Origin of the sequence: Rhizobium laguerreae (assembly GCF_002008165.1) — a bacterium.
Classification (GTDB): Bacteria; Pseudomonadota; Alphaproteobacteria; order Rhizobiales; family Rhizobiaceae; genus Rhizobium; species Rhizobium laguerreae.
On record NZ_MRDM01000013.1, the window covers coordinates 1 to 55,873 of the forward strand.

Below are 55,873 nucleotides of genomic sequence, written 5' to 3' on the forward strand. Positions count from 1 at the left end.
GTGGTCTCCGTTCGTCCTAAGCAAACAAACAGAATCACAACTGGCTGATTTCACTCAACTCTTTTTCGGTCAGGCTCTAAGCGGTCTGCCTATTGATACCGGTAGCTGCAGAAGCACTTTACGGCAGCAAGAGCTGATCGATGGGCTTACGGCGTAAACTCTTTTCGGCACGGCCACGCGGAAAAATTATCTTCAAGGCGAACACACGAAAGTATCGTTCAGTAAATAAGCTTGTCATAGCATTAGCCACACCTGCCATTGAAAGTCTGCTCTCAAACGCGCTGCCAAGTTATCACAGCGCCGAAGCGTAAGGAAAAATGAGTTGTCCCGACGCTAGCCCGCCGGGGCTGACGACAACCTGCTTCGAGCCATCTCTGAACTGATCGGCGTTATGGCTATCAATCCCCTGGAATTGCACTTGCACCACCCTGGGGTTCTCCCACTCGCCGTTCTTGCCGAACCGTATCTCGCCCATGACCGTATGGAATACCGCATTACGGGTGAAATTCGACAAAGCCCGGTCGTCGAGCCCGCCGGTCGAGGTAATCGCCTTCGCGACGACTTGCATCTGAGCGTAGGCCAGCGGAGCCATGTAGTGCCCGAGAAGGTCGACGCCTTCGACCCTGGCGCGCTCTCGATAGGTGTCTAGGAAGGCTGCCACGCCGGGGAAAATCATCGTCGAAACCGGAACCCAATACTCGTAGTTCACCAAGCCGTTGAGCAGGGGACCGAGTGCCGTCTTTACGGACGTATTCTGAGGGCCGATCATACCCGCGCCCACCATCTTCGGACGGAAGGAGTGTTTGCGAATGGCGCGGATGAGATCGATCGAATCCTGAATGTAGGAGCATAGGAAAAGCAGGTCGCAATTGCTCGCAGCGACCGCATCCAGTATCGGTGCGAAGTCAGTGGTCGCAAGCGAATACTCAGCCTCGTGGATGACCTTGAAACCGTGTTTTTCCGCGTTGGCCCTTGCGCCAAGAATGGGATTTTTCGAGAATACGGCATCCGCAGAAAGGAGTGCGACCGTCATAGGCCTTGGCTTCTGTTGTGCGGCAATCTCGAAGAAACCCTCCGTCAGAGCCGCGTTCGGGTCCGGACCTGTTGGTATCATTGCAAAATAGTTCGTGTAAGAGAGCGCATTGTTGACGCCAAGACCCATCAATCCGACGAAATATCGCTCGCGTTCAATGATCAACGGCATGGCCGGCAATATGGTATTGGTGCCGTAGCCGCCGATGACCAGATCAACTCTATCCTTGTCGAGTAACCGTTCATATAGGCCAGATACGCGGGACGCATCGCCTTCGTCGTCGTAGCAGACGAACTCGACGGGTCGGCCGAGCAGGCCGCCCGCGTCGTTGATTTCGCTTCGCCAAATTTCGTGCGCAAGCCGTGCCGACTGACTATTGCCCGCAAGCGGACCTGTCAATGAAAGGCAGTAGCCTATGCGGATCGGAGCTGTTGTAAACGACATGACCATGCGCCTTTGCTGACGGAAGAACCAGGACAGCCTCGGCACTACCATCTAAGAAGAATTGAGCCTTGGCAGGTGGTTCGGCTTCGTTCGATCTTTGGGTCCGTTCCAGTTTATGCTGTGCGAGGGCAGTTTAGCGAGCGTCGGCTATCGTCACTAGGCTCACAATGGTGAAGCTGTGTCGCAGAACACGGAACGCGTCCTTCCGTCGCGAGGGTCGATAGATCAGCAACCCGCTGATTATCGTGCTTGCGGAGCGGGTTTTCTTTCTTGCGACAGGAGGCCTGCCGAAATGGAAGTTATGCAAAGCATTGTTGCGGCAACGCGATCGAAGCTGCGGGGCATCAGGTCGTTCCAGTTTTTGCGACACAGCTTTCCAATATCGGTAACTAGCCCACTCGTGCGCCTTACCCATACTTGTCGCTTTCAATGGTGGGCGTTTGTTGCGCCCAATCTGGGCAGCCGCTCGCGTATCACAAGATCAACCCGATGGAGTTAAGCCATGCAAGCCTTAGACTATGACGGACTCATGCAAGCAAACCTGACCGGCGTATTCAGCGAGCGCGATCCAGAACGGCGCCTGATCGCGATCGGCGAACTCTACGCTGCGAACGCTACACTTAATGAGCCGGAAACTTCGGTCATCGGCCATGCGTCGATTTCCGATGCTGTCACCGCCGTTCTTGCTAGTTTACCCGCCGACTTCGTCTTCTCGGCAATGGGGCCAGCCCTCGGTCACCACGGTATTGGCCGTTTGCGATGGCAAGCAGGCCCTCCTGATGGTCCTTCAGCGGTTACTGGCATGGATATCGCTCATTTCCAGGATGGTCGGATACATTCGCTGTATGTTTTTATCGAACCCGGCACCTAAGGGAGTTTGCTCACGGGCATTGACTTAAAGATGCGAGAAGCCATGCGTGCTCGAACGGAACTGACATCAAAGATGTCGTCAAAATCATTCAGCCCGCGGCTGTTCGGTATTGGTGTCGCTCGTGAAGCTGGCCGTTACGAGCATGATCACAAGCCGGGCTATTGGACCAAGCGGTCGACTGGCTGGCGAGCTTCGGCATGCCACTTTTGATGATCTGGTAACGAAGAGTACAAACGCCAGTTCGCCGCGATACCGACGAAATGAGGCTATGCATCCGGGGCCTTACCGTCATCGAAGCATTCGATCAGCATTTCCGTCAGGACACGAACTTTCTTGGCTGGATATTGTGCGGGGGGCCGCACAACGTAAATACCAGCCGTGGGCAATGGATAATTTGGCATCACAGGAACAAGCGTACCCGATGCAACATGATCTTTGATGAGCCCCTCGGGGAGATAGGCTATCCCGATACCCGCTACCGCGGCGGCCGTGAGAGCGACGGCGTTGTCAGCCTTGAAGCGGCCTCGCGGATTGACCGTGATGATCATCTCGCCATCCAGAAACTGCCAAGTTTCCGTTCCCTGCATGAGAGCCTGATGGTTGGCAAGATCTTCCGGCGTCTCGGGAGACCCATGTTTCTCGATATAGTCGGGGCTCGCAACGAGCTTCCCGTAAATCGGGCCGACGCGTCTCGCGATCAGATTGGAGTCCTGAAGATAGCCGAGCCGTATTGCGCAGTCGTAGCCTTCCATGATGAGATCGACGACCTGGTCACTGTAACAAGTCTGTATTTGCAAGAGCGGATGACGGCGCGCCATTTCCGCGAAGACGCTGGCCAAGTGTGTTGGCCCGAACGACAAAGGTGCAGCGATCCGTAAGCGCCCGCGAAGCTCACCGGCGGGCAAGATCGTTTCCTTGGCCACGTCGATTTCCGCACAGACTCTTGCTGCATAATCCCGGAACGTGCTGCCCGCTTCGGTGAGTGCTGCGCCACGAGTGTTTCTCGCCAGAAGCTGGACACCGAGTTCCTCCTCAAGCCGGACCAGCCGTCGGCTGACCATCGACTTCGAGACACCAAGTCGCATTGCAGCGGCCGTCACACCTCTAGCATCCGCAAGCTCCACAAACGTCCTAAGGTCTTCGATGTCCAATTGGTGTTCCCCGTTTGGCGACACAGCTTTGCAAGATTGAACACTACCGCATCATTTTGTGGAATGACAGTGTCCGCGTCAACGGCAGCGCCTCTGTCAGCGCATGCTGATCAAATCGTTCAACGCACCCTTTAAATGACAGCAGAGGATTTATCATGACCTTTCGTAACGGCCTTTCGTCACTCCTTCGCCCCGAAGATTCGGTACTGGTTTTGATCGACCACCAGCCTTATCAGCTTGCGAACCTAAACAGCCATGAGCCGCAAATGGTGGTCAACAACACTGTGGGCCTGGCGAAGGTCGCAAAGGCGTTTGGTGTGCCGACAATCCTGACCACCGTCGTTGCCGGACGTGGCGGCAACCTTTTTCCGCAGGTCTCTGACGTATTTCCGGGCCAGGAAATCATCGACCGAACCTTTATCAACACTTGGCAGGACCCGAAGGTGGTGGATGTGGTTAAGGCCACGGGTCGCAAGCAGTTGATCCTCGCCGGTCTGTGGACCGAGGTATGCGTCGCGATGCCGGCGATCCAGGCACTTGGCGAAGGTTGGGACGTCACGGTCATCACCGATGCTTCCGGCGGTGTCTCGGTCGAAGCGCACCAGGTCGCCATCCAGCGCATGATTGCGGCTGGTGCCAACATGATGACCTGGCTCGCTCTGGCGGCCGAATGGCAGCGTGACTGGGCTCGTGCGGAAACTGCAGGGAAGGTCACAGATGTGATCATCCAGCATGCTGGTGGCAGCGGCATCGCATATCTCTGGGAACAGCAACTGCTCAATACGCCTGTTCCCAAAACGGCCTGATGATTTTACCCGGGTTGGCGGGCTCCGATGATGGATTGCCAAGAGTGTCTTATCGGACCTCGCCACCCAAATCCGGTGCACCGAATAAGGACCATGAATTTGTCGATCGATCACTTCCCCGTCGGGTTAGAGTTGGATGTTTCCTATCCAAACTTCACAGCCAGCCTTTCACTTTTATCAACGACGCAACTGAAATTCGAGATCAAAGAGGGGCCGCTTGCTCACATCGAGATCGTCGATATTCACGTCGTGCCGCTTGGTAACAGCCTGTTTACAGTTAGCTGGCAGGAGAAGGACGGTGCCACTGTCACCAACGTCCAAGACTTCGACCGCGGCCTGATCCATTCGCATGCGACGTTGCGAACGGCCAGTTCCTGCGGATGACCGGTTCGATTGCAGTCACGCGTGCCACCGATCGTGTTATCGACGATCGTCCCCAGCGCAACAAGGCTCTGGCGCGCGAAGCAATGACATCGTTGTTCCAGCGTCACGAGGTGGCGGCGGTCGAGCGGCTTTATGCGCCAGATTACGTGCAGCACAATCCCAGTATCCCTCAAGGCCGGGACGCCTTGAAAGCCCTGGTCAATAACCTGCCGCAGGACGTCTACTACGAACCCGGCCTCACGCTGGCCGAGGGGAATTTTGTCGCCATCCATGGCCGCATCCGCGGTTGGGCCGAAAGCACGCAAATCGTGGTCGATCTGTTCCGTGTCGAGAATGGCAAACTGGTTGAGCACTGGGATGTACTCCAAGATGAAGTACCAGTCGCGGCAACCCTCGGCGGCACCGCTATGTTCGACCCGAAAGAAGCAGAGTTCCGCACCGAAACGGCTAACACGTATACAGATACCCCGCGCAAGCAATTGCGCGGGAGGCCCTCGTTCAGGGACTTATGCTGGCGACGCGTCATGTCGACGGTCTTCATCGAAGGCCATGTCAACTGATCCACCGTATTGCGAGGGCTTTTCATGAAATTGGTAGTGACAGCTTTGCGGCCATCCTCCTGGATCCGGCGACAGGGAAGCTCCCGTCTTATGCCGAGCGCACGGAACGACGTCAAAAATGACAAGAGGCTGGCGTGGTCAGCCACAGTTCAAGCGGTTGGCGGCCATCCATCGGCAGACGGATCGGCGTGTAAGCGACGGTGAGTGAGGCCTCGGGCGTGGGATATGTCGCGAAAGATCGATCAGGTTGTTCATGACTGGCTGTCCTTCTGCGTCACGGATGGACCCGCTTCGCGAAACCATCGCTGCGCATCCGCGCCGGCCGGAGTTTTCATCGGCGCGTCCGGTTCGGTCACTGCACGCCAGACGGCATCGGCTACGTCTTGCGGCGTCGTGAATTCAGTGCCGGATCGCAGCGTCGTTAGATAATCCTGAACGAATGCGGCATAGGGTTCGGGAATTTCATGCCCATCCGGGCGACGCATTCTTCCCGAAGCCGGTTGTTGACGCAGAGCCTGGCAGGACCAGTTTGGCCCGTACATCAAACAGGCCCGCCTTGAGCGCGAGGCTCTCTGTAAAGGCATTCAATGCCGCCTTACTGGCGCTATAGACTGACAGCGCCGGAAGCGGTTTGATGGTGACACCGGAACTGACATTTACGATCACACCGGAGATCTCCTCGTCGAAAAAAGGAGCCGCCGGTCGAGCCATCCTTATCGATGGGTGAGAGAAAGACGACACTCTTCGCGGCCTGTTCGACGGTGCGATAACGCGAATGGCCGCGCAAGTCGGTGGCGGTTAAGCCTGGATCGGGAGGCGACGACATTCGCCTCATAGACGGTGTGAATGTCATCGATTAATCGATTGTTGGCTGGGAGTGGTCGTTTCCCGGCCAGCAATACCGGCATTGTTGATCAGGACGTTAAGCTTTCCGTCCTCGCCCTCCACCCGACCAGCGGCCGCGCTAAACCAACGCCATCCTTGACATCCATTTCGATTGCCCTGACACCGAGACCTTCGGCAGTGAGCACCGCTACGGTTTCATCCTGCATGCTATTCTCCAATGGGATATTCTGCTCACTTTCGAAGAACATCCTGCCATTCAGGATGTCGCTCAATCTGGGCTTTCGCAAACGGGCAAAGGGGAATGATAAAAACACCCTCGCGTCGGGCATCTTCGACCGCCTGGCGCACAAGCCGCTCACCAACTTTTCTCCCCCGTAAGGCCGCGGGGACGTCGGTGTGATCGATGATGATGAGCTGTGTGCCAGCTCGGCTGTAGGTCATCTCCGCCTCGACGCCCTCTACCACGATCCGATACCGCCCTTTCGACGCCCCGTCCTCCCGTTCCACTTCCTCGCTAACCGAAGAAGCGGCCTTCTCCGGAACCTTCGCATTCAGTTCCCGAACTTTGCCCCGCTGCCCGTGCGTGCACTCAAGCTGGTCGCGATCCCAATTTCCAAGTTCGGCGGCTGCTTCGTAAGTCGACACAAGAAACGCCAGTAGCGCTTCGTCAGGATCGGCTGCAGCTTGGACCGCCTCATAAGGAAGGATGAACTCCGACAGGCCCTCATGCCAGAATGCCGCATCAGGCCGAACAGACGCAGCCCTGAAACCGCTCGGTGCGGGATAGGCATAGGCATAGAATGCGGGATAATCGATGCCGCCACCTCCCGGCCAAAAGCCCGCCGAAGATACCTCGCGGTCATAGGCCTCCTGCGCCACATTGTCCGGCAGTGCTGGTATGCCGCCTGGATGGATTGGCGCCTGCCGCCCCGAAAACCGTGTGACGGCTAAATCAAAGCTGCCCCAGAAAAGGTGTACAGGACTGGATTTCCCGATGAAGGATGTCCGGAACGCTTTGAATACACGGTCTATTGCCATCAATGCCTGATGAAAATTCTGGACGGCCTCGCGGTCATACGAACGTTCCCGATGGTCCTCATCGAACGGCACGGGGTCCGCCACTTCATTTGGCTGGCCATGGAAGTCGGGATTGCCGCCGAGTTCGGAGATCAGATGGGTGAAATTGGCATGAAACTCAGCGACGGTAGACGCCCCCAGCGCAAACGAAGCCCGGCGTCCGTCGCCGCTCGTGCCCACTACGGCATGGTCGTGAAAGTCGATCACAATCTCGATGCCGGGGCCATCAGGAATTGGAGAGGACGTCAGACCGGAAGGGGTCACGTAGAAAGTCGCGTTCCAGGAATGGTTGAGCCACGGTGTATGAGCCAGCCGGTATTTGCCGACGACCTGCAGATAAAGGTGCAGGGCGGAACACGTCTCGCGCCAGCTGAGGTAGTCGAGGCGGGGCCATTTATTGCTCATTTTACTTACTCCATTTCTGCCGAAACACGACGACGTCGTGAATGCGGTTCGGTTTGATCGACCGCGCCAGGGCGATCGCGCTCCTGTCGTCATTCCGGAAGCGGTATATGCTCGTCCCGATCGTCGATCGGCAGGTCGAACATGCCTTCGCCCCATTTCTGCGACTGCCATTCAGCCTTGGCTTCCTCAATTCGCTCTTTCGACGAAGCGACGAAGTTCCACCAGATGTAGCGCGGTCCAGACAGTGTAGCCCCGCCTAAGATCATCAGGCGAGCGCCTTTCTGTCCTGCTGCAACCGTGATCCTGTCACCGGGGCGGAAGACCATCATCTGCTGTGCCTCAAACTCCTGACCAGCGATCGAGATCGAGCCTTCGACGATATAGATGCCTCTGTCTTCGTGATTGTCTGGCATCGGCAGGCGAGCTCCCGCCTCCAGCGTGACATCGGCATAGAATGTCTCAGAAAACATGGTTGCGGGAGCGGTCTTGCCGTAGGCGTTGCCGAGAATGAGCCGAACCGACACCCCGTGATCCTCGATCACCGGTAGTAAATCCTCACCGTAGTGGTTGAACGTTGGCGCCATGTCCTCGTTCTCTTCCGGCAAGGCGAGCCAGGTCTGGATCCCGAAGAGGCTGTTCGGCCCGGTTCGGGCGGTGGCGGATGTTCGCTCCGAATGGGAAACACCGCGGCCCGCGACCATCCAGTTCAACGCACCAGGGCGGATGATCTGGTCGGCTCCGGTGCTGTCGCGGTGGTGAAAGTCGCCGCGATAAAGGTAGGTGACGGTCCCGAGACCGATATGCGGGTGAGGACGGACGTCGATGCCCTGGCCGGTCAACAATTCCGCCGGGCCCGCCTGATCGAAGAAGATGAATGGTCCCACCATCTGTCGCTTCGGGGCCGGCAGGGCGCGCCGGACCTCAAAGCCGCCGAGGTCGCGAGCGCGGGGAATGATGAGGGTCTCGATCGCGTCGATGCCAACCTCGTCCGGGCAGCCTGGTTCGATTGCGGGGTTCCAGCTCATGTGCGGACACCTTTCTTATCTGGTGGGCGATTTACATCGCGGAGTGAATTGGTTGCTGCAGTTCTCTGACGGCATCATCATCTGAAACGGAGTTATTTATCGCCAGGCGGAGTTCCGCACCCGACGAACTGTTGAAAGATGTGGGCGAGTGATCAAGGTTGCGTGATCGGTTTTCCGCACCCGACGCCCCGCGAAGTTTTTCGAAAGATGCGATGAGAAATTCGGAAAGGATACGCACCTTGCGCGGTGGATGGGGGCTGGATGGCCTCACAACATGAACATCCCCGACGGGCAGCGGAAAGCGCGTCATGATCGGGACGAGCGCGCCTGAGGCAAGATATGTACGGGTGACACAGTCCGGAAGCCAAGCAATGCCAAGCCCCTCCGCTGCGGCTTTGGCGATCGCCGCACCATTGTTGGAGCTGAAGCGTCCTTGTGGCTGCACAGTGATGATCTTGTCGCCTTCCAGGAACCGCCAGGCCTCGATACCCAATAGGGCTTGGTGGGTCGCGATTTCGCCTGGCGATTTAGGTGAGCCATGAACCCTGATATAGTCGGGGCTGGCGACGAGCTTAAAATAAATCTCGCCCACGCGCTTGGCGATCACGTTTGAATCACGCAACGCGCCGACGCGGATTGCGCAGTCGAACCCTTCTGCAACCAGATCGACGCAGTGGTCGCTATATTCTGAATGGATTTGAAGCTGCGGGTGGCGGCGCGCCATTTCTGTAAGCACGGAGGCGAAGTGCATTGGGCCCGATGTCAGCGGAACGGAAACCCTCAAGCGCCCACGAAGGTCGCCTTCGGGCAAAATCGTTTCGCGAGCAATGTCTATTTCGGTGCAGGTCTTCGCCGCGAAATCGCGAAACGTAACGCCCGCCTCGGTCAGGCCCGCACCGCGCGTTGTGCGCGCAAGAAGTTGAACGCCGAGTTCTATCTCAAGCCGCGCAAGCCGCCGACTGACCATCGACTTGGATACCCCCAACCGGCGCGCCGCGGGCGATACACCACCGGAATCGGCGACTTCGACAAAGGCCCGCAGATCTTCGATGTCCATTTCGGATCCCCGTATTACGATCAAGCCAGGGTATTAAGCCGTTGTGCCGTTCTGACCGCCGGCGCCACTTCAGTGCCCAGCAGTTCTATCGATCGTTTCATCGCTGCAGTTTCGAGAGCGGCTGTGCTCATCTGGAAGGTGATGCGAGATGTGCCACCCAGTGTTTCGCTCGCCTGCAGTATTTTGGCTGTCACCGTCGTCGGATCACCAACTAGGAATGCACCTTCAGGTCCCGCCATGACCTCAAACTGCTGACGCGTCGGCGGCGACCAGCCGCGCTCGCGTCCGATATTCGCTGTCAGATGTGCCCAGCCAGGGAAAAAAGCGTCCTTGGCTGCCGCATCGCTTTCGCCGACGAAGCCCATCGCGTGAATGCCGACCTTGAGCACTTCGGGGCTGTGCCCTGCTCGTTTACCAGCTTCTCGATAGAGATCGACGAGCGGGCGAAAGCGCTCAAAGCTTCCGCCTATGATGGCGATCATCAGCGGAAGCCCAAGCGCACCAGCGCGGGCGAAGGACTGCGGCGTGCCGCCCACACCGATCCATATCGGTAGTTGCTGTTGATGGGGACGCGGATAGACTCCTTGTCCACTGAGCGGTGCTCGGAAACGCCCTTCCCAGGTGACATTCGTCGACTCCTGCAGCGCGACTAGCAGATCGAGCTTTTCCGCGAAAAGGTCGTCGTAGTCGCGCGTGTCCAGGCCGAAGAGCGGGTAAGCCTCGACGAAGGACCCGCGACCGACAACGATTTCCGCACGGCCCTTGGAAATTAGATCGAGGGTCGCAAATTCCTGAAAAACACGCACAGGGTCGGCGGCACTTATTATTGTCACCGCGCTCGTCAATTTGATTTGGCTGGTCCTTGCCGCTGCGGCAGCCAGTATGATCGTCGGCGCGGAGTCGAGGAACTCTGCGCGGTGATGTTCACCGATACCGAACACGTCCAATCCAACGCGGTCCGCCACTTCGACTTCCTCGATCAGTTCCGCCATACGGATGGTGGCCGAGGGAACCTGTCCTGTCGCCGGATCTGGTAGGATAGCTGCAAAACTGTCGATACCGATTTCCATTGTGGGTCCTTTGATAGATGTTGGCGCAGAGCTTCATTCACCACGGGTAACCGCCACCGACAGGCTGAGAGTGTCATCACTGCCGGCCATGCGATAGTGCTCGATCCTGGGAAGCTCTGTCGCAAAATGAGGAACGCCGTTTGCAAGAGGATCTGCATGCCAACCAGGCTTTATTCCGGGCGCGGAGGTAAGGCATCTTCCGGGTGGACAAAAGAGTTTCAGTTCAAATCGCGAGATCGCCTCACAGCCGGCACGCAATGGCGATCGCGACCGACGAGGTGGCGGGGAGTTGAAGAAGCCGATCTCCCTGTCATTTACCTCCTCACAGATTGCATCGGACGCGCTTTTGGCACTTATGATCTTACAGCCACGAACCTATTTCCTGGCAGTCCCGGACAACTTCTTGCAAGACGTTTTATCGTCGGGCGGCAAGACAGAGCCGCGCACCACGCCTGGCGAAGGCGAGTGCGGTCGCTCGTCCAATGCCGCTTGATGCGCCGGCGATGACGACTGATGCTCCTCGAAGGTCCTGCATGTGCTGGTGGCTCCCTCTGGATGATGGCGTTGTGATTTCGGCGCAGTACAGTTCGATGGCTTGTTCGGTCCTAAGCGCTTCGCCGCGGCTGGAAACCAATACGACCTGCGGAGTGATCACGAAGCCAGCATTCGTGCTTCCTGGGCTGCCAAGATAAATGCGTCGCGAGCGGCCTCGCAAGGAAATCGTTTCTGCAATGCACGCAGACACTTTAGCCGGGCTTCGTCGTAACAGGTGCCGGAGGTCACCGGCCACCTGTAGGAAAGATATTGAAGGCCCTCTTCAGGGCCTCGGACGGATTCGACGAAGCCTCTGCCGACTCTGACTTGAACAGGTACTTTCCAGGCAACAGTGAAGTCGCTTTCGATGACTAAGGTGCTCATTAGACCCTCCTTTCGTGGCGACAACAAACATTTGACCGGCCGGTTCCTTCCTGTACTTTTCCGCACAGATCAGCCTGGTACACAACCGGACCCTCAGTGAAAGGTAGGTCGGGACGGATTGACATCAGCTGGCGTGAAGGACGACCTTTTTGAACTAGCCACGTCCAGTGCACCAACTGCGCGAGCCAGAAGCGCTTCCGTCTTGGTGGCCTCCGTTGTCGCCGGTGCACGAGCATGCTCCGATCAATCGTAGGTCTGTGCGAGGTTGCAGCTCATGGTGTCCGAGCATTCAACCCGCCGCTCTGCAGGATCTTATGGCGCCGCGTTTCAATGCTGCGGCTTCGGCGTCGGACACCGCGGTTCCTCAGTGCAGCCAAAGACACTCAGATTCGCACACCATGATTTCCGCCATCTTCGCGCAGTGAGATAACGGTCGAGATTCTCATCGGCAGGCATCACTCACTGCTTTGCCGTGAGAATCGCGACAGATGGCTGAACGGCGGCGCCATGACCCTCTCTTTTTCGTCAGCTGAGCGTGCTTTTGATGCTCTTCAACATTACCAGATGACTTTGGATGCCGGTGACCGCGACCATCGACGCACCTCGGGCCATCGGGTCGTCGCCGCTTCTGGCGTAGCTTTTATGAATGCCTAGAAGCTCCTCATGTCCATTGATTTGGCCGTCGATGTACATGCGGTCGAACTCGGCTCCGGATGCCGCCTGCAACTTTTGAAGCGCGGCCTGATGTTTTTCGCTCAGCCCTGCCGCGCCGGGTTTTGAGCCGAACGCTCTAGCAACCGCCGCTTGTTCTTCAATTTCTAGTTCGGAGAAGGTCTTGACTTGTCGGCTCGTTGCCCTTGTAGCGGCGACCTCGCTCGTCGCAGTCGCGAAGTCGCCTCCCATCAAAGCCTTGAGCTTCGTTTTCTCGATCGGTCGATCTTGCGCGGCCACCCCGGTCACCATCGGAAGCATGCCTTCCATTGGGCGATCTCCATTGTTTGCCACCTGCACGAACCAAATCCTGCGGCTTGAGTTCCCGCACTCACACCGAAAGATGCATCAATCTCGGTAAGGAAGCGGACACAGATGTCCAGGTTCCCAGGCCAGGAAGATGACCGCCGTGAACGTCCCACTCACTCGCGGTTCTGTTTCGATCCTGAGCGGAAGGCTCATCAAAAAACGTGTGCCATCTCTGATCAACCGAACGATAGCAGGAGCGATGGCAGCCTCCGCGAGCAATCCCAAGAGGACGACATACCGGCAGGGGAGACCTAAACCAGCACGCTTTCTTATCGGCTTTGTGCCTGAAATGACCGCGGGTCTGCGCAACTCGGCTTCGGGTTGAAGGCATCAGGGGCCCAAAAGGAGCTTCGCCGCGTCAATGACCGGTGCCGTAAGTCGTTGGCTTCGACCCCTAGGAGGTCGGGTGGGATAGCCGCAGACAATCATCTGGGAACCGGCGAGCGATCTGGAGGTTGGAGAACTGCAACTCGAACCCGGAAGGAAAATCAAATCATGAAAATGAAACTCATCTGCGTCTCATTACTTGCAGCCGGAATGGCCACGAGTGCCTTTGCTCAGGCCTCGAATTCCCCAAGCGGAACCGCGACCGGTACCGGTGTGACGGGTACCGTGAACGGTGGGGGAACCCAAACCATGCAACCGACGGCGATGGACCCGAATTCCACGGGCAGCACGACAAACGGCTCGACTGTGCCTGGCGGTTGCAGTGGCGGCAGTGATCCTGCGAACTCCACCGCTTCGGGTTCTGTGCAGACCCAGGGTGGTCTGAGTGATGCGACCCCGCAGGGCCAAGCTTGTTCTCAGTGAAAAGACGTGACGTCTTAGTCATAAGGAATGGCGGCCTCGGCGATGCCACTTTATCGTCGCGCCGCCATTTCGCATCACCGGCCATGATCTGGCCGCTGCGGGCTAGGGAAGCGGATGCGAACACCAGAGATCTGGCTTTGTCTTTCGGGCGGTAACGCCCTCGGTGCATTTCACGCCGGCGCCTACCAGGTTCTTCACGAAAACCAGCTCGAGCCCGACCGCATCGCTGGCGCCTCGATAGGGGCGGTGACCGGAGGCCTCATCGCAGGCAATAGGCCGGAACAGCGGCTGGCTCGCTTGCGAAGTTTTTGGGAGCTGGCAGCGGAAGAGGACATGGTCTTCCTCCCGTTTACTCAAACCGCGGGACGAGCCGCAAAAAAGCTATCTGCGCTCACAGCCTTTTTCGCAGGAAGACCGGGCTTGTTCCGGCCATCGGTACCCGGAATCTGGTCCGTGCTTCCTTTCAGTTTCTCGGACGAAAGCGTGCTCAAGAGCGATCCGCAACGTGAGACGCTGACGCGGCTGATCGACTTCGATTTGCTTGGTGGAGGCATGATTCCTCTCATTGTCACGGCCGTGGATATCGAGACCGGTGAAGAAGTGGCCTTTGACAGCCGAAGAGGCTCGACTACCCTGGATCACATCATGGCCAGCACGGCCTTTCCGGTGGCGTTTCGCCCGGTCACTATTGGCGACCGGACATTCTTCGATCCGGGGATCGTTGCGAACCTCCCTTTGCTGCCCCTGTTCTCGAAAGAACCGCAAGAGGAAGTTCTGTGCATCTGCCTCGATCTTTTTCCACAGCGGGGGCAGGTTCCGACTTCACTGGACGAGACGGTACGCCGGGCGACCGACGTGCTGTTCGGAAGCCAGAGCAGGCGTGCGTTGAGGGAGCTGAAAACATTGCTTGGCGGCGCGCGCGACGGGCCTTCAATCACGGTCATACACGTCGCGTATGGTATTCAATCGGAAGAAGTCGGACTGAAAACCTTCGACTTTTCCCGCCGGTCTCACGACATGAGGTGGGAAGCGGGACGCCAGGCTGCGCTCCGCCTCCTCGACGCTATTGAAAACCCTCCGGTACGGCGCCAACGTCTTGATATATGGCGGCAAACCCCAGAAGGTTTGTTGCAGTATTGGGATTTGTGACTCAAAGGTCGGTAGGTGAGGGCTGGCTCAACGTCAGCTGGCGGCGCTCCAAATCATTTGCTTTCCCTAATGGCCGTCGCACTGCTTCATCATCCTGAACAACGGGGAGGGCAAAAGCTCGGGTGCAACGGGCGTATCCAGCGCTACCTTTGTGTCGGAGGTGTTGATGACCTGGACGCTCGCGCGGCGTTTCTTGGAAGTTGAGCATGGCTCGTCACCAAACAAGCTGCGGTTTTCTGCCCGGCCGACGAGTGGGATTGAGGGAACCAATCCACCGATCTATAACAAGCCGCAAAGCAGCAGCTACAGCAACATGTATCTGTCATGACACCAGTAGGGATGAAGGAGATCATCCACGCACAAAGGATATGACTTGTCCCGTGGTGACGATCCAGCCGTGCCCTGCTCGAATCCGACCAAGGCAAGACGAGTTAAGGACGCATGTGAGGGCCTGTCATGGGCCTGAATGGTTTCGAGCTCGACGAGGAGGACCTCCGGCATGGTCGCAAACATTGCCAAGAGCTCGGTTGTGATTGCGCCGGTCTGGAACTTTCCACCCACATAAAAAGCTATAACGGCGTTGTCTTCGAAGGCGTCGATTGCCGCTACTACTGCATTCCCTGGAAGGGCGCTGATCATGCCGCCGCCAATCATGTTGATACGGTAACCGGCGAGATCGGCGAGCCCGCTGCAGCTCCGGCCCCGAAACTGATAGCAGATCCGACCTCTTTTCAGATACTCGACGGAGAACCGGAACGAGAACCCATTGTCACACGGGTAGGTTAAGGCCGTGATCTGCGCGAGCGTATCTTGAAAGGCTGTCCGGGCATCAGTCATGGGCTTTCAAACTAGGCCTGCCCCCGGATGTTCCAGGAAGGCAGATGCAAGCTAGCGAGTTCCAACTGTGGTTGGCCAGACATAACTGCCTGTTATCTCGCATATTCGAGGGAGCGATACCGCCGCGTCGAAATCGCCTGAAGTCGAAAGTCTTTCTACATCACGTGCAAGCTAGCTTCTCACTTGCAGCGTCCGCAATCGTACTGGAACTAGCTGCCCCCTGCACGGTTTCACAGGGCAGCCGCGGCTAACAGGCGAAGGCAGCTGTAGTAGGTGAGAGTACAAAAGCCGAGGAAACCCCATGAACAATCCGGAAATCGAGCCCGGTCTGCAACCGGCGCAGACACTTCGCGTGCAAGAGGTTGGCGTCTACCGTGGCCCGCATCTTTACAGTCGAACCAAAATGGTCCGCATCCAGTTGGACCTTGGAAGGGTGGAACAATATCCGACAAATCTCCTGCCTGGCTTCGTTGATGCCCTTCTGAAACATGTCCCCGGATTGCGCGAGCATGGTTGCAGCTATGGTGAACCTGGAGGGCTGGTTCTGCGAATGGAAGAGGGCACGTGGCTCGGACATGTCGCCGAGCACGTCGCCATCGAACTGCAGAACATGGCGGGCGCCGATGTTGCCCGCGGCAAGACCCGTTCGGTGACCAACATGCCCGGCGTCTACAACGTCATGTTCGAATATGAAAATGAGGATGTCGGCCTGTTGGCCGGACGCTTCGCGTTAGAGCTCGTCAACTTGCTATTGCCCATCGAATTGCAGGGGCTTGCTGGCGCCGACATGATCGCACCGTCCCCTCTTGCGCTGTTTGCCATGCCTGAAGCCCTGCGCGTTCTGCGCGCGATGCATTCTGAAATGGCCTTCGGCCCCACGACCGCATCGATCGTTCGTGAAGCTGAAGCGCGCTCCATCCCCTGGCGAAGACTGGACAACAGCAGCCTTGTCCAGCTCGGCTATGGCAAACACATCAAGCGCATCAGAGCAAGCTGCAGCTCCCTTACCTCCGAGATCGCAGCGGAAATAGCCAGCGACAAGGAACTCACCAATCGCCTGCTGATCGAGGCTGGCCTACCGGCGCCGCTGGGCACCGTTGTCAGTAGCGCGGAAGAAGCTGTCGAGGCAGCACGGACGGTAGGCCTTCCGGTCGTCATCAAGCCCGTGGACGGCAACCATGGTAGAGGCGTCAATATCGGTCTTTCGACCCAGAGCGAGGTGGAGTGGGGTTTCGAGCAGGCGCGAGCGCATAGCAGCCTGGTCCTTGTGGAACAGCAGTTTGTCGGCGGGGATCACCGCATCCTTGTTATCGGCGGCAAGTTGGTCGCCGCTGCAAAGCGTGTCCCAGCGCAGGTCGTCGGGGACGGCAGGGCGACGATCGCGCAGTTGATCGACCGCAAGAACGAAGATCCCCGACGTGGCAATGGGCATGAGTCGGCACTTACCCGGATCTCGATAGACGAATGCCTTATCCACTACATCGCCCGTTCCGGATATACGCTGGCTAGCGTTCCCGAATGGGGAAAACCGGTCATGCTCCTGCCAACAGCGAACCTGTCAACCGGTGGCACTGCCATAGACTGCACCGAAGACATTCATCCAGACAATGCGCTGATTGCCTGTCGCGCAGCACGTATTCTTGGCCTTGACATAGCCGGCATAGACTTCGTCGCGCCGGATATCAGGAAGTCTGTTCTTGAGACAGGCGGGGGCATCATCGAGGTCAACGCGGGACCGGGTTTTCGCATGCATCTTTACCCCTCCCAAGGTAAGCGGCGTAACGTTGCAGCTCCGGTTTTGGATCTCCTTTATCCGCCGGGCGCGCCGTGCCGAGTGCCCGTATTGGCCGTGACAGGCACGAACGGCAAGACGACGACGACCCGGATGCTGGCTCATATCCTCGCCGCCAATGGTCAGATAGTCGGAATGACGTCTAGCAACGGCGTCTACATCGACGGCCGACGTATCATGGAGGGCGACTGCACCGGTCCAAGGAGCGCGCGTGTCGTGCTGGGCGAACCGACCATAGACGTCGCTGTTCTCGAAACGGCGCGCGGTGGACTGCTTCGCGAGGGACTGGCATTCGACGCCTGTGACATTGGCTGCGTGACGAATGTGACGGCTGATCACCTCGGCCTTCGTGGTGTCCATACGGTGGAAGACCTCGCCGCTGTAAAGTCGGTGGTGGTCGAAGCCGTTCATGAAAATGGCTGGAGCATCCTCAACGCCGATGACTCACTGGTCGCCGCCATGCGCGAGGAAGCCGGTTGCCATATCTGCTACTTTTCCACGAAAGCACCCACGCAGTGGCCGGACTTTTTGAAGGACCACGTACTCCACGGCGGCCGAGCCCTGGGATGCGATCTGGCTTCCGGCCCGTTTGACATGATTCTCTACGACCAGGCGAAGAAAATGCTGATCTGCCGCGCCGACGAGATCCCTGCCACCATGAACGGAATGGCTGCCTTTAATGTCGAGAATGCGCTGGCAGCATCAGCGATGGCCGTATGCAAAAATGTTCCTTTGCCCGTCATCCGTGAGGCGTTGCGTTCATTTGGAACATCCTACGAGCAGTCGGCTGGACGCCTTAACATGGTAGAGCGTGAGGGAGTCCGGATAATCGTGGACTATGCCCATAATCCGGGAGGCCTTCGCGCCCTCGGGGGTCTGGTTAGAAAGCTTAGGACCGGGAATAGCAGCTGCATTGGCGTCGTCGGCATCGGCGGTGACAGACGCGACCAGGATATTTTTGAAATGGGCGAGATCGCGGCTAGCCTTTTTGACCGTTTGATCCTGAAGGAAGACTACGATTTGCGGAGAAGATCGGCTGGCGAGGTTGCTGCCATTCTTCGTCAAGGCGCGCTCAAAGCCGGCTTCGACGCGTCCAAAATCGAGGTCGTGCTCCGCGAACACGAGGCAGTCGAGCGAGCGCTAGGCTCAGCCCTAAATGACGATCTAATAGTCGTCACCGCTGACGACATCGCCCGTGTTTGGGCACGAGTCTCTGCCCCGCCGGCCAACGAACTCGATCCTCTCCCATACAAGGGCGCTATTCCACTGCAATCAGAAATACGAGTTTTCTGATGTGGTCAATCATTCTCCATGGTGGTGCCAAAACAATCGAAGATAAGGACGCGGCGGCCAACCGCTCCGGCTGCAGGAGAGCTTTGGAGGCGGGTGCTGCGATCCTTAGAAATGGGGGCACGAGCATTGACGCCGCCGAGGCGGCAGTGCTCGTTCTTGAAGACAATCCGACCTTCAATGCGGGTTACGGCAGTGTTCAAAACGAAGATGGCGAAGTCGAATGCTGCGCGGCGATGATGGAGGGGGAACGCTTCAACGTTGGTGCGATCGCGGCGGCGAAAGGCGTCCATAATCCGGTTGCGGCAGCAAAAGCCATGTTGTTCGACAAGCCCGTGCTGATCGCAGGCGACGGAGCAAGAGCGTTCGCCGCACAAGCCGGTCTCAGGCTCTGTGACCCGGATGCACTCATCGCTATGGACCAAGCCAGGCAATCGGATGCCGAAAAACGTCACGACACCGTCGGCTGCGTTGCACTCGATGAAAGGGGACTTTTGGCGACTGCCGTGTCGACGGGTGGATTGGAGGGAACTCCGGCCGGTCGCGTCGGCGATTCCCCGCAGCCAGGTTGCGGTTTCTACTGCGACAACAATATCGGCGGGGCAGTATTTTCGGGTGATGGTGAGGATATCGCCAGGATGATGCTCGCCGCCCGGGTCATGTACGCCCTTGACGACCTCTCGCCGCGAGAGGCGGTAGAGGCGTCGCTCGCTCATATCGAGCGTATCGGAGGAGAGGCCGGTGGAATTGCTGTGACGCCTGACGGCAAGTTCGGCTGGGCTCACAACAGCGAACATTTTGTCGTCGCCTATGCGAGTAGCGATGATCCGTCTCCAAGGGTTTATTTGAGCAAATCGGAAGAGCAAAATGCTTAAGAAGACAAAGACCGGGAGCGGTCAAGATGGCACGCTCATCATCATCGGCGGCCACGAGGATCATGACGGCGAACGCGTCATTCTCAAGGAGGTTGCAAAGCATGTCAGAGACGGAAAGCTGGTGTTAGCGACCGTCGCGTCGCACGAGCCGGAAGGATACCTGGAAAAATACCAGCGGTCGTTCGGCGATTTGGGCATACCCCATGTGACCGAGCTCTATATCGAGGAGCGGGACCAGGCGACGAGCGAAGACAAGCTTGCAGGACTTCGCGACGTTGGCGCCGTCTTCTTTTCTGGTGGTGATCAGCTCCGCATCACCAGCCTCATCGGCGACATGCCGATTTACGAGCACGTCCACGAGATCTTTGCAAATGGCGGCGTCATCGCCGGCACGTCCGCCGGCGCTTCGGCGATGAGCGATATGATGCTTGTGCGCGGCTCAAACGCTAGCTCGTTTCGGATTGGTGATCTCAGCATGGCTCCCGGGCTGGGTCTGCTCCCGAACGTCATCATTGACCAGCATTTTGCCGAGAGGGGGAGGATCGGCAGGTTGATCGGCGCCGTATCGCAGAATCCAAGGGTCTTGGGTATCGGCATCGATGAGGACACGGCGATCGTCGTGCGCGGTCACCGTTTCGAGGTCATTGGCACTGGTGCGGTTTACCTCGTCGATGCTGGAGACATCACTCATACCAACATCGCAGAAGCTTCCCCGGACGAGGCACTGTCGATCTATGATCTGAAACTCCATGTGCTAAGCTCCGGTGACGGCTTCAACCTCGAGACCCGTCGGCCGGACCGCGAGAACGTCGCGGTCTCTCTGGAAAAAACGTCTTAATGCTGTGGGGCGGCGTGCCCAATCTCTCCGACGGCGAATTAAAACGTTGGATCCGGCCCGACCGTCGTTCGCAACTCCCTTTGCCGACCCAGCGCCCCTCCCGAGCGACGTTTTGATGCTTCTTTGATCAAGGTATCCAAGGCTCGAGGGAGGGAGGGGCCATCTATGGCGGTTATCCTCGCAACCAGCACGACGAACAACGGCTCGGCCTCCGCACGTCGGAAGCGGTTCGAATCCCCGAAGGCAGGCAAACTGCCAGTGCTAGCGCGCTCCGTTCAACCTGATCGATTACCTAATCGGCTGTCGAATTCGATCTCGATGTTCCAAGCAGCGGTAGAGGGCACGAAAGGGCCTCTTCTGTTCTATATGCTCGAGAGGTTGGATGACGTTGTCATTTGCTGGCGGTTTCGAACATCATCAGCACGATGGCAAATACGCAGAGTAGGCAGACTGACCAAGTGAACGCCGAATTCAAAAACAGCAGGGCCAGCTTTCTCATGTGACCGTGAACGTAGTCCTCGATGATGGTCCTCATCCCGATGTCCATGTGAATGGCGCTCAGGATAACGAAGGCAAGCAGGGGCGGGCCTACCCAAAAACTTCCAACGGAAAGGACGAGAAAATCGCGGTCGCGACCGAACAAGTATATCCCAAGGCCCACGATGTAAGGCGTCAGCACACCGATTGCGATGCCGGAAGCCTGCTTCAAAACATAGGCCTTCGTTCCACCGTTCGCCGATCCCAGGCCACGAACTCGTCCCAGTGGTGTTGTCATGACTACTCCAAACGTAGGCTCCGCCGCATAATGAAGCCATTCTTCCGTGCAGCCGGTCAACGTTACTGACGGCTTCGTACGAAAAGCGACAAAGCCGCATGTCCGATTTGACATTGTAGATATTCGGGGGAGGCCCATGGACGAAGTACGCGGTATGGCGGAGGGGCACATTCATGCCGTTTCCGTTTTCGATCGCGGGTTACGGGCAATGCTTAGTAGCAGTTTCTGCTTTCAGGCTGCTCGAGTGGTGCTCATCACCCGTAGGGACAGAGGCCGGCGAACCCGCGGGCGCCTGTCATCTATCAGAGCTGCTCCGTCTGCGCACCGTTATTGGCTTTGCCGGACCCAGCATTGGTTTCTGTCCAAGCGCTGCCTTCATTGGGATGGGATTGAATTCGCCTTCTCCATCCAAGGAGGAACCCTGCGACCCTGGCCGCCGACGGGATCGCTGCCATCAGCCTGAATAGCTGAATCCCTGCTTTACCATCGTGGCTGCCTCCCTATTGCCTCGTCGCGTCGTCATTATCGGGTGAGGCTTTTGGAGCAGCACTCCCAATCCTATCGCAAGCCTACGGTTCGAGTCGGCGTCACATCGGCCGCTGGTGAATATATGTATCCGCCACGGGCAAGAGATGGGGAAGCGTGGAGTACCGCAAAGAATGGTCTGAATAATTCCGGGCAAACCCACCTAGACACTCAAACCGGCGGCTGATCGTTTGTGGAAATCCTCAGGAGCGTCTGATCGGGAATCCGGTGAGCTGTTTATACTCGCGCTCTGGCATGCCGTAGGAGCCGCCGGCCATGTGCTCCAGCTTGGGTCTGTCCAGGATCCGGATATTCCCCCGCGTCGCCTTGATGGCGTGCACGCCCTCGAGGATGTGGATTTCGTTGGTGACCCCCGCACGTCGGACGCCGAGCATGAGCGAGAGGAACTCGTGGGTAAGAGGCAGATCATCGTCCCGCAACCGGTCGTGGCACATTAACAGCCATCGGGCCAGCCGCTCGGTCAAATTGTAGCGGGCATTGGCAAGTGCGGAATGGGCAAGTTGCAACTCGCAACAATGCACATATCTGAGAAGCAGGTCGTTGGCCGAAGGAACCTGTTGCGCCATCGAAAGAAGTGCGGATACCCGCACCGAAATTCCGTGCCCCTCGACCTGCATGAAGGTCCTGTTCGGGGTTTGATCGACCTTGAGGAACACATGGGCTCCGGCCATGCCTTCATATCCGATGTGCCCGACCTCCACCGCCTCGTCGTCGGCGTTGGCGGCAACCACGGACCCCAGTCCGCTCTCCAGGAAGTAGGCAGTCTCACTTGGCACATCCGGCGCGATCAGCTCGAACTTTACCGGAAGCTCGACCGATTGCATCGTCCCCCGCAGCAGATCGAATGCTTCGGGCGCAAGCGCTCTCAGAAGGAGGTTTTGAACGTTTGACTGCGAAAAGTCGGACATGGCCCAGCCTCCGGCGGATTGAGCCCGATCTCATGACGAGCAGGGCGAAGCGTCAGCAATGTTTTAGCTTATGTGCCAGACCATCTTCACAGGCCAAGAGGCGCCCGTCTTCTGTGCGGTTTTGACATTCCTAGGATGCGCCGGCGCTTGCGACGGTGAGACCAAGCTGATCCACGATTTTAACGGTGGCCGTGAATGACAGAACAATGACTGTGAAGCCGCGCTCGTCGGTGACGTTCATCAGCCATGCCGAGATGTCAGCGTCCTTCAAAAGAGCGCCCTTCAGGCGCTCGGCGATGGTCTCCACGGCTTCATGGCGGGCGCTTTGGACATCCGGGTGCTCTGAACCTACCGTGTCAATAAGCGAGATACCGTCATGAACGTTGAAGAAGTACCGCGCCATAGCTGTTGCTCCTATACAGGCAAGAGCGAAATAGCGGTCTCTCAGCCACCCGCGCCTGGATCAATGAGGGATGATGACACCCATATATCAGGTAATCACATTCTAATGTAGGCATGATCCCACCGTTGGCGGTGCGCTCGCGAATTACACGGCTGTTGGGAAGAGGGTCGCTTTGGGAGGAACAACTTGTGTCTCGGGCTCGGCGATCTGTCTTTGATGGAGCAACTCATGCCCAATATTTTTTCCACGTCCGAAGGAACAATGTCTTCGAGGAAGATCCGGAAGGTATCGACCTTGCCTAACCTGAGCAGGCAGTCCAGGAAGCAACTGCCGCCGCCCGCGAAATCTTGGCGGAAAGGATCCCTAGGCCGTCCCGCAGAGCGAAGACGTGTTCGAATTCATGACGGAAGACGGCACCTTGGTTGCCAAGGTTTCCATTCCGGTCGGTGGTGCAGTTGAACTAGCGTCCTGCGCAGGCGCCTGGTCGTTGGGATTGTCAGCAACGGACAAAGAATTGCAGGGATCAAGCATGCCGATCTTTCCAGACTGCGGCCCGCATTAGCGAAGAGCTTGGTTCGCAGGTGGGTACTCAGACGCGTGCCGAGGCTGCCGGCCCTGCCGCCTTGATCAGCGATCGACTTCGCCGAAGACGATGTCGAGGGAGCCGAGAACGGCCGAGACGTCGGCAAGCTGATGGCCGCGGCACATGAAATCCATTGCCTGCAGATGAGTAAAACCCGGTGCCCTGATCTTGCAGCGGTAGGGTGCATTCGTACCATCGGCGACAAGGTAGACCCCGAATTCACCTTTTGGCGCCTCCACGGCCGCATAGGCCTCGCCCTTAGGCACTCGGAAACCTTCGGTGTAGAGCTTGAAGTGGTGGATGAGCGCTTCCATCGACCGTTTCATCTCGCCGCGCTTCGGAGGCACGACCTTGCCGTCATTCGAGTTCACTGGGCCGGTGGACGCGCTTCCGAGCAGTAGATCGACGCACTGACTCATGATCCGCACCGACTCCCGCATTTCCTGCATACGGATGAGATAACGGTCGTAGCAGTCGCCGTTCTTGCCGATAGGAATATCGAATTCGAGGTCTGAATAACACTCGTATGGATTGGCTCGTCGAAGATCCCACGCGGCCCCCGAACCGCGGACCAGCACACCGGAGAAGCCCCAAGCCCAGGCATCTTCAAGCGAAATGACGCCGACATCAACATTGCGCTGTTTGAAGATGCGGTTGTCGGTGAGAAGCCCGCCGATATCCTCGATTGCCCCCGGAAAGTTTCGGCACCATTCGCCGATGTCTTCAACCAACTTCGGCGGGAGATCCTGATGAACCCCGCCCGGCCTGAAATAGGCGGCATGCATGCGAGAGCCGGAGGCGCGCTCATAAAAGACCATCAACTTTTCACGCTCTTCGAAACCCCAAAGGGGTGGAGTCAACGCCCCAACGTCCATCGCTTGAGTAGTGACATTCAGCAAATGAGAGAGAATACGGCTAATCTCGGCGTAGAGCACGCGGATCAGCTGCGCGCGATAAGGCACCTCAAGGCCGAGCATCTTTTCGATCGCTAAGCAATATGCGTGCTCCTGGCTCATCGGCGCGACATAGTCGAGCCGGTCGAAATAGGGCAGCGCCTGAAGATATGTCTTCTTCTCGATGAGCTTCTCGGTGCCGCGATGCAGAAGACCAATATGGGGGTCGATGCGCTCTACGATCTCCCCGTTGAGTTCCAGTACCAGCCGCAATACGCCGTGTGCGGCGGGATGCTGTGGGCCGAAATTGAGGTGGAAGTTTCGTACATCGTGCTCTGCCACTTGGTATTCTCCCTGGATCACCGCCTTTACTGCTTGGATGGGTCGGCAGCTGATTTCTCGTCGCCTGGGAGCACGTAATCGGTTCCTTCCCACGGAGAGAGGAAATCGAAGTGCCGATATTCCTGCTTGAGTTCCACGGGCTCATAAATCACGCGTTTCGCAGCGTCGTCGTAACGAACTTCGACGAACCCGGTCAGCGGGAAATCCTTGCGCAGCGGGTGTCCTTCGAAGCCGTAATCCGTCAGGATTCGGCGCAGGTCCGGATGACCGGTGAAGAGGATTCCGTACATATCCCAAGCCTCGCGCTCATACCAGTCCGCGCACGGAAAGAGCGCGCAGGCCGATGGCACCGCTGATTCTTCGTCGGTCTCGAGCTTAACCCGAAGCCTGAGGTTTCGCGTCGGAGATAGCAGATGATAGACAACATCGAAACGCTCGGCCCGGCCCGGCCAGTCGACGCCACAGATATCGAGCAGGCAGACGAAGCGGCAGTTTTCATCGTTCCTCAGGAAGCCGAGCAGCTCGATGATATGCTCCCGTCCGGTGTGAACCGTAAGCTCTCCCAACTTGAACTGATAGTCCGAGATTGCCTGCGGCAGCTTGTTGACAAGATATGATGCGAGTTCGGGAAGATGTCCGCTCAAAGGTCACTCCATGCGCGCGCTTGAAGCACTCGAACCTACAAGCGCCCCTTGGGTTCCCACTTCGGCGAGGTGACAGCGGGTTTGTCTCAACTCCCTTGACGCAGAGGGCGCCGCATCCTCGGCTGCCCGGCCAGCAGAGGGTAGGGTGGGTATGAGGCTTTGCAATGCGCTCCAACAACAAAGTGGCCGGCATTCCTTGTGACCGCTGGCAACTATGGTTGGCTGCGCTCTGACGACTGAACCACAAGAGCATCGGTTGGGTGGACACCAGCAAGCACTTCATCGAAATGACGTCGTACGCAAGAGCCGCAAGCGACACCTCGCATTCTTCCGAAATTAGCCAAGGACACGGCCGATATAACTGCGACCGAACCCCGCATAGCGGCCATTCTTGACGAAAGATCGCCCTCCCTTAGCTTCCAAGGGAGCATCGGAAGACGCCGCGAGCGCGCACGGTGGAATGTTCTCATCGAACTCAATGGTTGCCCGATGCCCAGATATTATTTCAATATCATTGCCGGAGATGGCTTCCGACAAGACTTGGAGGGAACTGAGCTTCCGAGCCTTGAGGACGCAAAAGCCGAAGCCATCGAGGACGCACGGGCGCTGATGAGCGGTGCCATTCTCCTCGGCCAAGATATCTCTTCGCGGCGGCTGGAGATTTGCAACGAGGCGGGAGACGTGTTGCTGACAGTGCTATTCAAGGACGCGATCAAGCCGGTTGCTTGAACTCCTTCACCCGCAACGGCAGCTTGAGCGCCTTTTCATATTCCCGCTCCGGAACACCGTAGCAGCCACGGCGATACGAGAAGCTTCTCGCGGCTGCGAACGCGGAGGCTCCCGCGGCTTGATCGGACGACATGTCGGCCTTTGAGAATATGGAGCTGGTCAGTCACACCTGAGGGCCGAAAACCGAGCATCAGCGACAGGAACTCATGCGTCAGGAAGGTCGTTGCCATCGAGCCGGTAACGACACATCAGAATCCATCGGGCGAGGCGTTCCTGCATGCTGCAGAACGGCCGTGTGGCACTGATCGACCGCTAGGCTGAAAGAGCTTGTGGCTAAAAAGGGCCTGCGCGTCGTATTCAGCGGCGCGGTGGACGGATGCCGGCGTTCCGCAGTCATGGCCGATATCACTGTCAATGATGAGACGCGGACGACGGCGAGTTTACCTTCAGCGAATGAAGGCTATCAAACTTCACGATCAGCAGCGTGACAAGTTCCTCGCTCGTCCTGTGTCCTTGATTATAGAGGTCGACCGCCGCGCTGCAAAGCAGCTGCATTGATTGTTCCGTTGGCGCAGCGTGATTATACCGATACCAAGTCCGAACGGCATCCGAAAGCACGTCCACGTCATCTATCTTGTGTGAGAGATTGAAGTTCGCCATATCTTCCTCCTTGAGCCTCGCAACAGCTCGCTCGGATCGCGATAAGGAAAACCGTAGTGCATTAACCTCCCAAGGCCAACCATCAGTGCGATTGCGCACGGTTGCCCCGATCCTCGGTCAAGTCAGCCCGATACGCTGCTCTAACGATTGGTGCGGAACCGCACAGGAACCGCTATCGCACGCACGCAGTTAGGGTGTGGGATCGCGGGAGGGGAAGCCATGTTCCCTTGCACAACGCCCTTTGCACTCTCAGCGATCTACCCCTCTCAGGGGATTGGCCGCGCAGAGGCAAGGTTTTGGTGTTTCCTCTCACTCAACGCCTTCGGTAACGCTCTGCGCGGCCTCCTGATTTAATTTCCACCGGTAAAGGAACAAGCGCCGCCGCCGAGAGTAAGACGAGCGGGCTACGCTTCGTTTCCTTCGCGTGGTCCTCTCCTGTAAACTTCCCTAATTAGCCCCGCCTTTTGCGCGGGGCTCTTTTCATGAGATTTTGCGGCTAGCTTTTGAGTGAGGTTGATTGAGGAACAACTTTGCTATCAAGAGGTTGGGCGGTTCTCTTGATGGAGAGAACCATGCCGAAGTATTTTTTCCACGTCCGCAGGAACGATGTCTTCGAGGAAGACGTGGAGGGTATCGACCTGGCCACACCTGAACAGGCACGCGAGGAAGCAATTGCCGCCGCCCGCGAAATCGTGGCGGAGCGGATCTGTGCCGGCCGTTCCGCAGACGGAGACGTATTCGAGATCATGACGGAAGACGGCACGTTGGTGGCAATCGTTCCCTTCTCTTCGGTCCTCAGTTGATTAGCCCTGGCGCAGGCTGAAAAGCCCTCCCAATTGTCAGAAACGGACAGAGCGTGAGATCCCCGAAACGATTGCGGTAGCTCCTCGTTGACTACTCAACATGTGGTGAAATCATGACATTCATCAGGCAGAGCAGGATTGTGAACAGATTGCTGCGCCGGTTTCCGGAGGATGCCTTCGACCTTCTGGCGCCGATACTGGAACCCATCGACCTTCCGGCCAAACATTCGCTCGTGCTGCCCCACAAACCGATCGAGCATGTCTGTTTTCTAGAAAGCGGCCTCGCCTCGATGGTTGCGGAAAGCGCCGACGGCAAAAGCGTTGAAATCCGCCACATTGGACGCGAGGGCATCGCCGGCTACCCTGTCCTCCTCGGCGTCGACCGAACCCCGAATAAGACCTTCATGCAGGTGCCGGGCCACGGGCTCCAGGTGGCCACCGAGAATTTTCTTCCGATCCTTGAACACGTTGAGGTGCGGCAGTTGCTGCTGCGCTATGTGCATACCTGCGAGCTGCAGCTTGCCCACACCGCACTGGCAGCGGCAAAATTCAACATGCATCAGCGGCTGGCCCGCTGGCTGCTCATGTGCCACGACCGCCTCGATGGCAATGATCTGGCGCTGACGCACGAATTCCTGGCTTTGATGCTGGGCGTCAGGCGGGCGGGCGTCACCGATGAGCTGCACATTCTCGAAGGCATGTACGCCATCAAATCGACACGCGGCAACGTCCGCATCCTGAACCGCGACATGCTGATTGAAATCGCCGGCGGCTGCTATGGTGTGCCGGAGCAGGAATACGACCGGCTGATAGAGAACTCGCCGCAGCCGTCGACCCTGCCCGCCCACCTAAACGGAAATCGCCATTATCATACGTTTTGAGCAGTCGCCCGAGGCGCCAAACATCGAGCCGTCCCGCACCGCAAGCATAGACCCGCGTCGTCCCCGCGCGCCAACTCCCCAAACCGGCGCCGCCAAGAGTCCCTTTTGAGGCGCACCGACCAAGGACACATGTTGTTTGGAACCGCCCCTAAATTTTTTGCTGCGGTTCGGGGTTGCCACCTTTGGAGGATAGGATGTTCGTGAAGTTGACCGGCGGCACGATTACGCGCTGGATCAACATGGACGCTGTGGTCCAGATGCGGTTCGATGAGGACAAGCATCAGACGGAATTATTCTTGCTCAGAGAGAGCGCCAGACTGGTTTTTGTCGATCAGTCTCCTGAAGAAATCCGGAAGCCAATGGACGCCGAACTCGAACGGCTATCCCAAGTCACGAATTGAAGCTTTGGGGGCCGAATGGCCGCAGACGATGAGCCGTTTACAATTCGGGCTGGTCTTCCTGAAGGACGAGATGGTTAGACCGCTGGGTTCCATAAATCGGTGTTACCCCGCAAAACGTTCCTTTCCGCAGCTGGCGAAAGTGAGAGGTAGGTCGGCGGTTCGAACCGGTTCAAGACCGGCGTTATCTCACTTCTTGGTCACGCCGCTCATGCGTTTGGTCAAAAATCCTCCACGGGCCGTCGCCGTTGGCAGAACTCGGCTATTCTACTCAAGCGATCCAGGAGCGAACTTCATGATGCGCCCGCAGGCCAGTCTTGGCCTATTGCCTCATTGGCCTGCTCATGAGGTTGACACCACCTTGATATCGCCCCGGCGATCGATGACGTCGACGACTACACCCCGCCCCGATCGACACAGTGCGACGTCAACCGAGCAATTCGAAAGCCGCAGGTTCCGCAGCATGACATCCTCCAGGAAAGATGGCAGGGTAGGCTCGCCAAAACTGACCTGCCGACCACGCGGGTCGAAGTCCAGGCCCAAGCACGATTGCAGCAGTGACAGAGGAGCCGCTGCTGCCCAAGCTTGCGGAGCACAGGCGACCGGGTAGAAGGTCGGCCCCTGAGCCCGCTGGCGCGACATTCCGCAAAAGAGTTCTGGAAGTCGGCGCAGGTCGATATAGGTCGACGCAGCGAACAAGCCCTCGAAGATCCGCGCCGCTTCAGCGCGGTAGCCGTAGCGTGCAAGGCCGCTGGCGATCATGGCGTTGTCATGCGGCCAGATCGAGCCGTTGTGATAGCTCATCGGATTGTAGCGAGCCTCGGTCGAGGGGATGGTGCGGACGCCCCAGCCGCAGAAGGAAGAAGCCCCCATCAACGTGCGAGCGACCACTTCGGCCCGTTCCGGGTAGGCAATGCCGGTAAACAATGAATGGCCGGCATTCGAGGAGCGAACCCGGCAGGGGCGCTTGTCACCGTCGAGCGCCAGTACATAGGTGCCAATCTCCTCGTCGAAAAAACTGATGTCGAAGAGACGGCGCAAGGCATCTGCTCTTGCAAGGAATTTCGCCGCCCGCTCGGGCCGGCCAAGCCGTCTAAAAATCTCGGCTCCCGCCTGCCAAGCGCCATAGACGTACGCTTGAACCTCAGCAATCGCGATTGGCCCTTTGGCAAGCGTCCCGTCGGCATGGAAGACAGAATCGTGGCTGTCCTTCCATGCCTGGTTGATCAGCCCTTCTTCGGTCAGCCTCCCATACTCGACGAATCCGTCTCCGTCGCGATCGCCGTGCTCGTCGATCCAGGTCAGCGCCGCCTCGATATTGGGCAGGATAGTTTCGAGGGTGGCAAGGTCGTCGGTCCGCTCGAGATATTCCCCTGCCAGCATCACGAACAGTGGCGTCGCATCGATGCTGCCGTAATAGCGGCGGAAAGGAACCTCGCCGAGCTCGGCCATTTCGCCGTAGCGCACCTCGTGCAAAATCTTGCCGGGCTCTGCATCCGCGGCCGGATTGAATTCCGTCGCCTGATTGGCCGCCAGATGGCAAAGAACACCGCGCGCAATCTCCGGGTCTAGCCACAAGGTCTGGAGGGCTGTGATGAGGGCATCGCGGCCGAAGACTGTGCTGAACCACGGGATACCGGCATAGGGATAAGGGCCTTCCGGCGTGTCCGTCATCAGCATGTACAGGTCGGAGACACTGCGTCGTGCCACCTCGTTGAATATCTCGTTCGACGTGACAATCGACGCCGCACGCGAGGACGACGATCGCAACGCGCGGCGGGCGTCCCGGAGAGCAAGGAAAAAGGAAAGGTAGTTTGATTCACAGGCTTCCGCTTGGTCGCAGCCGACCTCGATAAACAGCGATCGGGTTTCGTGGGGTGCAAGGCGAAGATCATAAACGGCAAGATCGCTGGCCAACCTAGCAGGAACGGGGTCGAAAGACAGACGCGTCGTGCGTTTTCGTAGGTCGAGTCCCAGGTAGGAAATAAGTATGCTGCCCGTCTCGATCACGGCTGGGAGAGAGCGCCCCTTCCTTGCCCTGACGGTTCCCCGGACCTCGAAAAGGTCGGCGAAATCCGCCCCAAATACGATCTCGATACGGACTTGCTGGGGCCGCTCGTCATAGTTCTTGACTGTCAGCCGCTCATAGCAGCGGCTATTCCAAAGGAAGCGGGTCCTGCGCAGATGGATAAGGTCATGCGCGAGGGTAAGCTTGCCATTGTCATCGAAGAGGTCCGGATTGGTGAGGTCACAGGTCAGCGTCGCGTTATCGTCACGGAGTGACGACGACAGCAGGATCGGCCGCTTGCCGTTGATCGTCAGGGAGAGGTGCGAGAGATATCGCGTGTCCCGGTGAAACAGGCCTTCCGGGCTGCCGGGTCCCGAAAGCGCGTCGCCGTTATGGTCGAAGACAGCGAAAGTATCGCCGTGTTTCAAGGTGCGCGGCCGCCGCTCCTGCAGCGAAGCGGTGGCCGGAATGAAAAACTGCGCAACAGGCGACGACTGCGTTGATTTCGCCGGCACCCCGTTGGTGGTTGTCAGCGCGATCGACATGGCTTCTCCCTATGCGACGACTTGCAGATCAGGAACCGTCCTGTTGGGCCGGCGCATGCGTGCGGCCTCGGTGCGCCCCCCCGGAAGACTGCGATAGATATCGAGATAGTCGGACGCCATGCGCTTTGCCGAGAAACGCTTCTCAAAGGTCTCGCGCACTTTGCGGCGATCCATTCGCAGCGCCCACTCGATGTTTTCCACCGCTTCCGTGACAGTATCGACGATGATGCCGGAGAGCCCGGAGTCGACCACTTCAGGCACCGAGCCGCAGTTAAAGGCGATAACGGGGGTCCCGCATGCCATGGCCTCGATCATGACCAGCCCAAAAGGCTCAGGCCAGTCGATGGGGAAAAGCAGGGCACCCGCATTGCCGAGAAATTCCGCCTTCTGATGTTCGTTGATCTCTCCGATGAACTCGACATTCGGATGGCTCTTGACCATCGGCTCAATCACCGCTTGCCAGTATGCTTTGTCCGCATTGTCGATCTTCGCAGCCATCTTCAGTGGCATTCCGACTTTCGCCGCGATCTGGATCGCCCGGTCCGGTCGCTTTTCCGGCGAGATGCGGCCTAGGAAGGCCAAATAGTTTCCTTTTGGCTGCGCGGTGAAGGGCAGGCCATCCGCAGCAAGCCCGTGATAGACCGTCCCGGCCCAGTTAACCGGCGGCATGGGCCGGCGCTGGTCATTGGAGATCGACACCAGCGGAATATCGGGGAACGCCTTGTAGAAGGGCCGGAGATCCGGCAGGTCCAGCCGCCCGTGCAGCGTCGTGACGGTGCGATCGGCAAAATCGCGGATCAGCGGGAAATGCAAGAGATCGATATGAAAGTGAAGGACGTCAAATTCGTGCGCCCGGCGGCGGACCTCTTCCAGCATCACCACCTGATGCGGCAAGTGGTCCTTGACGGCCGGATTGAGCCGCAAAGCGACGTCCGAGCAGGGCACCAGCCTGGCATTGGTGACGGAATCGCCGGTGGCAAAGAGGGTGACGTCGTGACCCTGCCGAACCAGCTCGTCCGTCAGGTATGAAACAATACGCTCGGTGCCGCCGTACAGCTTGGGCGGGACACTTTCAGCAAGTGGCGCGATCTGGGCGATCTTCATCGGCAAAACCTCCTCAATTGAGCAAAGAGTCGACGGTAAAAATCAGATCCGCATCCTCGGTAAGGCATGCGGCAGATTAAGCGGTTTCTACATTTCCAATGGCTCCCGGCGGCGGTCTCCTCTCCAGTAGCTACACAGGCCCAGGCCACTGAGCCGGCGTGCTTGTGGTCTGCGGCGATGGATCCTTTGGACATTACAGACAACTGATGACCCTTGCTCTCCAGTGCGCATATCGTCCTGGTCCAGATATTTCAGCGCCTGGATGATCTCGTCGTAGGAGACCGCTTCAGCCGTGCCAGGGTAAAGTCGGAGGGCGGGTATGGATTCGATCGCGAACATATCGGAGGCCCACGAAGCAAGAATGGCCCGCTTCTCTTGCTTGCTAATGTCCCCGGCGGCAAGCACGTCCCGCGGGTGATTGAAATGCCTGGCCGGATGAAGCAATTGGGCGGCACTGATGGCCGCAGTGGGTTGCTCCGGAAGGGCGTTGTCGATGTCCTTTCTCATAGTTGGCTCCATTGATGTTGCTCGACGGAACGGGTGATAGGGAAATGTGAGGGAAGGCCCGCGCTGGCGGACTGCGCGAGCCTTCCCGTCGGCCTTAGAAGTCCATGCCGGCGCCAGCGGGTACCGCCGGAGCGGCGTCCTTCTTCGGCTTCTCGGCGATCATGGCTTCGGTCGTCACCAGCAGACCGGCGACCGAGGCGGCATCCTGCAGCGCGGTGCGCACCACTTTGGCAGGATCGATGACGCCCTGAGTGTAAAGATCGCCGTATTCGCCGGTCTGGGCATTCCAACCGAAGGAGTGGTCAGTCTTTTCGCGCAGCTTGCCGACGATGATTGAACCTTCGGCTCCGGCGTTCTCTGCGATCTGGCGGACTGGCGCCTCGATCGCGCGACGGACGATGTCGATCCCGACACGCTGATCGTCATTGGCCGTGGGAAGACCGTCCAGCGCCTTGGCCGCACGCAGCAGGGCGACACCGCCGCCCGGCAGGATACCTTCCTCGACGGCAGCACGGGTGGCATGCAGCGCGTCATCGACTCGGTCTTTCTTCTCCTTCACTTCCACTTCGGTGGAACCACCGACACGGATCACGGCCACACCGCCAGCGAGCTTGGCAAGGCGCTCCTGCAGCTTCTCGCGATCATAATCGGACGTCGTTTCTTCGATCTGGGCACGAATCTGCGCCACACGGCCGTCAATCTCCGACCTGGAGCCGACACCATCGATGATGGTGGTGTTTTCCTTCTCGATCGCCACCTTCTTGGCGCGGCCGAGCATCTCAAGCGTCACGTTTTCAAGCTTGATGCCCACGTCTTCGGAAATGACAGTGCCGCCCGTCAGGATCGCGATATCTTCCAGCATGGCCTTGCGGCGGTCACCGAAGCCAGGCGCCTTGACCGCAGCGATCTTCAGGCCGCCACGCAGTTTGTTGACGACAAGTGTTGCGAGCGCTTCCCCTTCCACGTCCTCGGCAATGATCAGCAGAGGCTTACCCGATTTCACCACAGCCTCCAACACTGGCAGCATTGCCTGGAGATTGGAGAGCTTCTTCTCATGGATGAGAATATATGGCTCTTCGAGCTCGACCCGCATCTTGTCCTGGTTGGTGACAAAATAGGGAGACAGATAACCGCGGTCGAACTGCATGCCTTCGACGACTTCCAGCTCGGTCTCGGCGGTCTTGGCTTCCTCGACGGTGATGACGCCTTCGTTGCCGACCTTCTCCATCGCCTCGGCGAGATATTTACCGATCTCCTCGTCGCCATTGGCTGAGATGGTGCCGACCTGGGCTATTTCGGAATTGCTGGTGATCTTGCGGGCATTCGCCTTCAGTTCCTTGACGACGGCGTCAACGGCAATGTCGATACCGCGCTTCAGGTCCATCGGGTTCATGCCGGATGCCACCGCCTTGGCGCCTTCCTTGACGATCGCCTGGGCAAGAACAGTCGCGGTGGTGGTGCCGTCACCGGCCAGATCATTGGTTTTCGATGCCACCTCGCGCAGCATCTGGGCGCCCATGTTCTCGAACTTGTCTTCCAGCTCGATTTCCTTGGCGACGGAAACGCCGTCCTTGGTGATGCGTGGTGCACCGAACGACTTGTCGATGACGACGTTGCGACCCTTCGGGCCGAGCGTCACCTTCACGGCATTGGCGAGAACGTCGACACCGCGCAACATGCGTTCACGGGCATCGGTGTTGAATTTGACTTCTTTCGCAGCCATTTGTTCACTCCTTCAATAGGCAGCTTTTTGACTGATAAGCGGAGCGCGCGCCTTACGCGGCCTGCTTCTTTTCGGCCTGGGCGTCGATGATGCCCATCACGTCACTTTCCTTCATGATCAGCAGGTCTTCGCCATTGATCTTGATCTCGGTGCCGGACCATTTGCCGAACAGGATGCGGTCACCGGCCTTGACGTCAAGGGCCTGAATCTGACCGGCGTCATTGCGGGCGCCGGACCCGACGGCGATGACTTCGCCTTCCTGCGGCTTTTCCTTGGCAGTATCAGGAATAATAATTCCGCCTCTGGTCTTTTCTTCGGATTGGACCCGGCGGACGAGAATGCGATCGTGAAGCGGTCTGAACGACATGTTTTCCTCCATGGACAAACAAGATGACGTTAATCCCCGAGCCGGACCGGATGACCAGTTCGGGCGGGTGCGAAGCCTCTCTGAGCACTTCGCGCAGAAAATTTATTTTCGAGATTTTCCGATTTCAAGAGGGTCTTGAAGGAAAATTAGCACTCTCCCGCGTCGGCTGCTAACATGCTGGAACGGAACAATAAATGAAGTCAAAAGTTTGCAAATTGATTGATGACACAGCGGACTTGCGTCATCCTTCCGCCCGTTATGAAAAGGAGATGAAGCATGCAGTTTTCTTCGGATCTTGAGCGGCAACTCAACGGTTATGGACTCACCACAGCGCATATCCTTTATCGCGTTCCCGATTTCGAAACCGTCCTGCAGACCTATGTCTGGCAGGACTACGATCTGGCGCCGGATTTCCCCCACATGCAGAAGTTCCTCGACTATTGGCAGGCCAATCTCGATGGGCCTCTGCACTCAGTCCGGTATACGCATCAGCGTCTCGTCGGTCCGAACGAATGGCGGCGCGTCGACGGCGAATTCAAGCTGCACTGACTGTTGAATGCCGATTTTTCTCTTCCTAATTCTCCGGGCGATCGAGGCTCGACGAGCTCGGTCGCTAACGAACGTCTGTTTAGAGTGAGACGGATATGGAAGAGCAGATCGGGAATATAGGGGACCTCAGCATCGAGGAACGGGAAGACGTCTTCGTCGACGTCGCTACTGCCCTCGAGGGCACGGCACGTGAAGCCTTTGTTGAAGGTAACCGCCACTTAGCAGCGCTTTCCGCCAATATGGCGCAAGCGATCCGCGTCAACGCCGATGAGCTGGCGCGCGACGATTTGAGAAATACCAAGCGCATTTTACAGCAAGCAGCCGCCATGATTTCGCAGTTCAACGCGACGCACCCGTATCGTATTGTCGGTCACGCCGTCCACTAGGCGCTGCTTCGTTGATCCAGGCGCAGGCCTGGGCGGTTGCTCTGAAGTGCAAGAGCGCGGCGGCGGTAAGAGCTATAACGAACGGGCGTCAAAATCTTTATCCAGGGCGGCACGCAAGCGTTGCTTCACCGCTGGAGCCTCGTTGCCCACAGCCGAGATGAGGTCGCGCGCATGATCATGCGAAGACCGTGAAGCTGATCGACGAGATCCATGATGACGTCGATGCCGGCCTCGTTGACGTCCACGCCGTTTGTCAGGCACCGCTTCTTCACCCGCGACGGTGACGACATGCGCCTTGAACTGCCAGTCCCGCTTAGCGAAGCCGTGCTCAGAGGCAAGGTACGTGTGACGACACCCTCCGGTGCCGTTGATCTGGCGCTGCCGCCCAATTCCAGCAGCGGCAAGGTCTTGCGCATCAAGGGCAAGGGTGTGCCGCGCGGGAATGGCGGCGCCGGCGACGTCTATGTGACTTTGAAGATCGTGCTGCCCAACGGTCCCGACGAAGAGCTAGCCAGCTTCATGAAACGTTGGTGAAGCTGCGCTCAGCCAATTTCACTCGGTGGGCATTCGCCTGTCGAGTTTGAATCAGTGAGGAGTTGGCTTGCCTCGCGATACCCATCTACTTTGGCCGTGTGATGCCTCGCCTTTTACACGTCAAGCATACTGACCGCCTCGTTTTTCTGACCCCACATGTCGACATTCAGTGAGTGAATCGGTTCAGCTGGAAAAATCCCCCATCCGCCCAGTCGTGCTGCGTCTGGCTGGCTTGGGCGCATCTCGAACCCGGCGCTCCAAGGTTGGAGCGTTGCCATTTATCATCGGGCACGTCACATTGCCGCCGCTACAGGAGGAGTTCGATGCACACTGGAAGCGCCAAAGCAGACCGGAACCTTGCCGGACGCAGGGAATGGATCGGCGTGTGCGTGCTCTCGATTGCCTGTCTCATCTATTCGATGGATCTGTCCATCCTGTTCCTGGCTATTCCTGCGATCGTCGCAGATCTCGACCCGTCGGCCTCCGAACTCCTTTGGATCAATGACATCTACGGCTTCATGGTAGCCGGCTTCCTGGTTACGATGGGCACGTTGGGAGATCGGATCGGTCGTCGCCGCGTGCTGCTGATAGGAGCCGCCGCCTTCGGCGTCGCCTCGGCGCTTGCGGCCTTTTCTACTACCGCACAACAGCTCATCGTGTCGCGGGCGTTCCTCGGCATTGCCGGGGCGACGATCGCACCTTCGACATTGTCTCTGATTGTCAACCTATTCACCAATGAGGCGGAGCGTAACCGTGCCATCGGCATTTGGGGCACCGCTTTCGCCCTCGGTGGCCTGATCGGGCCGCTTCTAGGCGGCTTTCTGCTGCAATATTTCCACTGGGGCGCTGTTTTTCTCATCAACATCCCAGTCATGTTCATCCTGCTGATCGCAGCTCCCATCCTGCTACCGGAATACAAGAGCGAGGACGGCGCCAGGCTTGACCTCCTGAGCGTACTACTGTCGCTTGCTACCGTGCTGCCAATCATCTACGGCTTCAAGCACGTGGCCGCAGACGGTTTTGACATTCGTCATCTACTGCCCATAGGCGGCGGGCTCGTTGTCGGCTGGCTGTTCTTGCGCCGTCAGAAAACCCTGCCAGATCCCCTGATCGATCTGAAGCTCTTTGCTCTGCCCGCCTTCACGGCCTCGCTTCTGGTAAACCTTGCCGGGATGTTCTTCGTGTTCGGCGTCTTTCTCTATCAGAACCTGTTCCTCCAGTTCGTGCTTGGCCTCACACCGCTCGAAGCGGCCCTCTGGTCGGTTCCCTCGTCAATCGTCTTCACAGTCATGTCCTTGCAAGCCTATCGGTTCACCAACCATTTCGGCCCGGTCCGCACCGTATTGCTGGGCCTGGTGATAAACTCTGCGGGCATGTTGCTTATGTCGGTCGCCGCCTATTGCGAAAGCCTATTCGGAGTTCTCGGCGCAACCATGGTGATCGCCGTCGGTTTCGTGCCGGTCGTGCTGACGACAACCGGCCTAATCGTCGGAAGCGCGCCGCCCGAAAATTCGGGCTCCGCTTCGGCGATTTCAGAGACAAGTGCCGAATTCGGAGGCGCGCTCGGCATCGCATTGCTCGGCAGCCTCGGCACCTTGATCTATCGCATGCTGATGGCCGGGGTGAATGTTGCCGGGCTCGATGCCGCTGAGAGGGCAGCGGTGAAAACGACGATCGGTGGCGCCGTCGAAACCGCAAGGGCGCTTCAAGACAGCGCTGTCCCGGCCTGGCTCGAAGCGGCCCGCCAGTCTTTCTCAATAGGCTTTGCTAGCTGTTGCCTACTTGCGACGGTGACGCTGCTCGTGCTTGCGGTCATGGCCCGAAAGATCTATGCCCGCGAAAATATCGATGAGCAGACCGTTGCGTCTGCCCATTGAGAAAAAAAGTCGTTACCTCGCCTCCACCCCGTAATCGGGCGTTGTCGAAGAGTCCGTGGTCATTCAATAGTTCATGAGTCGCATTACGCTGCAACGGCTGCTTTTTCAGCAACTTAAGGTAAGTGGTCGGCCTGTCGCCGGTTCACATTGGTTCAAGACGGCCACCTGGCGGATAGCTGTGCCCGCGGTTTCGTTCCTATCAAGAGCTGTACGCATGCCAAGCGCTATGCACCGCGGGGCCGGTGGCAATTGAGTAAGCGTGGGAGGGTCATGACGTCATCGAGCCCGCAGTCGGCCGCCGCCTGGCTGTTCGCGATTGTCGGTCTTTGTGAGAATGGGTCGGCGCAACCGTTCATGTTTGTTCCGCCAACAACCTGATCCGGCTGTCGAACTCGCCACGGTCGACATAAAAGCCCTTGAGCAGCCGGTGACCTGTCATCGGATCGAAAGCGGTTCGGCCATGTAGGATCCGCCTGTTGTCGAAGACGACCATCTCTCCAGGCTTCATTTTGAATGTGATGATATTGGCCGGGTCACGCGTCTCCGCCATGAACCTCCGGTAGGCGGCATAGTAGTCGGCCATCACGGTGTCGGGTATATCGAAGCTGTCCATGAGATGGGCGCTGTAGCGGACATCGAAAACGCGGTCCCGCTCATCGACGCTGACCATCGGTCTGTGCACGCGAATATCATACTGGCGATCGTGGAAGCGGTACGGAATTGGTATCGACGTCAGCAGCCGAAACGCCTCGGCGTCCTTGCGGCGGACCTTCTCGGCAATCATGTAAGCGTCCGCGAACACGGACTCGCCGCCTTCCGCGCCGTTCCGCACACAGTGAAGGAACTGGTATCCCGGCGGCATTTCCTGGTTCGGAAGGTCGGTATGAAGGGGCAAGGCGTGCGAGGTGTACGCAAGATTGTTGGGATCGGGAATGGTCTCGACACGGAAAGTCAGGCCGAAATTCGTGCGCCTCAGAAACCCGATGCGTTCCCCGAGTGCCACGCCTGCTTCCTCGTTATCATCAAGTCCGGTGACCACCGAAAGACCGTGCCTCTTTGTGCTGCAAAGCCATTCAAAGAAGACGCGGTCCTCCGAGAGATCGTCGACGGACACTTTGGGAATCTGTAAGTCCGCTTCCCAGATCTCGGCGGCTATATCGGCGGGGTCGGCCGCGCGTACACCCGGGCGATGGTTGTAAAGCCAATCAGCGGCCAGTGTCGTTCTGTCGTTATCTCCTCGCCAATCGATGTGAACGGCGTCGCCATCGAGCGTGACCGCTTCGGCTGTCAGGTCGAGCGGCACGGACAGCAGATCGAACTGCCGTTCACCGGTCTGTGGGTGGAAGCCCTTTTGGTCGTTGTCACGCAGGAAAAGGTTTGGATAGAATGACGTGGTGCCGTCAATCCAATGCACGGCGATAACGCGTTCTCGCGCTTCTACACGTTCGATATTCATGAAATTTCTCCGTCGGTTTCAGGATCGCGTATGAACCCGAAATTCCGACGGCGGCGGCCACCAGCCCCCGCGCTTGACATATCCGTATGTGGACACAAGCAGCTTCATGGAACGATTGTTAATCCTCCATGCGCGCGAGGACAATAGATTTTGCGCGATCGTCGTCTGACTCGGTCGAGGACACGATATTCGATTTTCAGCTAGGAGGCACGACCCCCGGTAAACGCGTCTATGAACTCAGCGAATGTCGGGGCCAGCACCTTAACGTCATTTTGCCAGGGACCGGCGAACGCAGGCGGTCTGACGGCTCTTTCGCCCAACGTGGGAGGTTACGTTTGACGAATGTCCTGTCGACAGCGCTCTGCTGAGGCAGAGGGAACTAGGAGGGGCGGGGACAGCAAGCTCAGTCAAATCGACAAGGAGCCGTGCGCGTTGAAGTTGTTAAGATAGCTAGCACCCATCAGATTCATTACACTCGGAATCGGAACAATGATTCAAAACCTTGAAGTCATCGGTGACTGGGGCGCGGATTCGAATCCGTTCAGGACCGTAGACTTACCATCAATGCAATGCGTCGGAGAAGGCGATTTCGGAGGCCAGCGCAATTTGCCTGCATGAGAAAGTGGCCTCGCCTCGCCGAGACTTAAGCAGCCCTTCCTCCCTGCGTCGATTTGAACATCCAATATCTCGGTCCAACTCGCTCTCAATCACCTTTGGCCCCAATCGCCGCGGGCAGATCGGTTTCGATACGAAACAGATCTATCAGCCGGATCCCGGCGTGACCGTCTCTTCATCCCGCTCCGGCAATGTTCCGGCGCCTGGCGTTTTGCTCTCGTCGGTCAGATGATCTTGAGTATGTGGCCCGGCTTGAGGGTTCTTCTTTGCCTGGTTCAGCTCTTTGTCCGCCCCTTCGATAGCCAACTGGGCCTTACTGTCCTCGTCCACACGCGGCTCCTTTCATGTTTGCTCGGTCATTGGGCTCATTACGGCATTAACAAAGGAGCTGGCTGCGAGTTCCCATGATGACTCGGTTGATGAAGGCAACGGCGATGTGTCGGAACACTGTACCGCCACAGTGAAAGGCTACCGCCTTCTGGATCCCGCATTGGCCAGGCAGTTCTCGAAGAGACGTTGCGAGGATTGGCCGGCTCGTGTCTCCATTACGATCAGGGCTGTTCCCACCTTGATTTTTCAAACCTGTTTCGCCATTTGATCGGCGCTAATTCGCTTTCCTGGAGAACCCGAGCACATGACAAAGACTGCAGAACAGACCGCTGAAAGCCACGTCTTTGAGGCCGACGTTGCCCGCCTTCTGCACATGATGGTCCACTCCGTTTATTCGGATAGGGATGTGTTTCTGCGTGAGCTGATTTCGAATGCGGCCGATGCCTGCGAGAAACTTCGATATGAGGCGATCGAGACACCGTCACTCCTTGGTGCTGATGCCGAAAACCGGATCACGCTGACGCTGGACGAAGAAAGCCGGCAGCTTGTCGTCGAAGACAATGGCATCGGAATGGGCCGCGACGAAATGATCGAGGCGCTGGGAACGATCGCGAGATCGGGAACTCGAGCGTTCATGGAGGGAATCGAAGCGAGCAAAGCCGCTGAAGGAGCTCAACTGATCGGGCAGTTCGGGGTCGGCTTCTATTCCTGTTTCATGGTGGCGGAACGTGTCGATGTGGTCTCCCGTCGAGCCGGAACGCAGGAAGCCTGGACATGGACTTCGGACGGCAAGGGAAGCTACAGCGTCAGCCCGGCAACCAGCCTCACTGAAGCTCCATCCCGTGGAACACGTATTGTCTTGCATCTGATGGAGGACGCTAAGCAATATACGGCCCGCTGGACCGTCGAACGCATCGTCAAGGAACAATCCGGCCACGTGCCGGTTGCGATCCGCCTTGTTGAGAAACCGGGCAAAGAGCCAGTTCAGATAACGGACGGCACCGCACTATGGACGAAGCCGAAGAGCGATGTCAGCAAGGAAGAGTATACGGACTTCTATCGTGGCGTCTCCGGCCAGTACGACGAACCGGCGCTGACCGTACATTTCCGTGCTGAAGGCCGGCAGGAATATACGGCTTTGGCGTTCATACCCGGAACGCAGCCTTTCGATATGTTCGATCCCGAACGCAAAGGCAGGATGAAGCTTTACGTCAAGCGGGTGTTCATCACCGATGATGCGGATCTGCTGCCGAGATACCTGCGCTTTGTTCGTGGGTTGGTCGATACCGCCGATCTGCCGCTCAACGTTTCTCGTGAGATGATCCAGGAAAGCCCGATCCTGACGGCGATCCGCAAAGGCATCACCAGCAGGATCGTCACCGCGATAGAGAAACTGGCTGAAAGTGACGCCGAGGCCTTCCTCAAATTTTGGGAAAACTTTGGACCAGTCCTCAAGGAAGGCATCTACGAAGATTTCGAGCGACGCGCCCAGCTCTTGACGCTTGCTCGGTTTCGGACGTCCGCATCGAACGAAGGCTACCGTTCACTTGCCGACTACGTCAAAGATGCCAAGGAAGGCCAGAACGCCGTCTACTATCTGGCGGGCGGGAGCCTGGATCAGCTTAAGGCATCACCACAGCTCGAAGGGTTCCGGGCGCGCGGCATCGAAGTGCTGCTTTTGGCGGACTCCATCGATAGCTTCTGGACGATGAATGCTCCAGACTATGAAGGCAGGGCGTTCAAGTCGATCACGCAAGGTGCCGCGGATCTGGCACAGTTTGCAAAGCTTGATGGCCAGACAATGCAGGAGGGGGTTAACGACAGCGCAGCAACCTTCCTTGCATTCGCCAAGGAAAAACTTGCCGACCAGATTGCCGATGTCCGGGCTTCCGACCGTCTGACGGAGAGTGCGGTCTGCCTCGTGGCGCCCGAAGACGGCTATGACAGGCAAATGGAAAAAATCCTGCGAAACGCCGGTCGTCTTCAAGACGCGGCCAAGCCGATCCTGGAGATCAATTTGCTGCACCCCTTGATCAAAGCGATTGCGAGCGTCGAGGGTGATGCCCCCTACCAGGAGGACGCCGCCTTCTTATTGCTCGACCAGGCGCGCATTCTGGATGGCGATCGGCCAGCAGATCCCCGCCGATTTGCCGAGCGGCTTGCACGGGTCTTTCAGAGGTCGGTGCAGTCGTAGCAACAAGGAGACGTGCGGTGGTCAGGTCCGGCCTCCACCCACGCTCCTCCATGTTCCTGGCTCACCGCCCTCGGCGCCGACGTTCACTTGTCTTGGTATGGCCTTGCGCGTTCTGGACATTTGTGTCTTGACCGTTTCGGCTGCCGCCATCGCAGAACCGCGGAGGGAACCGACACTACCGATTTACTGTCCTTGCGATGGCAGCCTTGGGCGAAATGGCGTGATGCGCGGGCTCCGTTACAACAATGACTACGTGCGGCACGCGAGAAAAGAGCGTTGCGGCACTGTCGCGAGAACTCGAGAACCTGTCGTTTACCGGGGACTGACCCGCCGTCGTCTTCATTAATCCGGAACACGTTGTTGCCGTGCGAGCATTCGAGACCAGCACTGACATCCATGTTGCTGCGCCTCAGAAGGATGGGGCGCCGAGTTATTATCCGGTGAGAGAGGCGATTGAGGAAGTCGTTAAGCTGCTAACGGGTCAGTAATGCCGAGCGGCGGAACTTCCAAACTTCATCTATGTTGTATGGGCATGAGCAACACAGAGCAAAAAGCCACCAAAGGCATGGTCAAACTCGTGCTGACTATCGTCGTCGTCGCGGTAATCATAGCGGTGGCGTATTTGGCTTTCTTCACCGCCGGGACAAGCCTAGGCTGAACTGGCGCAGTGCACCGACACTGCGAAAGCGGCCAGCAACAGCAGTAGCTCGCCCGGCACCGGCCGAAATTTGCTTTGCCTCCGACTGGAGCAGGCGAGATGAGCGATAACTTCAGCGCAAAAGAGACCTTGGCCATATATGGCGAGTGTGCAACCACGATCACATTCGTCAGAGATAGCTTTCTCACTGAGGAAAAGACGTTTCCGACAATGCAAGATGCAATTGATTATCTTCAGGCATTGGACGCTACCCCACTCGGGGTAGTTCTCCACATCCGCGTCCACGGGCGCAACATTCCATTCGACCGCGACAATGTAGCGAAGCTGATGCGGGAGCTTTTGTAGAGCCGGCGTTATTGCGGTAGGACAAGACCTGGGCGGCTGGGCTGGCAACTCTTTCCCTGCTTTAGCAGTTGAAACTGAGTTCTGTTCCCACGCGCTCTTTTTCGTGCGGTCCTCCGCTCGGAAGAGGAATGCATAACCCTGCCAACCAGTAACGCCGAAATCGCGAGGGCGGAAACATACTCACCGATGTCGGGTAAACTTTAGACTACATTCGGCGACAGCGGACGCAGAACCCGCAAGATCCGTCGTTTTTGTTCACGGAGGCTTTGTGGACAGTCCTGGCTGGGAAGTGGTCTACTCGACGTCAAGTGCGTCTGATCGGAAACCCTATGTGCCGTTCATATTCCAGCTCGGGAACGCCGTAGGAGCCGCCTGCCATCTCCTCCAGCTTCGGTCTGTCCAGGATCCGTATATTCCCACGCTTGGCGCTGATGGCTCGCACACCCTCAACGATGTGAATTTCATTGGTAACCCCCGCACGTCGGACGCCAAGCATGAGCGAGAGGAACTGGTGGGTAAGAGGCAGATCAGCGGTCCGCAGCCGGTCGTGGCACATCAACAGCCATCGTGCCAGCCGTTCAGACATGTTGTAGCGGGCATTGGCAAGAGCGGAATGGGCAAGCTGCAAGTCGCAGCAATGCACATATCTGAGAAGCAGGTCGTTGGCCGAAGGAACCCGTTGCGCCATTGAAAGAAGTGCGGATACCGGCACCGAAATCCCATGCCCCTCGACCTGCATGAAGGTCCTGTTCGGCGTTTGGTCGACCTTCTGCAGCACATGAGCCCCTGCCATGCCTTCATATCCGACATGCCCGACTTCCACGGATTCATCATCGGAGTTGGTGGCTACAATCGATGCTAGGCCGCTCTCGAGGAAGTAGACGGTCCCACTTGGCACACCCGGAGAGATCAGTTCGAACTTTACCGGAAGCGCGAGCGGCTGCATCGTCTCCCGCAGCAGATCGAATGCTTCGGGCGCAAGCGCTCTCAGAAGAAGGTTTTGAATGTTTGACTGCGAAAAGTCGGACATGGCTAAGCCTCCGGCGGGATTGCCCCAGATCTGATGTCGAATGGCGAAGCGTCAGCAATGCTTAATTTATGTGGCAGAACGCGTCTTCAGGCCAAGAGGGGCCATGCCTTCTGTGCGGTTTTGACAATTCTGCGATGCGCCGGTCGCAGCGAGAATCACATGATCCACGATCTGGACGGCGGCCGTGAAGGAAAGAACGATGACGGTGAAGCCGCGCTCGTCGGTGACGTTCATCAGCCATGCCGAGACGTCAGCATCTTTCAACAGAGCGCCCTTCAACCGCTCCGCTACCGTCTCTACAGCCTCGCGGCGGACGCTCTGGAGGTCGAAATGCTCCGAGCCCACCGTATCCGGAATGGAGATGCCGTCATGTACGTTGAAAAAGTAGCGAGCCATATCTGTTGCTCCTGTACAGGCAAGAGCAACGAGTATCTCCCAGCCATCCGCGCCTGGGTCGATGGCGGATGATGTCCCATCATCGCATGTAATCACGTTCTTAAGAAGGCACCTGACGCGATTGTCGCGGCGCCTGTGTGCGATTGATGGGTTCCAGGACCGGGGCGCATGCTAGACATGTCGGGAATCGGCTCTAAATTTTTTGCTGCGGTTCGGGGCCGCCACCTTTGGAGTCTAGGATGTTCGTGAAGTTGACCGACGGCACGATTACGCGCTGGATCAACATGGATGCCGTGATCCAGATGCGGTTCGATGAAGACAAACACCAGACGGAATTATTCTTGCTCAGAGAGAACGCTAGACTGGTTTTTTGTCGATCAGTCTCCTGAAGAAATCCGAAAGTTAATGGAGGTCGAACTCGAACGGCTATCCCAAATCACAAGCTGGAGCATGGGGGGACCGAATGGCCGCAGACGATGAGCCGTTTACCATCGCAGGCCTGATGCGGGCGTTGGAGGCCGCCCAACGCACAGGAGACAATATGCTTGGGGTTAGCAAGTAATCGCTGGGCGGCCTAGGCAATAATACTCATTATAGCTGTGACCTGAAGCCACTTTGTCCTTCAGAGCGAAATCGTACGATATTTGCTTAATTTTCGATCAGGACTGTGGAGAGAAAGTATTATTTATTGCTCATATCGGAGGCTTATGCAAAGTAGTTTTAGAAACGCCACAAGGCGTTCTTGCCTAGAAATCACCCCGTACCTTAGCCCCGCTTTTGCGGGGATTTTCTTCCCTCGTCACGTTTAAGCTCTGGAAGATCAGTACAAAAGCGCACCGGGAACCTGGCCGGTTCTTTTTTTATTATGTCGGAAGGACGCAACGGTGTTCCTCTTGTGCGACCCCTGACTTGCCCCGCCTCGGCGGGGCTCTTTCTCGGAAAACACGGGCAGAAATCGGTCACCCTCGGCGTCTCCCTCATCCGAGGTGCGCACGTCTGGACAAACCGACCTCCGAAACACGCTAGTGCAATGTCACGCGTTCCGGCTCGGGCGATGGAGATCCCCGTCCGCACCGGGGCAATCGATACCAGTTCATCGAGGGCGATGAACGTGTTTCGTTGATCGCGCGGTTTTGCCGTCGCCACTGAAAGCTAGCCCGGAGGTCTCAGAAGCCACACGCCGGACAGCCCCGACGTCCGTCACCAGGGAATGCTCGGTCTTCACCAGCGGTGTCGGAACTTTTCCGGCTTCGATGCGTTTGGCAGCCGGATCCGAAGGCCTAGCCTTTCGATGATCCCCTTTCCATGTACGCTCACTAGCCCCGCAGGTTCAAACGCGGGGCTCTTTTTGACAGCCTGGTTGGCTGGCGATATCTAGCGCCCGTTCGCCGCCCCTCCGTGACCGTCGGGGCGATGGTTTCTGCGAAAGTCAAAGTAGTACCGCTCACCTCCTGTCCGATAGCATTTACCGATTTCACGCCGGCCGAATAGCACGCCGATCTCATTTTTTCATTCTTAGTGCCCGGCCCCTCTTGAACCGCTAATAGCCTGAATTAAATGATTTATGCTGGTAGCCCAATTGGGACCGGCAAAGTCCAGGAGACGCCGGGTCGCTCTTGGCGTCTCCTTGTATCCATGTTGCTTCAAAGGAGGATATGGCTATGAGGACAAACCTCGATTTCTCTCCCCTGTTCCGGTCAAGCATCGGCTTTGACCGAATGTTAAGTGCGCTTCAAGCCGGGATCGACACCGTCGATAACTGGCCGCCCTACGACATCCTCAAGACGAGCGAGGATGAATACCGCATCGAAATGGCGGTGGCGGGATTCTCCCAGGACGAACTGTCGATGACGCAGGAGCAGAACCTGCTCGTGGTCGCGGGCAGGAAGGCGGATAGCGATGACGACGTGCAGTATCTTCATCGCAGCGTCGCTCAGCGAAGCTTCCAGCGCCGCTTCGAACTTGCCGACCACGTCAAGGTCGAAAGCGCTGAACTCGTCGACGGACTGCTGATCATCGATCTGAAGCGCGAGATCCCCGAAGAAATGAAGCCGCGCCAGATCGAGATCGGAACTGGCCAGGCGCTTCCAAAGTTCGAGACCAAGCAGATCGAAGCTGAGACGCAAGCGGCTTAAGCCTCGAAAGGCACATCGGTGCCGGGCACGCCCGGCGCCGATATGCGCGCTTCGCTGCTAACCAAGAGAAAGGAGAAAAGACATGAGTGTTCGTGATCTCATTCCCTGGAGCGGGAACAACGGCCATAAGGCTCCCAGCCTTTTGCGTGATGACGATCGTGATCCGTTCCTGTCCCTGCATCGCGAGGTGAACCGATTGTTCGATGACGCATTCCGCGGCTTCGGTTCCAACTTTCCGTCGTTGACTGGCCGCAGTGGCTTTGGTGGCGGATGGCCGAACGTCGAGATCTCCGACAACGAAAAGGAGATCACGGTGACGGCCGAGGTGCCTGGACTTGAGGAAAAGGACATCGAAGTCCTGCTCAATGACGGCGTGCTGACGCTGAAAGGCGAAAAGCACTCCGAGACCGAGGACAAGGATCGCCAGTTCTCCGAACGCTACTACGGCCGCTTCGAGCGTCGCATTCCGCTCGGTGCGGAAGTCAAGGAAGACAATATCGACGCCCGATTCAGAAACGGCGTGTTGACGGTGACCTTGCCGAAGAGTGAACAGGCGCAGTCGCAAGTCAAGCGGATCGCCATCAAGAGCTAACCAACCAATGAGCGACCGGCGGCCGGCTTTGCGGCGGCCGCCGGCATCCTTCGCCGATAGGGAGGGATATGATGATGGACGTTAACAGAGAGACCCACAACAGAGAGACGCAGAAACCAAACACGGCTGTTTCGGATACGTGGCCAGCAAATGACAACCAGCGGCAGCCTCTGTCATTCGGCCGCTCAGTATTTCCCGAGGGTGCTGTCGCCCGAATCTTCAAGCCATCGCGCTCGGTGATGACGTCAGGCACCCCGCGAACGAAAGGTTGGCAGCTCGTCTTCGAGCGCCGTAGCGCACCGTTCATCGAGCCTTTGATGGGCTATACGGGTAGTACCGACACGCTCCCACAGGTTGAGCTGGAATTTCCAACCCTTGAATCAGCAATCCGTTATGCGGAGCGGCAGGGGCTGACCTACAGGGTGCAGCGTCGGGTGAATAAGCCGGCGGCAAAGCAGAGAACCCGCCGGCGAACGTACCGACCTCATGCCTTCTCCGACTCGACATTGCTACGGCTCGGCCTCGCGGCACGTCAGGAGAGCTACGGACAGGCACTGGACGCCGGGTTGCAGACCCACGATGGTCCCGCAACATGGCCATCGCCTGCTGACGTTGTCTGCGATCGCACGCTGACGCTGCAAGCAAAGCGGACGATCCTGATGAACTGGGCCTGGACGGAGTACCTGATCGACCGGGCAATCAACGAGGGAATGTCTGAGAACGACCGGCCGTCGCGCCTTCACGAGGTCGAGCAGGCACTGCTTGACCTCGAGCGCAACGTCGAGAGGCGAGATCTTCAGCCGACGATCAACCGAGATGCCGCGTGAGGTGGAGCCATGAACCCATCTATCGTCTTCGATTGCGAGAAGATCCTGCCCAACAGGTTCGCGCTGACTATGGCTGCGGCCGCACGAAGCCGCGCCCTTTATCGAGGGGCGGAGCCGAGGCTGGATCCTTCCGATGCCTGCGTCAGCGAACTCGCGCTGCAGGAGATTGCAAGAGGCTCGTTCTCCAGCAGCGAGCTCGCACCCTTTCTGGGCGGACCGGCAGGAACAAAGCGACTTCACTCCGCCGATCCGGCCACTCACCTTCGCGGCAACGGCGAACAATCGCCGCTGCAGCACCCGTCTCCACGCCACCGGAGGCGGTTCAATGATGATGCAAACAAGTGAGGAGAAACGACAATGATGAAATCTCAGTCTTCGAAGGACCGTGCAGCATTCGATATCATCAATATCGTTGCTGGGCTGGCTCTTTTCCTGTCACCCTGGCTCCTCGGTTTCGCAACCGAGGCCTATGCTGCGTGGAACGCCTGGATCGTCGGCCTTGCCATTGCCGTGATCGCCGCCGCCGCTCTCTTCGCATTCTACGAGGCGGAAGAATGGATCAACCTCGTGCTCGGCGTCTGGGCCGTAGTGGCGCCATGGGTTCTGGGTTTCTCGGCGGTGGGCGCTGCGATGTGGGCACATCTGATTGCCGGCATCGTGGTCGCGGTTTTGGCCGCAGGCAGCATCTGGTTTACCCAAAACCACCCGCTGTCGACCACCTGAGGCAAAACGAGCGGGCCCGGAACTCCGGGCCCGCTTCTTTGTTTGCATTGGGCTGGGCGGCATTGACCTCCCGTCAAATCCAAGGAGCAAACTATGTTCGATATCCTCCAGGGATTTCATAGGATTGCCGCGTCGGTCGTGATCGCCTTTGCAGCAATCCTGCTTACGATAGCGCCGGTCACCGCGCAGACGCCGGAATCCGGCACCGCTTCGGCGTCACCTCCATCTCTGGCGCCGATGCTTGAACAAGTCACGCCGGCCGTCGTCAACATCGCGGTCGTCTCCCGCGCACCGTCGCGAGACAATCCTCTCTTCAGCGATCCCACCTTCCGCCGGTACTTCAGTCTGCCGCAACAGCAACGACGATCGAGGATGAGCGCAGGATCCGGCGTCATCGTCGACGCCGCAAAAGGCTATGTTCTCACCAATCATCACGTCGTCGATGGCGGCAGTGAGATTTCAGTAACGCTGAAGGATGGACGAGAGCTTTCGGCCAAATTGATCGGCAGCGACAAGGAAACGGACATCGCTCTGTTGCAGGTCAATGCTGCAAATCTTACCGCTATCCAGATCGGGGATTCCTATGCACTTAAGGTTGGCGACTATGTCGTGGCGATTGGCAATCCGTTCGGGCTTGGCCAGACTGTTACGTCAGGCATCGTCAGTGCGTTGGGGCGAAGCGGTCTGAATATCGAAGGCTACGAGGACTTCATTCAGACAGATGCATCGATCAACCCCGGAAACTCCGGTGGTGCCCTGGTGACGCTCGACGGCAAACTGGTCGGCATCAATACCGCAATCCTAAGCCCCGCCGGCGCCAACGTCGGTATCGGCTTTGCTGTGCCGAGCAGTATGGCGGCGACGGTCATGAACCAGTTGATCGCGCACGGTAAGGTGGAGCGCGGTGAGCTCGGCATCGGCATTCAGGATCTGACGCCGGAGCTGGCGGAGGCTCTCGGACTCGGTGACCTCCGCGGCGCACTGATCGCCAACGTCCAGTCGGGCTCGCCGGCTGAACAGGCCGGACTGAAGACCGGAGACGTGGTCACCGCAACCGACGGACGCCCGATCGGTGGTGCGACTGACCTCAGGAACCGCATTGGCCTCATGCCTGCCGGCAGCAAGCTGAGCCTCACAGTGAAGCGCGGCGACGAGGAGAAGGTGATCACGGCCACCATTGCAATGGACGATCGGTCATCCGCAGCTCTCTCCGGCACGCCGCTCGAGGGCGCTATGATGAGGAATGCTTCTGGCGAAGAGGCGCAGCAAGCCGGAGGCTACGGTGTGGTGATCGAAAAGGTGGCTTCCGGCAGCGCGGCCGCCGGCGCCGGCCTTCAAGCAGGTGATATGATCGTCGCGCTCAATAGAGTTCCGGTCGCTTCGGTCACCGAGCTGCAGCGCAGGATCGCCGAAAAACCTGGCGTATTGGCGCTCGAACTAGTCCGTGAGGGCGCGCGACTGCTTCTGGTCGTCCGGTAGGAGTAGACGGCCATGGAGATGAACAGGAAGACGCGCTTCAACATCTGGTACTGGATTATCGCTTTCTTGCTTCTGGCGGCATTCCAGTCCTTTTTCGCGACTACTCACCAGATTGCGCGGATTCCCTACAGCCAGTTCGAGACGGATCTCAAGGATGGGAAGATCGCCGAGGTTGCCGTTTCCGACAATTTTATCCAAGGCCGGTACAAGGAGCCGCAGAATGAGCGCCCCTTTTTCGTCACGACACGGGTCGAGCCCGATCTGGCCGAGCAGCTCCGGCAATACGGAGTAGTCGTGACGGGTCAGATCGAGAGCACATTCCTGCGCGATCTGCTGTCGTGGCTCATCCCCGTGGCGCTCTTTGTCGGCGTCTGGATGTTCATGATCAGGCGCATGGGCGGCGGGCTCGGCGGAGGCCTGATGCAGATCGGCAAATCGAAGGCCAGGGTCTATGTCCAGACCGACACTGGCGTGACGTTCAACGACGTCGCCGGCGTCGACGAGGCCAAGGACGAACTGAAGGAGATCGTTGATTTCCTGAAGGACACGGCGGGTTACGGCCGCCTTGGCGGGCGTATGCCAAAGGGTGTGCTTCTAGTGGGTCCACCTGGAACCGGTAAGACGCTTTTGGCGCGCGCCGTCGCGGGCGAAGCCGGTGTGCCGTTTTTCTCGATCTCCGGGTCGGAGTTCGTCGAAATGTTTGTCGGTATCGGTGCAGCGCGGGTCCGGGACCTGTTTGAGCAGGCGCGCGCCAAAGCACCCGCCATCATCTTTATCGATGAGCTCGATGCTCTCGGCCGCGCTCGTGGGATTGGCTCCATGACTGGCGGGCACGACGAGAAGGAGCAGACGCTGAACCAGCTTCTGGTCGAGCTGGATGGCTTTGATCCCTCCACTGGCCTCGTCTTGCTGGCCGCAACCAACAGACCGGAGGTACTTGATCCCGCTCTGCTGCGTGCCGGTCGTTTCGATCGGCAGGTGCTGGTGGATCGGCCGGACAAGTCGGGCCGACTCCAGATTCTCGGCGTGCACCTTAAGAAAGTGAAGCTCGCGGCGGATGTCTCACCGGAAAAGGTCGCCGCGCTCACACCGGGATTCACTGGCGCCGACCTCGCCAATCTCGTCAACGAGGCAGCCCTGCTCGCCACACGCCGTCGGGCGGAGGCGGTGACGATGGCCGATTTCAATGACGCCGTCGAACGCATCGTCGCCGGTCTCGAAAAGCGCAATCGGCTGCTCAATCCAAGGGAGCGTGAAATCGTCGCCTATCATGAGATGGGACATGCGCTGGTCGCCATGGCGCTGCCCGGCGTCGATCCGGTGCACAAAGTGTCCATCATTCCCAGAGGGATCGGCGCCCTCGGCTATACCGTCCAGCGTCCGATCGAGGATCGCTTCCTGATGACGCGGGAGGAACTGGAGAATAAGATGGCGGTGCTGCTCGGTGGCCGCACGGCGGAATGGATCGTCTTTGGCCATCTTTCGACCGGTGCTGCCGACGATCTCGTTAAAGTTGCCGACATTGCCCGCGCGATCGTCACACGCTATGGCATGACTGACAAGCTGGGGCACGTGGCCCTGGAGAAAGACCGGCGCGCGTTACTGGGGGCTGATCCGCTGTATTACGGTCCGCAGGAGCGCGACTATTCCGATGAGACTGCAGCGAGGGTTGACGAGGAGATCCGCCGGATCGTCGACCATGTCTTCGATGAAACGGTGGCGCTCCTCAGGCAGCGGCGAGAGATACTGGATCGGTCTGCAAGGCTTCTCCTCGAGAAGGAAACTCTCGATGAGCGTGAATTGCAGGTGCTTGTGGACACCGTTGAACAGCCGGGACTCGGCCCGGCCGCAACCCCACCGGTAGCATAACAATGACGCCGCTGATGGCCGGCTCGGCGGAGACTTTTGTTTTCGTTACTTCGATGGGAGCTGAAGTTTTTCCCTCTGCATCACGTCGCCAACCCGGCGCAGCCCAACCTGCAGCCCTCCCACTCGACGGTCTCGCGGTCATCGGCAACGATGCCAACACCCCCGCGGTGCTGAGGGATTGAAGTCGAGCACCGAAAAGCTTGCCAGGAGGTCCGCGCGGCCATCAGGTATCGGGGCCATCTCTCCGATATTGCGCTGTTGATCCCTGTCCGATTGCGCACAGACGCCGACGAACGGGAACTGCCGCGCAACAGCAAGGTTCGGTCGACTGGCATCGTACGCAGCTAAAGAAGGAGGCTCGTCAATGGAGACGATCATCAAAGCTGACCCGGACGTCAGTTGGGGAGCCCCCGTGTTCGTTCGTATCGGAAATGGCTTCCTCGAGCGTATCGACGGTCCTAAGGCTGCATTGGAAGCCTTGCTCCATCGTTGGCCATCGCAATCGCAACCAGAATACGCGGCTGCAAAATGCAGATGCTCAGACGCCATCAGACACCGTGGAGGCGCTGAGCTTGCCCGCAGGACGTTCATGGAGGCTGCTGTCGCTGCGAGGGTGCTCTCATGAGCGTTCCTGTGGACGGTTCGGCTGCGCGGAATTTCGCGGCTTGCGGGCCGGAATCGAACCGGCTTGTCACCATAACATCAGCAAGTGCTTAATTGCCGTCCGCCGATGGATGAGTCCACGCAGTGGAAGATGTATATACCAGCCGATCTACAAAATGGCGCGAGACCTGGCCAGGAGAGACACCCTGACTTCAGCGGTTTCGACGGCGAACAGTCGTTCGACCGCGTCCCATGCCGGATGGTCGAGAAGGACTACGAAAAAATTGTTGGAATTGCATGGTTGGCTGGTGGTCAATAGCTCCGGCATCGACCATTGCATGAGCTTGGATGAGCGGCACCGACAGCCGGCGCTGATAAACGCACCGCAAATGTGCAATGGAATCTACCTGCGTTCCACGTCCATGAAGCGGAAGAATTTCAGCCTTCGTACCCGTGCTCGTCAACCAGCGCCGGAGGTTTCCGCGTCTATCGGACCGGACCGCGGGCAAAGGCGCTTAGTCAAGTCCTGGAAGAGAGTATCTCGGGAGGAGTACTGGACGAGGTCGATGGCAAGGGTCAGGGCGCGACGGCCTTCGTTACTATCGATCTCGCAGTCGTTCTTTGTACACCACTGCCGAACCGCGGTGATGACGAGCTCGATGTCTTGATCGGGCAATGAAATGAGGGACTGAAGCATTTCTATGCCTCCAAGATCCGATAGGAGCGTCTTGTCACCCTCTAGTGTCAGGCCAGGAGAGGAGACCGATATCACTAGTGGTGAGACGTGGACGACGGCGCGTTGACCTTCAGCGAGTCGGGGCTATCAAACCTAGTGATCAACAGCGTGACCAGTTCCTCGCGCGTCCTGTGTCCTTGATTATAGAGGTCGACCGCCGCGCTGCAAAGCAACTGCATTGATTGTTCCGTTGGCGTGGCGTGATTATGCCGGCACCAGGTCCGAACAGCGTCCGAAAGCACGTTCACGTCTTCTATCTGGAGTGAGAGATTGAAGTTCGCCATATCATCCTCCTTGAGCCTCGCAACAGCTCGCCCGGATCGCGATAAGAACCGTAGTGCATCAACCTCCCAAGGCCAACCATCCGTGCGGTTGCGGACAGTTGCCGGCGGCGACATGGCATAGTGGCGAACGCGTTACCGATGTTGTTGCTTTGGCCGCGACAGACAGGCAAAATGAACAGGCTATCCTGCCGGCCACGCCGGGCTGTGAAGGATTTCGAATGCCACGCTTCTACTTCAACATTCTGTCTGAAGCAGGCTCGCTCGACGACTGGGAAGGAACCGAGCTTGCTGATCTGGAGGCCGCTCGTGTTGAGGCGGTGCGTGATGCTCGCGCATTGATGAGCAGTGCCGTGCTCCTCGGACATGACATTTCGTCAAGAAGCGTCGAGATCAGAAACGAAACAGGCGATATCCTGCTCGTATTGCCTTTTTCGGAAGCGGTTAAGCGAGTGGGCTAATCTACCTGGCGCGGAGCGGACCCAGCAGCTTTTCGTATTCGCGCTCCGGCACTCCATAGCAGCCACCGGCAATTTCGATCAGTTTTTCCCTGTCCATTATTCGCACGTTTCCGCGGGTCGATCGGATCGCGTGGACGCCTTCAAGGACGTGTAGTTCATTGGTGACGCCCGAACGCCGGACGCCGAGCATCAATGCCAGAAATTCATGGGTAATGGCCAGGTCATTGCCTTCAAGGCGGTCGTGACACATCAGGATCCACCGCGCCAGCCGCTCATGCATATTGTAGCGGGCGTTGGCGAGCGCCGAATGGGCGAGCTGCAGCACGGTTGTGTGAACATAGCGAAGGAAGAACGCTTTCATCTCGAGATCATCGGCGAGGGCGCGCTGAAACGTCTCCATCGGCACCATAATTCCGGACCCTGCGACCTGCATGAAGGTGCGCGTGGGGGTGGTCTCTACCGCCAGAACGACGTGCATGCCGGATGCGCCTTCGCGCCCGATGTGGCCGATTTCCACCACCTCTTCATCGATGCTGCTGACCACCATGGATGCCAGGCCTCTTTCCAAGAAGCAGACATGCGTGGTTGGGACGTCGCTGGCAACAAGAACGTGCCGTATTGGCAGGTCGACGCGCTCCATCCCTTCCGAGAGGCGTGCGAAGCGGTCCGCGCTCAACATTTTCAGCAGGGTGTTTTCGACAGTCGATTGGTCAAGGTGAG

Annotated in this window: 56 protein-coding genes and 3 pseudogenes (1 of these 59 cut by a window edge); 30 read left to right on the plus strand and 29 right to left on the minus strand. The window is 58.0% G+C overall.

Going from position 1 to position 55,873, the window contains the following annotated elements; genetic code table 11:
• Positions 1-292: 292 nt before the first annotated feature.
• A complete protein-coding gene (locus BS630_RS15320; RefSeq protein ID WP_077978153.1) occupies positions 293-1,477 on the minus strand; it encodes an amino acid ABC transporter substrate-binding protein in 1,185 nt (394 codons plus the stop codon).
• Positions 1,478-1,979: 502 nt separating this feature from the next.
• On the opposite strand from BS630_RS15320, the gene BS630_RS15325 reads away from it, so the two are divergent.
• Positions 1,980-2,348, plus strand: coding sequence for a nuclear transport factor 2 family protein (locus tag BS630_RS15325; protein ID WP_025395814.1), 369 nt, complete (start codon positions 1,980-1,982; stop codon positions 2,346-2,348).
• A gap of 266 nt (positions 2,349-2,614) precedes the next feature.
• Here BS630_RS15325 and BS630_RS15330 read toward each other — a convergent pair whose 3' ends face one another.
• Positions 2,615-3,499, minus strand: coding sequence for a LysR family transcriptional regulator (locus BS630_RS15330; RefSeq protein WP_025395813.1), 885 nt, complete (start codon positions 3,497-3,499; stop codon positions 2,615-2,617).
• 155 nt (positions 3,500-3,654) lie between these two features.
• Here BS630_RS15330 and BS630_RS15335 point away from each other — a divergent pair, with 155 nt between their 5' ends.
• From BS630_RS15335 to BS630_RS15345, 3 genes are all read left to right on the plus strand, one after another.
• Positions 3,655-4,305, plus strand: coding sequence for a hydrolase (locus BS630_RS15335; protein ID WP_077978098.1), 651 nt, complete (start codon positions 3,655-3,657; stop codon positions 4,303-4,305).
• A 93-nt stretch (positions 4,306-4,398) separates the two neighbouring features.
• Positions 4,399-4,689, plus strand: coding sequence for a MoaF-related domain-containing protein (locus BS630_RS15340; protein WP_077978099.1), 291 nt, complete (start codon positions 4,399-4,401; stop codon positions 4,687-4,689).
• Positions 4,686-5,249 (plus strand): nuclear transport factor 2 family protein, encoded by a 564-nt coding sequence (locus tag BS630_RS15345; protein ID WP_077978100.1) that lies wholly within the window; start codon positions 4,686-4,688, stop codon positions 5,247-5,249. Before BS630_RS15340 ends, BS630_RS15345 begins: the two co-directional genes overlap by 4 nt.
• A gap of 124 nt (positions 5,250-5,373) precedes the next feature.
• On the opposite strand, the pseudogene BS630_RS37990 reads toward BS630_RS15345, so the two are convergent.
• The 8 genes and pseudogenes from BS630_RS37990 to BS630_RS15395 form a co-directional block, all read right to left on the minus strand.
• Positions 5,374-5,504: pseudogene (locus BS630_RS37990) on the minus strand (alpha/beta hydrolase family protein); the annotation flags it as partial.
• A 207-nt stretch (positions 5,505-5,711) separates the two neighbouring features.
• Entirely contained in the window at positions 5,712-5,915 is a 204-nt protein-coding gene (locus BS630_RS38665; protein WP_376774683.1) for an SDR family NAD(P)-dependent oxidoreductase, read from the minus strand.
• Positions 5,916-6,326: 411 nt separating this feature from the next.
• Positions 6,327-7,577 (minus strand): DUF5996 family protein, encoded by a 1,251-nt coding sequence (locus tag BS630_RS15365; protein ID WP_077978102.1) that lies wholly within the window; start codon positions 7,575-7,577, stop codon positions 6,327-6,329.
• Between the two features lie 89 nt (positions 7,578-7,666).
• Positions 7,667-8,602 carry a pirin family protein gene (locus BS630_RS15370; RefSeq protein ID WP_077978103.1) on the minus strand — a complete coding sequence of 312 codons (936 nt, stop codon included), beginning with the start codon at positions 8,600-8,602 and terminating at the stop codon, positions 7,667-7,669.
• Between the two features lie 31 nt (positions 8,603-8,633).
• Positions 8,634-9,659 carry a LysR family transcriptional regulator gene (locus BS630_RS15375; protein ID WP_077978104.1) on the minus strand — a complete coding sequence of 342 codons (1,026 nt, stop codon included), beginning with the start codon at positions 9,657-9,659 and terminating at the stop codon, positions 8,634-8,636.
• Positions 9,660-9,679: 20 nt separating this feature from the next.
• Positions 9,680-10,729: an LLM class flavin-dependent oxidoreductase gene (locus BS630_RS15380; protein ID WP_077978105.1), complete on the minus strand. Its 1,050-nt coding sequence runs from the start codon at positions 10,727-10,729 to the stop codon at positions 9,680-9,682.
• 651 nt (positions 10,730-11,380) lie between these two features.
• A complete protein-coding gene (locus tag BS630_RS15390; RefSeq protein WP_077978107.1) occupies positions 11,381-11,647 on the minus strand; it encodes a DUF982 domain-containing protein in 267 nt (88 codons plus the stop codon).
• 525 nt (positions 11,648-12,172) lie between these two features.
• On the minus strand, positions 12,173-12,628 hold the full coding sequence (locus tag BS630_RS15395; protein WP_077978108.1) for a DUF4142 domain-containing protein: 456 nt from the start codon (positions 12,626-12,628) through the stop codon (positions 12,173-12,175).
• 963 nt (positions 12,629-13,591) lie between these two features.
• On the opposite strand from BS630_RS15395, the gene BS630_RS15405 reads away from it, so the two are divergent.
• The 6 genes from BS630_RS15405 (at position 13,592) to BS630_RS15425 (ending at position 20,258) form a co-directional block, all read left to right on the plus strand.
• On the plus strand, positions 13,592-14,626 hold the full coding sequence (locus BS630_RS15405; protein ID WP_025395801.1) for a patatin-like phospholipase family protein: 1,035 nt from the start codon (positions 13,592-13,594) through the stop codon (positions 14,624-14,626).
• 166 nt (positions 14,627-14,792) lie between these two features.
• Entirely contained in the window at positions 14,793-14,954 is a 162-nt protein-coding gene (locus BS630_RS37005; protein ID WP_158081405.1) for a hypothetical protein, read from the plus strand.
• Between the two features lie 128 nt (positions 14,955-15,082).
• Complete coding sequence (locus BS630_RS37010; RefSeq protein ID WP_158081406.1) at positions 15,083-15,412, plus strand: hypothetical protein; 330 nt, start codon at positions 15,083-15,085, stop codon at positions 15,410-15,412.
• A 352-nt stretch (positions 15,413-15,764) separates the two neighbouring features.
• Complete coding sequence (gene cphA, locus BS630_RS15415) at positions 15,765-18,548, plus strand: cyanophycin synthetase (protein WP_077978111.1); 2,784 nt, start codon at positions 15,765-15,767, stop codon at positions 18,546-18,548.
• Positions 18,455-19,420: an isoaspartyl peptidase/L-asparaginase family protein gene (locus BS630_RS15420; RefSeq protein ID WP_245310409.1), complete on the plus strand. Its 966-nt coding sequence runs from the start codon at positions 18,455-18,457 to the stop codon at positions 19,418-19,420. Before cphA ends, BS630_RS15420 begins: the two co-directional genes overlap by 94 nt.
• The gene (locus tag BS630_RS15425) at positions 19,413-20,258 is read left to right on the plus strand and encodes a cyanophycinase (protein WP_077978113.1); all 846 of its coding nucleotides are present in this window, start codon (positions 19,413-19,415) and stop codon (positions 20,256-20,258) included. The genes BS630_RS15420 and BS630_RS15425 overlap by 8 nt, the downstream gene beginning before the upstream one ends.
• Before the next feature lie 391 nt (positions 20,259-20,649).
• Here the strand turns inward: BS630_RS15425 and sdhD are convergent, their stop codons facing one another.
• The 5 genes from sdhD to BS630_RS15455 all read right to left on the minus strand — a co-directional run bounded on the left by sdhD (position 20,650) and on the right by BS630_RS15455 (position 25,352).
• Entirely contained in the window at positions 20,650-21,033 is a 384-nt protein-coding gene (gene sdhD, locus BS630_RS15430; RefSeq protein WP_077978114.1) for a succinate dehydrogenase, hydrophobic membrane anchor protein, read from the minus strand.
• A gap of 728 nt (positions 21,034-21,761) precedes the next feature.
• Positions 21,762-22,487, minus strand: a complete 726-nt coding sequence (locus BS630_RS15435) for a Crp/Fnr family transcriptional regulator (RefSeq protein ID WP_003555009.1) — start codon at positions 22,485-22,487, stop codon at positions 21,762-21,764.
• A gap of 130 nt (positions 22,488-22,617) precedes the next feature.
• On the minus strand, positions 22,618-22,890 hold the full coding sequence (locus BS630_RS15440; RefSeq protein ID WP_077978115.1) for a DUF6894 family protein: 273 nt from the start codon (positions 22,888-22,890) through the stop codon (positions 22,618-22,620).
• Between the two features lie 627 nt (positions 22,891-23,517).
• The gene (locus BS630_RS15450; RefSeq protein ID WP_025395793.1) at positions 23,518-24,708 is read right to left on the minus strand and encodes an NADH-quinone oxidoreductase subunit D; all 1,191 of its coding nucleotides are present in this window, start codon (positions 24,706-24,708) and stop codon (positions 23,518-23,520) included.
• A 26-nt stretch (positions 24,709-24,734) separates the two neighbouring features.
• On the minus strand, positions 24,735-25,352 hold the full coding sequence (locus BS630_RS15455) for an NADH-quinone oxidoreductase subunit C (protein WP_077978116.1): 618 nt from the start codon (positions 25,350-25,352) through the stop codon (positions 24,735-24,737).
• 489 nt (positions 25,353-25,841) lie between these two features.
• On the opposite strand from BS630_RS15455, the gene BS630_RS38670 reads away from it, so the two are divergent.
• Complete coding sequence (locus BS630_RS38670; RefSeq protein ID WP_077978117.1) at positions 25,842-26,081, plus strand: DUF6894 family protein; 240 nt, start codon at positions 25,842-25,844, stop codon at positions 26,079-26,081.
• On the opposite strand, the pseudogene BS630_RS37995 reads toward BS630_RS38670, so the two are convergent.
• Both BS630_RS37995 and BS630_RS15470 read right to left on the minus strand, forming a co-directional pair.
• Positions 26,065-26,363 (minus strand): annotated as a pseudogene (locus tag BS630_RS37995) (helix-turn-helix domain-containing protein); the annotation flags it as partial. The gene BS630_RS38670 and the pseudogene BS630_RS37995 sit on opposite strands and share 17 nt — an antisense overlap.
• Positions 26,364-26,492: 129 nt before the next feature.
• Positions 26,493-26,741: a hypothetical protein gene (locus tag BS630_RS15470; protein ID WP_012760511.1), complete on the minus strand. Its 249-nt coding sequence runs from the start codon at positions 26,739-26,741 to the stop codon at positions 26,493-26,495.
• Positions 26,742-27,313: 572 nt separating this feature from the next.
• On the opposite strand from BS630_RS15470, the gene BS630_RS15475 reads away from it, so the two are divergent.
• The 3 genes from BS630_RS15475 (at position 27,314) to BS630_RS15485 (ending at position 28,826) form a co-directional block, all read left to right on the plus strand.
• Positions 27,314-27,544 (plus strand): DUF6894 family protein, encoded by a 231-nt coding sequence (locus BS630_RS15475; RefSeq protein ID WP_012760510.1) that lies wholly within the window; start codon positions 27,314-27,316, stop codon positions 27,542-27,544.
• Positions 27,545-27,657: 113 nt separating this feature from the next.
• The gene (locus BS630_RS15480; RefSeq protein WP_077978118.1) at positions 27,658-28,425 is read left to right on the plus strand and encodes a Crp/Fnr family transcriptional regulator; all 768 of its coding nucleotides are present in this window, start codon (positions 27,658-27,660) and stop codon (positions 28,423-28,425) included.
• Positions 28,426-28,619: 194 nt separating this feature from the next.
• The gene (locus BS630_RS15485) at positions 28,620-28,826 is read left to right on the plus strand and encodes a hypothetical protein (protein WP_003555701.1); all 207 of its coding nucleotides are present in this window, start codon (positions 28,620-28,622) and stop codon (positions 28,824-28,826) included.
• Between the two features lie 339 nt (positions 28,827-29,165).
• Here the strand turns inward: BS630_RS15485 and BS630_RS15490 are convergent, their stop codons facing one another.
• The 5 genes from BS630_RS15490 to groES form a co-directional block, all read right to left on the minus strand.
• Complete coding sequence (locus BS630_RS15490; protein ID WP_077978119.1) at positions 29,166-31,376, minus strand: amylo-alpha-1,6-glucosidase; 2,211 nt, start codon at positions 31,374-31,376, stop codon at positions 29,166-29,168.
• Positions 31,377-31,385: 9 nt separating this feature from the next.
• Positions 31,386-32,480: a glycosyltransferase family 4 protein gene (locus tag BS630_RS15495; protein WP_077978120.1), complete on the minus strand. Its 1,095-nt coding sequence runs from the start codon at positions 32,478-32,480 to the stop codon at positions 31,386-31,388.
• Positions 32,481-32,567: 87 nt separating this feature from the next.
• Positions 32,568-32,987: a hypothetical protein gene (locus BS630_RS15500; RefSeq protein WP_077978121.1), complete on the minus strand. Its 420-nt coding sequence runs from the start codon at positions 32,985-32,987 to the stop codon at positions 32,568-32,570.
• Between the two features lie 94 nt (positions 32,988-33,081).
• Positions 33,082-34,710 carry a chaperonin GroEL gene (gene groL, locus BS630_RS15505; protein ID WP_025398003.1) on the minus strand — a complete coding sequence of 543 codons (1,629 nt, stop codon included), beginning with the start codon at positions 34,708-34,710 and terminating at the stop codon, positions 33,082-33,084.
• A gap of 52 nt (positions 34,711-34,762) precedes the next feature.
• On the minus strand, positions 34,763-35,077 hold the full coding sequence (gene groES, locus BS630_RS15510) for a co-chaperone GroES (RefSeq protein WP_003551321.1): 315 nt from the start codon (positions 35,075-35,077) through the stop codon (positions 34,763-34,765).
• Between the two features lie 276 nt (positions 35,078-35,353).
• Here groES and BS630_RS15515 point away from each other — a divergent pair, with 276 nt between their 5' ends.
• The 4 genes and pseudogenes from BS630_RS15515 to BS630_RS15530 all read left to right on the plus strand — a co-directional run bounded on the left by BS630_RS15515 (position 35,354) and on the right by BS630_RS15530 (position 38,423).
• Positions 35,354-35,626 (plus strand): usg protein, encoded by a 273-nt coding sequence (locus tag BS630_RS15515; protein ID WP_025398002.1) that lies wholly within the window; start codon positions 35,354-35,356, stop codon positions 35,624-35,626.
• 95 nt (positions 35,627-35,721) lie between these two features.
• Positions 35,722-36,012 carry a hypothetical protein gene (locus BS630_RS15520; RefSeq protein WP_077978122.1) on the plus strand — a complete coding sequence of 97 codons (291 nt, stop codon included), beginning with the start codon at positions 35,722-35,724 and terminating at the stop codon, positions 36,010-36,012.
• A 258-nt stretch (positions 36,013-36,270) separates the two neighbouring features.
• A pseudogene (locus BS630_RS15525) lies at positions 36,271-36,546 on the plus strand (DnaJ C-terminal domain-containing protein); the annotation flags it as partial.
• 323 nt (positions 36,547-36,869) lie between these two features.
• Positions 36,870-38,423: an MFS transporter gene (locus BS630_RS15530; RefSeq protein WP_077978124.1), complete on the plus strand. Its 1,554-nt coding sequence runs from the start codon at positions 36,870-36,872 to the stop codon at positions 38,421-38,423.
• 352 nt (positions 38,424-38,775) lie between these two features.
• Here the strand turns inward: BS630_RS15530 and BS630_RS15535 are convergent, their stop codons facing one another.
• Together BS630_RS15535 and BS630_RS15540 are read right to left on the minus strand one after the other, a co-directional pair.
• Positions 38,776-39,879: a TauD/TfdA family dioxygenase gene (locus tag BS630_RS15535; RefSeq protein ID WP_077978125.1), complete on the minus strand. Its 1,104-nt coding sequence runs from the start codon at positions 39,877-39,879 to the stop codon at positions 38,776-38,778.
• Between the two features lie 762 nt (positions 39,880-40,641).
• Positions 40,642-40,824, minus strand: coding sequence for a hypothetical protein (locus tag BS630_RS15540; RefSeq protein ID WP_077978126.1), 183 nt, complete (start codon positions 40,822-40,824; stop codon positions 40,642-40,644).
• 304 nt (positions 40,825-41,128) lie between these two features.
• On the opposite strand from BS630_RS15540, the gene htpG reads away from it, so the two are divergent.
• The 3 genes from htpG to BS630_RS15550 all read left to right on the plus strand — a co-directional run bounded on the left by htpG (position 41,129) and on the right by BS630_RS15550 (position 44,021).
• Entirely contained in the window at positions 41,129-43,018 is a 1,890-nt protein-coding gene (gene htpG / locus BS630_RS15545; protein ID WP_077978127.1) for a molecular chaperone HtpG, read from the plus strand.
• 532 nt (positions 43,019-43,550) lie between these two features.
• Positions 43,551-43,676 carry a hypothetical protein gene (locus BS630_RS38425; protein ID WP_260685698.1) on the plus strand — a complete coding sequence of 42 codons (126 nt, stop codon included), beginning with the start codon at positions 43,551-43,553 and terminating at the stop codon, positions 43,674-43,676.
• 99 nt (positions 43,677-43,775) lie between these two features.
• Complete coding sequence (locus BS630_RS15550) at positions 43,776-44,021, plus strand: hypothetical protein (protein WP_025397996.1); 246 nt, start codon at positions 43,776-43,778, stop codon at positions 44,019-44,021.
• Positions 44,022-44,325: 304 nt separating this feature from the next.
• On the opposite strand, the gene BS630_RS15555 is transcribed toward BS630_RS15550, so the two are convergent.
• Positions 44,326-45,051 (minus strand): Crp/Fnr family transcriptional regulator, encoded by a 726-nt coding sequence (locus BS630_RS15555; protein WP_003551279.1) that lies wholly within the window; start codon positions 45,049-45,051, stop codon positions 44,326-44,328.
• A 66-nt stretch (positions 45,052-45,117) separates the two neighbouring features.
• Positions 45,118-45,447, minus strand: a complete 330-nt coding sequence (locus BS630_RS15560) for a DUF6894 family protein (RefSeq protein ID WP_231285715.1) — start codon at positions 45,445-45,447, stop codon at positions 45,118-45,120.
• 1,661 nt (positions 45,448-47,108) lie between these two features.
• Between BS630_RS15560 and BS630_RS15570 the strand changes: the two genes are divergently transcribed.
• The 8 genes from BS630_RS15570 to BS630_RS15605 all read left to right on the plus strand — a co-directional run bounded on the left by BS630_RS15570 (position 47,109) and on the right by BS630_RS15605 (position 53,697).
• Positions 47,109-47,582 (plus strand): Hsp20 family protein, encoded by a 474-nt coding sequence (locus BS630_RS15570; RefSeq protein ID WP_003551284.1) that lies wholly within the window; start codon positions 47,109-47,111, stop codon positions 47,580-47,582.
• An 82-nt stretch (positions 47,583-47,664) separates the two neighbouring features.
• Entirely contained in the window at positions 47,665-48,174 is a 510-nt protein-coding gene (locus tag BS630_RS15575; RefSeq protein ID WP_077978128.1) for an Hsp20/alpha crystallin family protein, read from the plus strand.
• A 71-nt stretch (positions 48,175-48,245) separates the two neighbouring features.
• Positions 48,246-49,001 carry an ETC complex I subunit gene (locus BS630_RS15580; RefSeq protein WP_077978154.1) on the plus strand — a complete coding sequence of 252 codons (756 nt, stop codon included), beginning with the start codon at positions 48,246-48,248 and terminating at the stop codon, positions 48,999-49,001.
• A gap of 9 nt (positions 49,002-49,010) precedes the next feature.
• Positions 49,011-49,346 (plus strand): DNA-directed RNA polymerase subunit omega, encoded by a 336-nt coding sequence (locus BS630_RS15585; RefSeq protein ID WP_143529434.1) that lies wholly within the window; start codon positions 49,011-49,013, stop codon positions 49,344-49,346.
• A gap of 12 nt (positions 49,347-49,358) precedes the next feature.
• Positions 49,359-49,724 (plus strand): SPW repeat protein, encoded by a 366-nt coding sequence (locus BS630_RS15590; protein WP_077978129.1) that lies wholly within the window; start codon positions 49,359-49,361, stop codon positions 49,722-49,724.
• 93 nt (positions 49,725-49,817) lie between these two features.
• Positions 49,818-51,203: a DegQ family serine endoprotease gene (locus tag BS630_RS15595; protein WP_077978130.1), complete on the plus strand. Its 1,386-nt coding sequence runs from the start codon at positions 49,818-49,820 to the stop codon at positions 51,201-51,203.
• Between the two features lie 12 nt (positions 51,204-51,215).
• Positions 51,216-53,072, plus strand: a complete 1,857-nt coding sequence (gene ftsH, locus BS630_RS15600) for an ATP-dependent zinc metalloprotease FtsH (protein ID WP_206117019.1) — start codon at positions 51,216-51,218, stop codon at positions 53,070-53,072.
• 364 nt (positions 53,073-53,436) lie between these two features.
• A complete protein-coding gene (locus tag BS630_RS15605; protein WP_077978131.1) occupies positions 53,437-53,697 on the plus strand; it encodes a DUF982 domain-containing protein in 261 nt (86 codons plus the stop codon).
• 438 nt (positions 53,698-54,135) lie between these two features.
• Here the strand turns inward: BS630_RS15605 and BS630_RS38000 are convergent, their stop codons facing one another.
• Positions 54,136-54,372, minus strand: coding sequence for a hypothetical protein (locus BS630_RS38000; RefSeq protein ID WP_077978132.1), 237 nt, complete (start codon positions 54,370-54,372; stop codon positions 54,136-54,138).
• Positions 54,373-54,446: 74 nt separating this feature from the next.
• Positions 54,447-54,695, minus strand: coding sequence for a hypothetical protein (locus BS630_RS15615; protein ID WP_017957083.1), 249 nt, complete (start codon positions 54,693-54,695; stop codon positions 54,447-54,449).
• A gap of 218 nt (positions 54,696-54,913) precedes the next feature.
• Here BS630_RS15615 and BS630_RS15620 point away from each other — a divergent pair, with 218 nt between their 5' ends.
• On the plus strand, positions 54,914-55,153 hold the full coding sequence (locus tag BS630_RS15620; RefSeq protein WP_077978133.1) for a DUF6894 family protein: 240 nt from the start codon (positions 54,914-54,916) through the stop codon (positions 55,151-55,153).
• Position 55,154: 1 nt separating this feature from the next.
• Here the strand turns inward: BS630_RS15620 and BS630_RS15625 are convergent, their stop codons facing one another.
• Positions 55,155-55,873, minus strand: the 3' portion of a protein-coding gene (locus BS630_RS15625; protein ID WP_077978134.1) for a Crp/Fnr family transcriptional regulator. The gene runs 4 nt beyond the window's last position; only the last 719 of its 723 coding nucleotides appear in the window; its start codon lies off the right edge, out of view — the gene reads right to left on this strand; its stop codon occupies positions 55,155-55,157.

What these genes read in the sequence shown, in the direction of transcription:
- BS630_RS15320 (WP_077978153.1), bottom strand. Translation starts at nt 1,477, where the DNA reads ATGTCGTTTACAACAGCTCCGATCCGCATAGGCTACTGCCTTTCATTG.
- BS630_RS15325 (WP_025395814.1), top strand. Translation starts at nt 1,980, where the DNA reads ATGCAAGCCTTAGACTATGACGGACTCATGCAAGCAAACCTGACCGGC.
- BS630_RS15335 (WP_077978098.1), top strand. Translation starts at nt 3,655, where the DNA reads ATGACCTTTCGTAACGGCCTTTCGTCACTCCTTCGCCCCGAAGATTCG.
- BS630_RS15340 (WP_077978099.1), top strand. Translation starts at nt 4,399, where the DNA reads ATGAATTTGTCGATCGATCACTTCCCCGTCGGGTTAGAGTTGGATGTT.
- BS630_RS15345 (WP_077978100.1), top strand. Translation starts at nt 4,686, where the DNA reads ATGACCGGTTCGATTGCAGTCACGCGTGCCACCGATCGTGTTATCGAC.
- BS630_RS15365 (WP_077978102.1), bottom strand. Translation starts at nt 7,577, where the DNA reads ATGAGCAATAAATGGCCCCGCCTCGACTACCTCAGCTGGCGCGAGACG.
- BS630_RS15370 (WP_077978103.1), bottom strand. Translation starts at nt 8,602, where the DNA reads ATGAGCTGGAACCCCGCAATCGAACCAGGCTGCCCGGACGAGGTTGGC.
- BS630_RS15375 (WP_077978104.1), bottom strand. Translation starts at nt 9,659, where the DNA reads ATGGACATCGAAGATCTGCGGGCCTTTGTCGAAGTCGCCGATTCCGGT.
- BS630_RS15380 (WP_077978105.1), bottom strand. Translation starts at nt 10,729, where the DNA reads ATGGAAATCGGTATCGACAGTTTTGCAGCTATCCTACCAGATCCGGCG.
- BS630_RS15390 (WP_077978107.1), bottom strand. Translation starts at nt 11,647, where the DNA reads ATGAGCACCTTAGTCATCGAAAGCGACTTCACTGTTGCCTGGAAAGTA.
- BS630_RS15395 (WP_077978108.1), bottom strand. Translation starts at nt 12,628, where the DNA reads ATGGAAGGCATGCTTCCGATGGTGACCGGGGTGGCCGCGCAAGATCGA.
- BS630_RS15405 (WP_025395801.1), top strand. Translation starts at nt 13,592, where the DNA reads ATGCGAACACCAGAGATCTGGCTTTGTCTTTCGGGCGGTAACGCCCTC.
- BS630_RS37005 (WP_158081405.1), top strand. Translation starts at nt 14,793, where the DNA reads ATGACCTGGACGCTCGCGCGGCGTTTCTTGGAAGTTGAGCATGGCTCG.
- BS630_RS37010 (WP_158081406.1), top strand. Translation starts at nt 15,083, where the DNA reads ATGGGCCTGAATGGTTTCGAGCTCGACGAGGAGGACCTCCGGCATGGT.
- cphA (WP_077978111.1), top strand. Translation starts at nt 15,765, where the DNA reads ATGAACAATCCGGAAATCGAGCCCGGTCTGCAACCGGCGCAGACACTT.
- BS630_RS15425 (WP_077978113.1), top strand. Translation starts at nt 19,413, where the DNA reads ATGCTTAAGAAGACAAAGACCGGGAGCGGTCAAGATGGCACGCTCATC.
- sdhD (WP_077978114.1), bottom strand. Translation starts at nt 21,033, where the DNA reads ATGACAACACCACTGGGACGAGTTCGTGGCCTGGGATCGGCGAACGGT.
- BS630_RS15435 (WP_003555009.1), bottom strand. Translation starts at nt 22,487, where the DNA reads ATGTCCGACTTTTCGCAGTCAAACGTTCAAAACCTCCTTCTGAGAGCG.
- BS630_RS15440 (WP_077978115.1), bottom strand. Translation starts at nt 22,890, where the DNA reads ATGGCGCGGTACTTCTTCAACGTTCATGACGGTATCTCGCTTATTGAC.
- BS630_RS38670 (WP_077978117.1), top strand. Translation starts at nt 25,842, where the DNA reads ATGCCCAGATATTATTTCAATATCATTGCCGGAGATGGCTTCCGACAA.
- BS630_RS15470 (WP_012760511.1), bottom strand. Translation starts at nt 26,741, where the DNA reads ATGGCGAACTTCAATCTCTCACACAAGATAGATGACGTGGACGTGCTT.
- BS630_RS15475 (WP_012760510.1), top strand. Translation starts at nt 27,314, where the DNA reads ATGCCGAAGTATTTTTTCCACGTCCGCAGGAACGATGTCTTCGAGGAA.
- BS630_RS15480 (WP_077978118.1), top strand. Translation starts at nt 27,658, where the DNA reads ATGACATTCATCAGGCAGAGCAGGATTGTGAACAGATTGCTGCGCCGG.
- BS630_RS15485 (WP_003555701.1), top strand. Translation starts at nt 28,620, where the DNA reads ATGTTCGTGAAGTTGACCGGCGGCACGATTACGCGCTGGATCAACATG.
- BS630_RS15490 (WP_077978119.1), bottom strand. Translation starts at nt 31,376, where the DNA reads ATGTCGATCGCGCTGACAACCACCAACGGGGTGCCGGCGAAATCAACG.
- BS630_RS15495 (WP_077978120.1), bottom strand. Translation starts at nt 32,480, where the DNA reads ATGAAGATCGCCCAGATCGCGCCACTTGCTGAAAGTGTCCCGCCCAAG.
- BS630_RS15500 (WP_077978121.1), bottom strand. Translation starts at nt 32,987, where the DNA reads ATGAGAAAGGACATCGACAACGCCCTTCCGGAGCAACCCACTGCGGCC.
- groL (WP_025398003.1), bottom strand. Translation starts at nt 34,710, where the DNA reads ATGGCTGCGAAAGAAGTCAAATTCAACACCGATGCCCGTGAACGCATG.
- groES (WP_003551321.1), bottom strand. Translation starts at nt 35,077, where the DNA reads ATGTCGTTCAGACCGCTTCACGATCGCATTCTCGTCCGCCGGGTCCAA.
- BS630_RS15515 (WP_025398002.1), top strand. Translation starts at nt 35,354, where the DNA reads ATGCAGTTTTCTTCGGATCTTGAGCGGCAACTCAACGGTTATGGACTC.
- BS630_RS15520 (WP_077978122.1), top strand. Translation starts at nt 35,722, where the DNA reads ATGGAAGAGCAGATCGGGAATATAGGGGACCTCAGCATCGAGGAACGG.
- BS630_RS15530 (WP_077978124.1), top strand. Translation starts at nt 36,870, where the DNA reads ATGCACACTGGAAGCGCCAAAGCAGACCGGAACCTTGCCGGACGCAGG.
- BS630_RS15535 (WP_077978125.1), bottom strand. Translation starts at nt 39,879, where the DNA reads ATGAATATCGAACGTGTAGAAGCGCGAGAACGCGTTATCGCCGTGCAT.
- htpG (WP_077978127.1), top strand. Translation starts at nt 41,129, where the DNA reads ATGACAAAGACTGCAGAACAGACCGCTGAAAGCCACGTCTTTGAGGCC.
- BS630_RS38425 (WP_260685698.1), top strand. Translation starts at nt 43,551, where the DNA reads ATGAGCAACACAGAGCAAAAAGCCACCAAAGGCATGGTCAAACTCGTG.
- BS630_RS15550 (WP_025397996.1), top strand. Translation starts at nt 43,776, where the DNA reads ATGAGCGATAACTTCAGCGCAAAAGAGACCTTGGCCATATATGGCGAG.
- BS630_RS15555 (WP_003551279.1), bottom strand. Translation starts at nt 45,051, where the DNA reads ATGTCCGACTTTTCGCAGTCAAACATTCAAAACCTTCTTCTGAGAGCG.
- BS630_RS15560 (WP_231285715.1), bottom strand. Translation starts at nt 45,447, where the DNA reads ATGGCTCGCTACTTTTTCAACGTACATGACGGCATCTCCATTCCGGAT.
- BS630_RS15570 (WP_003551284.1), top strand. Translation starts at nt 47,109, where the DNA reads ATGAGGACAAACCTCGATTTCTCTCCCCTGTTCCGGTCAAGCATCGGC.
- BS630_RS15575 (WP_077978128.1), top strand. Translation starts at nt 47,665, where the DNA reads ATGAGTGTTCGTGATCTCATTCCCTGGAGCGGGAACAACGGCCATAAG.
- BS630_RS15580 (WP_077978154.1), top strand. Translation starts at nt 48,246, where the DNA reads ATGATGGACGTTAACAGAGAGACCCACAACAGAGAGACGCAGAAACCA.
- BS630_RS15585 (WP_143529434.1), top strand. Translation starts at nt 49,011, where the DNA reads ATGAACCCATCTATCGTCTTCGATTGCGAGAAGATCCTGCCCAACAGG.
- BS630_RS15590 (WP_077978129.1), top strand. Translation starts at nt 49,359, where the DNA reads ATGATGAAATCTCAGTCTTCGAAGGACCGTGCAGCATTCGATATCATC.
- BS630_RS15595 (WP_077978130.1), top strand. Translation starts at nt 49,818, where the DNA reads ATGTTCGATATCCTCCAGGGATTTCATAGGATTGCCGCGTCGGTCGTG.
- ftsH (WP_206117019.1), top strand. Translation starts at nt 51,216, where the DNA reads ATGGAGATGAACAGGAAGACGCGCTTCAACATCTGGTACTGGATTATC.
- BS630_RS15605 (WP_077978131.1), top strand. Translation starts at nt 53,437, where the DNA reads ATGGAGACGATCATCAAAGCTGACCCGGACGTCAGTTGGGGAGCCCCC.
- BS630_RS38000 (WP_077978132.1), bottom strand. Translation starts at nt 54,372, where the DNA reads ATGCTTCAGTCCCTCATTTCATTGCCCGATCAAGACATCGAGCTCGTC.
- BS630_RS15615 (WP_017957083.1), bottom strand. Translation starts at nt 54,695, where the DNA reads ATGGCGAACTTCAATCTCTCACTCCAGATAGAAGACGTGAACGTGCTT.
- BS630_RS15620 (WP_077978133.1), top strand. Translation starts at nt 54,914, where the DNA reads ATGCCACGCTTCTACTTCAACATTCTGTCTGAAGCAGGCTCGCTCGAC.